47 protein-coding genes and 1 pseudogene (2 of these 48 only partly in view) are annotated in these 57,671 nt (G+C 71.9%); 35 read left to right on the top strand and 13 right to left on the bottom strand.

The annotated features are described in order from the left end of the window. A protein-coding gene (locus PV796_RS12100; RefSeq protein WP_376564060.1) for an adenosine deaminase crosses the window boundary here: on the bottom strand, positions 1–863 show its 5' portion. It extends 208 nt beyond the left edge of the window; only the first 863 of its 1,071 coding nucleotides appear in the window; the start codon lies at positions 861–863; its stop codon lies beyond the left edge, outside the window. 55 nt (positions 864–918) lie between these two features. Further along, the gene (locus tag PV796_RS12095; protein WP_274912962.1) at positions 919–1,551 is read right to left on the bottom strand and encodes an NADAR family protein; all 633 of its coding nucleotides are present in this window, start codon (positions 1,549–1,551) and stop codon (positions 919–921) included. Positions 1,552–1,754: 203 nt separating this feature from the next. Between PV796_RS12095 and PV796_RS12090 the strand changes: the two genes are divergently transcribed. From PV796_RS12090 to PV796_RS12055, 8 genes are all read left to right on the top strand, one after another. Continuing rightward, entirely contained in the window at positions 1,755–3,272 is a 1,518-nt protein-coding gene (locus PV796_RS12090; RefSeq protein WP_274912961.1) for a gamma-aminobutyraldehyde dehydrogenase, read from the top strand. Positions 3,273–3,381: 109 nt separating this feature from the next. After that, entirely contained in the window at positions 3,382–4,638 is a 1,257-nt protein-coding gene (locus tag PV796_RS12085; protein ID WP_274912959.1) for a polyamine ABC transporter substrate-binding protein, read from the top strand. Between the two features lie 78 nt (positions 4,639–4,716). Beyond that, positions 4,717–5,898, top strand: a complete 1,182-nt coding sequence (locus tag PV796_RS12080; RefSeq protein ID WP_274912957.1) for an ABC transporter ATP-binding protein — start codon at positions 4,717–4,719, stop codon at positions 5,896–5,898. Next, entirely contained in the window at positions 5,895–6,827 is a 933-nt protein-coding gene (locus PV796_RS12075; RefSeq protein WP_274912956.1) for an ABC transporter permease, read from the top strand. The genes PV796_RS12080 and PV796_RS12075 overlap by 4 nt, the downstream gene beginning before the upstream one ends. Further along, positions 6,827–7,705, top strand: a complete 879-nt coding sequence (locus PV796_RS12070) for an ABC transporter permease (RefSeq protein WP_274912955.1) — start codon at positions 6,827–6,829, stop codon at positions 7,703–7,705. Before PV796_RS12075 ends, PV796_RS12070 begins: the two co-directional genes overlap by 1 nt. 24 nt (positions 7,706–7,729) lie before the next feature. After that, the gene (locus PV796_RS12065) at positions 7,730–9,160 is read left to right on the top strand and encodes an NAD(P)/FAD-dependent oxidoreductase (RefSeq protein WP_274912954.1); all 1,431 of its coding nucleotides are present in this window, start codon (positions 7,730–7,732) and stop codon (positions 9,158–9,160) included. A 215-nt stretch (positions 9,161–9,375) separates the two neighbouring features. Further along, positions 9,376–9,828, top strand: a complete 453-nt coding sequence (locus PV796_RS12060; RefSeq protein ID WP_274912953.1) for a hypothetical protein — start codon at positions 9,376–9,378, stop codon at positions 9,826–9,828. Positions 9,829–9,964: 136 nt separating this feature from the next. Beyond that, positions 9,965–10,678 (top strand): DUF4232 domain-containing protein, encoded by a 714-nt coding sequence (locus PV796_RS12055; protein ID WP_274912952.1) that lies wholly within the window; start codon positions 9,965–9,967, stop codon positions 10,676–10,678. Positions 10,679–10,746: 68 nt separating this feature from the next. Here PV796_RS12055 and PV796_RS12050 read toward each other — a convergent pair whose 3' ends face one another. Both PV796_RS12050 and gabT read right to left on the bottom strand, forming a co-directional pair. Next, entirely contained in the window at positions 10,747–11,472 is a 726-nt protein-coding gene (locus tag PV796_RS12050; protein WP_274912951.1) for a phosphatase PAP2 family protein, read from the bottom strand. 566 nt (positions 11,473–12,038) lie between these two features. After that, positions 12,039–13,388, bottom strand: coding sequence for a 4-aminobutyrate--2-oxoglutarate transaminase (gabT, locus tag PV796_RS12045; RefSeq protein ID WP_274912950.1), 1,350 nt, complete (start codon positions 13,386–13,388; stop codon positions 12,039–12,041). A gap of 255 nt (positions 13,389–13,643) precedes the next feature. On the opposite strand from gabT, the gene PV796_RS12040 reads away from it, so the two are divergent. The 10 genes from PV796_RS12040 to PV796_RS11995 all read left to right on the top strand — a co-directional run bounded on the left by PV796_RS12040 (position 13,644) and on the right by PV796_RS11995 (position 29,864). Beyond that, a complete protein-coding gene (locus PV796_RS12040) occupies positions 13,644–15,788 on the top strand; it encodes an ATP-binding protein (protein ID WP_274912949.1) in 2,145 nt (714 codons plus the stop codon). Between the two features lie 205 nt (positions 15,789–15,993). Next, entirely contained in the window at positions 15,994–17,682 is a 1,689-nt protein-coding gene (locus PV796_RS12035; protein WP_274912948.1) for a PucR family transcriptional regulator, read from the top strand. Between the two features lie 241 nt (positions 17,683–17,923). Continuing rightward, entirely contained in the window at positions 17,924–19,381 is a 1,458-nt protein-coding gene (locus PV796_RS12030) for an aldehyde dehydrogenase family protein (RefSeq protein WP_274912947.1), read from the top strand. Positions 19,382–19,904: 523 nt separating this feature from the next. Continuing rightward, positions 19,905–21,824, top strand: coding sequence for an acyl-CoA dehydrogenase family protein (locus PV796_RS12025; RefSeq protein ID WP_274912946.1), 1,920 nt, complete (start codon positions 19,905–19,907; stop codon positions 21,822–21,824). 99 nt (positions 21,825–21,923) lie between these two features. After that, positions 21,924–23,216: a 1-deoxy-D-xylulose-5-phosphate reductoisomerase gene (dxr, locus tag PV796_RS12020; protein ID WP_274912945.1), complete on the top strand. Its 1,293-nt coding sequence runs from the start codon at positions 21,924–21,926 to the stop codon at positions 23,214–23,216. Continuing rightward, on the top strand, positions 23,213–24,514 hold the full coding sequence (locus PV796_RS12015) for a M50 family metallopeptidase (RefSeq protein ID WP_274912944.1): 1,302 nt from the start codon (positions 23,213–23,215) through the stop codon (positions 24,512–24,514). Before dxr ends, PV796_RS12015 begins: the two co-directional genes overlap by 4 nt. Positions 24,515–24,705: 191 nt before the next feature. Further along, positions 24,706–25,863, top strand: coding sequence for a flavodoxin-dependent (E)-4-hydroxy-3-methylbut-2-enyl-diphosphate synthase (ispG, locus tag PV796_RS12010; protein WP_274912943.1), 1,158 nt, complete (start codon positions 24,706–24,708; stop codon positions 25,861–25,863). A 658-nt stretch (positions 25,864–26,521) separates the two neighbouring features. Next, the gene (locus PV796_RS12005) at positions 26,522–27,367 is read left to right on the top strand and encodes a GNAT family N-acetyltransferase (protein WP_274912942.1); all 846 of its coding nucleotides are present in this window, start codon (positions 26,522–26,524) and stop codon (positions 27,365–27,367) included. Between the two features lie 24 nt (positions 27,368–27,391). Further along, positions 27,392–27,928, top strand: coding sequence for a GNAT family N-acetyltransferase (locus PV796_RS12000; RefSeq protein ID WP_274912941.1), 537 nt, complete (start codon positions 27,392–27,394; stop codon positions 27,926–27,928). Between the two features lie 232 nt (positions 27,929–28,160). Next, complete coding sequence (locus PV796_RS11995) at positions 28,161–29,864, top strand: proline--tRNA ligase (RefSeq protein WP_274912940.1); 1,704 nt, start codon at positions 28,161–28,163, stop codon at positions 29,862–29,864. Positions 29,865–29,954: 90 nt separating this feature from the next. On the opposite strand, the gene PV796_RS11990 is transcribed toward PV796_RS11995, so the two are convergent. The 3 genes from PV796_RS11990 to PV796_RS11980 form a co-directional block, all read right to left on the bottom strand. Next, on the bottom strand, positions 29,955–30,863 hold the full coding sequence (locus PV796_RS11990; protein WP_274912939.1) for an aminoglycoside phosphotransferase family protein: 909 nt from the start codon (positions 30,861–30,863) through the stop codon (positions 29,955–29,957). A gap of 84 nt (positions 30,864–30,947) precedes the next feature. Continuing rightward, the gene (locus PV796_RS11985) at positions 30,948–31,442 is read right to left on the bottom strand and encodes a ferritin-like domain-containing protein (protein ID WP_274912938.1); all 495 of its coding nucleotides are present in this window, start codon (positions 31,440–31,442) and stop codon (positions 30,948–30,950) included. 261 nt (positions 31,443–31,703) lie between these two features. Beyond that, complete coding sequence (locus PV796_RS11980; RefSeq protein WP_274912937.1) at positions 31,704–32,192, bottom strand: hypothetical protein; 489 nt, start codon at positions 32,190–32,192, stop codon at positions 31,704–31,706. Positions 32,193–32,352: 160 nt separating this feature from the next. Between PV796_RS11980 and rimP the strand changes: the two genes are divergently transcribed. The 9 genes and pseudogenes from rimP (at position 32,353) to PV796_RS11935 (ending at position 41,771) form a co-directional block, all read left to right on the top strand. Further along, positions 32,353–32,916 (top strand): ribosome maturation factor RimP, encoded by a 564-nt coding sequence (rimP, locus tag PV796_RS11975; protein WP_274912936.1) that lies wholly within the window; start codon positions 32,353–32,355, stop codon positions 32,914–32,916. A 2-nt stretch (positions 32,917–32,918) separates the two neighbouring features. Continuing rightward, on the top strand, positions 32,919–33,914 hold the full coding sequence (gene nusA, locus PV796_RS11970; RefSeq protein WP_274912935.1) for a transcription termination factor NusA: 996 nt from the start codon (positions 32,919–32,921) through the stop codon (positions 33,912–33,914). A gap of 133 nt (positions 33,915–34,047) precedes the next feature. Then, positions 34,048–34,326: a YlxR family protein gene (locus PV796_RS11965; RefSeq protein ID WP_274912934.1), complete on the top strand. Its 279-nt coding sequence runs from the start codon at positions 34,048–34,050 to the stop codon at positions 34,324–34,326. Positions 34,327–34,505: 179 nt separating this feature from the next. Then, a pseudogene (infB, locus tag PV796_RS11960) lies at positions 34,506–37,588 on the top strand (translation initiation factor IF-2). Between the two features lie 196 nt (positions 37,589–37,784). Beyond that, positions 37,785–38,078, top strand: coding sequence for a DUF503 domain-containing protein (locus PV796_RS11955; protein ID WP_274912933.1), 294 nt, complete (start codon positions 37,785–37,787; stop codon positions 38,076–38,078). A 66-nt stretch (positions 38,079–38,144) separates the two neighbouring features. Further along, the gene (gene rbfA / locus PV796_RS11950; RefSeq protein ID WP_274912932.1) at positions 38,145–38,600 is read left to right on the top strand and encodes a 30S ribosome-binding factor RbfA; all 456 of its coding nucleotides are present in this window, start codon (positions 38,145–38,147) and stop codon (positions 38,598–38,600) included. Further along, on the top strand, positions 38,597–39,523 hold the full coding sequence (truB, locus tag PV796_RS11945; protein WP_274912931.1) for a tRNA pseudouridine(55) synthase TruB: 927 nt from the start codon (positions 38,597–38,599) through the stop codon (positions 39,521–39,523). The genes rbfA and truB overlap by 4 nt, the downstream gene beginning before the upstream one ends. Before the next feature lie 255 nt (positions 39,524–39,778). Then, positions 39,779–40,756: a hypothetical protein gene (locus PV796_RS11940; RefSeq protein ID WP_342456906.1), complete on the top strand. Its 978-nt coding sequence runs from the start codon at positions 39,779–39,781 to the stop codon at positions 40,754–40,756. A 61-nt stretch (positions 40,757–40,817) separates the two neighbouring features. Further along, on the top strand, positions 40,818–41,771 hold the full coding sequence (locus tag PV796_RS11935; protein ID WP_274912930.1) for a bifunctional riboflavin kinase/FAD synthetase: 954 nt from the start codon (positions 40,818–40,820) through the stop codon (positions 41,769–41,771). 88 nt (positions 41,772–41,859) lie between these two features. On the opposite strand, the gene PV796_RS11930 is transcribed toward PV796_RS11935, so the two are convergent. From PV796_RS11930 to eccE, 3 genes are all read right to left on the bottom strand, one after another. Further along, positions 41,860–44,424, bottom strand: a complete 2,565-nt coding sequence (locus tag PV796_RS11930) for an SCO5717 family growth-regulating ATPase (protein WP_274912929.1) — start codon at positions 44,422–44,424, stop codon at positions 41,860–41,862. Between the two features lie 351 nt (positions 44,425–44,775). Continuing rightward, on the bottom strand, positions 44,776–45,618 hold the full coding sequence (locus tag PV796_RS11925; protein WP_274912928.1) for a hypothetical protein: 843 nt from the start codon (positions 45,616–45,618) through the stop codon (positions 44,776–44,778). Beyond that, positions 45,618–46,844 (bottom strand): type VII secretion protein EccE, encoded by a 1,227-nt coding sequence (eccE, locus tag PV796_RS11920; RefSeq protein ID WP_274912927.1) that lies wholly within the window; start codon positions 46,842–46,844, stop codon positions 45,618–45,620. The genes PV796_RS11925 and eccE overlap by 1 nt, the downstream gene beginning before the upstream one ends. 331 nt (positions 46,845–47,175) lie before the next feature. On the opposite strand from eccE, the gene PV796_RS11915 reads away from it, so the two are divergent. The 7 genes from PV796_RS11915 (at position 47,176) to PV796_RS11885 (ending at position 54,908) form a co-directional block, all read left to right on the top strand. Next, positions 47,176–48,840, top strand: a complete 1,665-nt coding sequence (locus PV796_RS11915) for a type VII secretion protein EccB (RefSeq protein ID WP_274912926.1) — start codon at positions 47,176–47,178, stop codon at positions 48,838–48,840. Between the two features lie 443 nt (positions 48,841–49,283). Then, entirely contained in the window at positions 49,284–49,604 is a 321-nt protein-coding gene (locus PV796_RS11910; RefSeq protein WP_274912925.1) for a WXG100 family type VII secretion target, read from the top strand. A gap of 130 nt (positions 49,605–49,734) precedes the next feature. After that, positions 49,735–50,028, top strand: coding sequence for a WXG100 family type VII secretion target (locus PV796_RS11905; RefSeq protein WP_274912924.1), 294 nt, complete (start codon positions 49,735–49,737; stop codon positions 50,026–50,028). 213 nt (positions 50,029–50,241) lie between these two features. Continuing rightward, positions 50,242–51,528: a S8 family serine peptidase gene (locus PV796_RS11900; protein ID WP_274912923.1), complete on the top strand. Its 1,287-nt coding sequence runs from the start codon at positions 50,242–50,244 to the stop codon at positions 51,526–51,528. Continuing rightward, a complete protein-coding gene (locus PV796_RS11895) occupies positions 51,521–51,832 on the top strand; it encodes a hypothetical protein (protein ID WP_274912922.1) in 312 nt (103 codons plus the stop codon). The genes PV796_RS11900 and PV796_RS11895 overlap by 8 nt, the downstream gene beginning before the upstream one ends. Before the next feature lie 90 nt (positions 51,833–51,922). Then, complete coding sequence (locus PV796_RS11890; protein ID WP_274912921.1) at positions 51,923–53,479, top strand: hypothetical protein; 1,557 nt, start codon at positions 51,923–51,925, stop codon at positions 53,477–53,479. An 88-nt stretch (positions 53,480–53,567) separates the two neighbouring features. After that, positions 53,568–54,908 (top strand): S8 family peptidase, encoded by a 1,341-nt coding sequence (locus PV796_RS11885; RefSeq protein ID WP_274912920.1) that lies wholly within the window; start codon positions 53,568–53,570, stop codon positions 54,906–54,908. A gap of 124 nt (positions 54,909–55,032) precedes the next feature. Here PV796_RS11885 and PV796_RS11880 read toward each other — a convergent pair whose 3' ends face one another. Both PV796_RS11880 and PV796_RS11875 read right to left on the bottom strand, forming a co-directional pair. After that, positions 55,033–55,245 (bottom strand): DUF397 domain-containing protein, encoded by a 213-nt coding sequence (locus PV796_RS11880; RefSeq protein ID WP_274912919.1) that lies wholly within the window; start codon positions 55,243–55,245, stop codon positions 55,033–55,035. Continuing rightward, positions 55,242–56,093 carry a helix-turn-helix domain-containing protein gene (locus PV796_RS11875; RefSeq protein WP_274912918.1) on the bottom strand — a complete coding sequence of 284 codons (852 nt, stop codon included), beginning with the start codon at positions 56,091–56,093 and terminating at the stop codon, positions 55,242–55,244. Before PV796_RS11875 ends, PV796_RS11880 begins: the two co-directional genes overlap by 4 nt. 121 nt (positions 56,094–56,214) lie before the next feature. Between PV796_RS11875 and PV796_RS11870 the strand changes: the two genes are divergently transcribed. Continuing rightward, positions 56,215–56,733 (top strand): ATP-binding protein, encoded by a 519-nt coding sequence (locus PV796_RS11870; protein ID WP_274912917.1) that lies wholly within the window; start codon positions 56,215–56,217, stop codon positions 56,731–56,733. Between the two features lie 118 nt (positions 56,734–56,851). Here the strand turns inward: PV796_RS11870 and PV796_RS11865 are convergent, their stop codons facing one another. Then, on the bottom strand, positions 56,852–57,671 hold the 3' portion of the coding sequence (locus tag PV796_RS11865; RefSeq protein WP_274912916.1) for a WXG100-like domain-containing protein. The gene runs 197 nt beyond the window's last position; the window shows 820 of its 1,017 coding nt (coding positions 198–1,017); its start codon lies beyond the right edge, outside the window; the stop codon is at positions 56,852–56,854.

The following is a 57,671-nucleotide window of genomic DNA, read 5'->3' as shown; positions in this document are numbered from 1 at the left end:
ACGCCGGCATCGACCATCTCCTTGAGCGGGTGCTCCTCCAGGGTGGCGACCGCGCGGGTGGCGATGTTGGACGTCGGGCAGACCTCCAACGGGATGCGGTGCTCGGCGAGATGGGCCAGCAGCTTCGGGTCCTGGGTGGCGCTGGTGCCGTGGCCGATCCGCTCGGCGCCCAGCGCGGTCAGGGCGTCCCAGATGGTGTCGGGGCCGGTGGTCTCGCCGGCGTGCGGGACGGAGCGCAGTCCGACGGCGCGGGCGCGGTCGAAGTACGGCTTGAACTGGGGCCGGGGGACGCCGATTTCGGGGCCGCCGAGGCCGAACGAGACCAGGCCCTCGGGCTGGAGGTCGCAGGCGATCCGGGCGGTCTCCTCGGCGGCCTCCAGACCGGCCTCGCCGGGGATGTCGAAGCACCAGCGCAGCACCACGCCCAGCTCCGCCTCGGCGGCCTTCCGGGCGTCCTCGATGGCCTCGACGTAGGCGGCGTCGGGGATGCCGCGGCGGGTGGAGCTGAACGGGGTCAGCGTCAGCTCGGCGTAGCGGATCTGCTGGCGGGCCATGTCGCGGGCGACCTCGTACGTCAGCAGGCGGACGTCCTCGGCGTCGCGGATGAGGTCCACGACGGAGAGGTAGACCTCGATGAAGTGGGCGAAGTCGCGGAAGGTGAAGTAGTCGGCGAGCGCCTCGGGGTCGCTGGGCACCACGGAGTCCGGGTGCCGGGCGGCGAGTTCGGAGACGATCCGGGGGGAGGCCGAGCCGACGTGGTGGACGTGCAGCTCCGCCTTGGGCAGGCCGGCGATGAAGGCGTCGAGGTCGGACAACGGTTCCTCCTGGTGAGGTGGGCTCGGCGGTGGGTGCGGTCCGGCCATCGTAGGACGGGGGTGGGGCGGGCCCGGGCCGGTGGGGGCGGGCGGACCCCGGGCGTCAGCGGTCGTCGGTCGGGGTGCCGTCCGCCTCGGCCAACTGCTGGCGGGCCGCCATCAGCGCGAAGCCCAGGAGGTTCGGCCCGCGCCAGCGGGTCGGGTCCGCGGCGCGGTCGTCGTCGGCGGCGAGGCCGATGCCCCATATCCGGTCCACGGGGCTGGCCTCCACCAGGACGCGGGAACCGGTGCCCAGCAGGAACTCCCGGAGCCCGGTGTCCTGGCCGAACTTGTGCCGGCTGCCCTCGACGACCAGGGCGAAGCGATGGAGCCGCCAGAGTGCCTCGTCGAAGCCGGTGACCGTCCGGCCGGCGTCCTTGGCCTGCTTGGGGTGGCCGGCGGCGAGCGCCCGCCGCTCCGCCGCCGCGTCGCCGAACAGCCGGGCCTTGCCGGCCATCATCCAGTGCTCCGCGGTGGCGTACCGGACGCCGTCGACGGTGAAGGGGGCGGGCCACCACTGGCTGAGGCAGCTCGCCCCGATGCCGCCGCCGCGGGGCGGGCGGTGGCCCCAGAAGTGGAGGTACTTGATCCGCTGGCCGGTGGCGGCGAGCGCGATCAACTCCTCGACCGTGCGCGGCCCGTCCGCGCTGCGGTCGGCGGTGCTTCCCGGGGCCGTCCCCGGACCGTCGTGCATCATGCCGGGATTCTGTCAGCGGGCACTGACAACGTGTCGGGGTTTTCCGCCACCGAATTCGCAGAATTCGTTGCGTAACCAAAAGGCAACAACGGAATCACTTGTTGGCTGCCTTCTGTTCTGTCAGGATCGGCCATCGATTCCGGAAATAGCTACGCCTGGCAGTGCGGCTGAGCGGCCTTGCGGGCCCGGCGGAGGAGAGCACCATGGACCAGCGATTCGAAGCGGCCGAGCGATTCGCCGAGGGGGCGCAATTCATCGCCGGGAGTCTGCGCAGCGGAACCTCCGGCCGTGCTCAGGACGTCGTGGACCCGGCCACCGGCGAGACCGTCCTGCGGTACGAACTCGCCTCCACCGCCGACGTGGACGCCGCGGTGGCGGCCGCCGCGCGGGCCTTCCCGGGCTGGGCCGGGGCCACGCCCGGTGAGCGTTCCGAGGTCCTGCACCGCTTCGCGGCGGCGCTCGCCGAGGACGCCGAGGAACTCGCCGCCGCGGAATCCCTGAACTGCGGAAAGCCCCTCAAGCTCAGCCGGGAGTTCGACGTTCCCGGCAGCGTCGACAACGCCGCGTTCTTCGCCGGCGCCGCCCGGCACTTGGAGGGGAAGGCGGCCGGGGAATACAGCGGCGACCACACCTCCGTGATCCGCCGGGAACCGATCGGCGTGGTCGGCTCCATCGCCCCCTGGAACTATCCGCTCCAGATGGCCGCCTGGAAGGTGCTGCCGGCCATCGCCGCGGGCAACGCGATCGTCCTCAAGCCCGCCGAGATCACCCCGCTGACCTCGCTGCTGTTCGCGCGGGCCGCGCAGCGCGCCGGGCTGCCCGACGGCGTGCTCAACATCGTCTCCGGTGCCGGCCGGGACGCCGGTGAGCGGCTGGTCGGCCACCCCGACGTCGCGATGACCTCCTTCACCGGCTCCACCGCCGTCGGCAAGCGGGTCGCCGAGATCGCCACCGGGACCGTCAAGCGGATCCACCTCGAACTCGGCGGCAAGGCCCCGTTCGTGGTCTTCGACGACGCCGACCTGGAGGCGGCCGTGCACGGCGCGGTCGCCGGCGCCCTGATCAACAGCGGGCAGGACTGCACCGCCGCCACCCGCGCCTATGTCCAACGGCCGCTCTACGACGCGTTCGTGAGCGGGGTGGCCGACCTGATGGCGACCGTGCGGCTGGGCGACCCGTTCGACCCGTCCACCGACCTCGGGCCGCTGATCTCGCACGCCCAGCGGGACCGGGTGGCCGCCTTCGTCGAGCGGGCCCGCGGCTACGCCACCGTCGTCACCGGCGGCGAGGCACCCCAGGGGGAGTTGGCCAAGGGCGCGTACTACCGGCCCACGCTGATCGCCGGCGCCGCCCAGGACAGCGAGGTCGTGCAGTCCGAGATCTTCGGCCCGGTGCTGGTCGTGCTGCCCTTCGACGGCGACGACGAGGGCATCGCGCTGGCCAACGACACCCCCTACGGGCTGGCCGCCTCCGCCTGGAGCCGGGACGTCTACCGCACCGGCCGGGCCACCCGCGAGATCAACGCCGGCTGCGTCTGGGTCAACGACCACATCCCGATCATCAGCGAGATGCCGCACGGCGGCGCCAAGGCGTCCGGCTTCGGCAAGGACATGTCGGCGTACTCCTTCGAGGAGTACACCCAGGTCAAGCACGTGATGTACGACAACACCGGGGTGGCCAGGAAGGACTGGCACCGGACGATCTTCGGGGACCGCGCCTGACCCCGCCCACCGGGGCGCCCCGCACCACCGGGCGCCCCACCGCCCGCGGCCGGGGCCGCACCACCGACACCACCGGCCGCACGCCGGGCACACCCTGAAAGGCCAGCGCATGGAGCACCACGAGCAGCCCGCGCCCCCGGCACCCGTGTCCGCGGCCGAACTCGCCGCCCTGCGCCGCAGCCTGACCACCGGCCGGCTCGCCATGACCCGCCGCTCGCTGCTGCGCGCCGGCGGTGCCCTGGCGGCCGCGGTCGGCGGCGGCACCGCCCTGTCGGCCTGCGGGATCGCCCCCGCGGGCCGCACCGACGCCGCGCTGACCGTGGACCACTCCGCGGCGGAGCGGCGCCTGCACTTCTCCAACTGGACGCAGTACATGGACGTCAGCGACGACGGCCGGCGCCACCCCACACTGGACGCCTTCCAGCGGCGCACCGGCATCGCCGTGACGTACACCGAGGACATCAACGACAACGACGAGTTCTTCGGCAAGATCCAGGCGCAGTTGGCCAACGGGCAGGACACCGGCCGCGATCTGATCGTGCTCACCGACTGGATGTGCGCCCGGATGATCTCCCTGGGCTGGATCCAGCCGCTCGACCGGGACCACCTGCCGCACGCCAGTGCCAACCTGGCCGCGCAGTTCCGCAACCCCACCTGGGACCCGGGCCGCCGGCACTCCTACGTCTGGCAGGGCATCCCCGCGATCATCGCCTACAACATCGAGGCCACCGGCGGCCGGACCGTCACCTCGATCGGCCAACTCCTGGACGACCCACGGCTCAAGGGGCGGGTCGGCTTCCTCTCCGAGATGCGCGACACCGTCGGACTCACCCTGCTCGACATGGGCAAGCGCCCCGAGGACGTCACCGCCGACGACTTCGACGCCGCCCTCGCCCGGCTCCAGAAAGGCATCGACACCGGGCAGATCCGCCGCTTCACCGGCAACGACTACACCACCGACCTGGACAAGGGCGACCTCGCCGCGTGCGTCGCCTGGGCCGGCGACGTCGTCCAGCTACGACGCGACAACCCCCGCATCCGGTACACCGTCCCCCGGGCCGGCTACATGACGTCGACCGACAACCTGATGGTGCCCAGCAGGGCCCGCCACAAGGGCAACGCCGAACGGCTCATCGACTACTTCTACGAGCCGAAGGTGGCGGCCCGGCTCGCCGCGTACATCAACTACGCCTGCCCCGTCGACGGGGTGCGCGCGGAACTCGCCAGGATCGACCCGCAGTCGGCGGCCAACCCGCTGATCCTGCCGGACGCCGAGATGACCGCCAGGTCCCACTCCTTCCGCGCCCTGAACCCCCAGGAGAACCGGGTGTTCAACCAGAAGTTCTCCGATCTCACCGGTGCCTGAGCCGGTCCCTTCGGCGCCCGGCCCGCGCACCGGGCCGCCCGCCCCGTTCTCCCCCTTTCCGACCCACGGGACGACCACATGACCAGTACCGCGACCCCCCAAAGCAGCGGCGGCGACGTCCGCCTGCACCGGATCAGCAAGACCTACGGCTCCTTCACCGCCGTCCACCCGCTCGATCTCACCATCCCCGCCGGGTCGTTCTTCGCGCTGCTGGGCGCCTCCGGCTGCGGCAAGACCACCACCCTGCGCATGATCGCCGGCCTGGAGGAGCCCACCACCGGGACGGTCGAGCTCTCCGGCGCGGACGTCACCGCCCTGCCGCCCTACAAGCGTCAGGTCAACACCGTCTTCCAGAACTACGCGCTCTTCCCGCACCTGGACATCTACGAGAACGTCGCCTTCGGACTGCGCCGGCGCGGCATCAAGTCGGTGAAGAAGCAGGTCGAGGAGATGCTCGACCTGGTCCAGCTCGGGCCGATGGCGCGCCGCAAGCCGCAGCAGCTCTCCGGCGGCCAGCAGCAGCGGGTCGCGGTCGCCCGCGCCCTGATCAACCACCCCCAAGTGCTCCTGCTGGACGAGCCGTTGGGCGCCCTCGACCTCAAGCTGCGCCGCCAGATGCAGCTTGAGCTCAAGCGCATCCAGACCGAGGTCGGCATCACCTTCGTCCACGTCACCCACGACCAGGAGGAGGCCATGACGATGGCCGACACCGTGGCCGTGATGAACGGCGGCCGGGTCGAACAGCTCGGCGCCCCCGCCGAGTTGTACGAGAACCCCGGCACCACCTTCGTCGCCAACTTCCTGGGCACCTCCAACCTCATCGCGGCCGAGGTCGCCGAGGCGGGCGGCGCGGAGCTCCGCCTCACGGCCGGCGCCGCCACCCTCCGGCTGCCCGCCGGCCGATGTAGCACCACGGCCCGCACCGGCGAGAAGGTGCTGGCCGGCATCCGCCCCGAGAAGGTCGCGCTGGCGCACGCCGACGACGCCGACGCGGTCCCCGACGGGCACAACCGGCTCACCGGCCGGGTCAGGGACGCCAGCTTCATCGGCGTCTCCACCCAGTACGTCGTCGACGTCCCCGGGATCGGCGAACTCGCCGTCTACGAGCAGAACATCGGGCGGGACGGCCGCCTGGTCCCCGGCGCCGACGTCGTCCTGCACTGGAACCCGGACCACACCTTCGGGCTCGACGCGGACCAGTCCCTGCTTGCCGGGACGGTCGGCGACGCCGGCGCGGACCGCGACGAGGAGGTCGCATGACCGCCACCGCCGCCCCACCGGAGGAGCGGGCCGAGGACGGGGCGCCGCCGCTGCGGAGGACCCCGACCCGCAAGCGGCTGATCCCCTACTGGCTGCTGCTGCCCGGCATCCTCTGGCTGGTCGTCTTCTTCGCCGCCCCGTTGGTATACCAGGCGTCCACCTCGCTCCAGACCGGCTCCCTCGAAGAGGGCTTCAAGCTCACCTGGCACTTCGTCACCTACTGGGACGCGCTGGCCGAATACTGGCCGCAGTTCGTGCGCTCGGTCGGCTACGCGGCGGTCGCCACCGCGCTCTGCCTGCTGCTGGGCTACCCGCTGGCGTATCTGATCGCCTTCAAGGCCGGCCGCTGGCGGAACGTGGTGATGATCCTGGTCATCGCCCCGTTCTTCACCAGCTTCCTGATCCGGACGCTGGCCTGGAAGACGATCCTGGCCGACGGCGGCCCGGTGGTCGGCACCCTCAACGCGCTGCACATCCTGGACATCACCAACGCCCTGGGCCTCACCGAGGGGCACCGGGTGCTGGCCACCCCCCTGGCCGTGGTCTGCGGACTGACCTACAACTTCCTGCCGTTCATGGTGCTGCCCCTGTACACCTCGCTGGAGCGCATTGACCCGCGCTTGCACGAGGCCGCCGGCGACCTCTACGCCCGCCCGGCCACCACCTTCCGCCGGGTCACCTTCCCGCTGTCCATGCCCGGCGTGGTCGCCGGCACCCTGCTGACCTTCATCCCGGCCGCCGGCGACTACATCAACGCCGAACTGCTGGGCTCCACCGACCAGAAGATGATCGGCAACGTCATCCAGTCGCAGTTCCTTCGGGTCCTGGACTACCCGACCGCCGCCGCGCTCTCCTTCATCCTCATGGCGGCCATCCTCGCCATGGTCACGCTCTACATCCGCAAGTCCGGGACGGAGGACCTGGTCTGATGGCGGCCACCGACACCACCGCACAGGGCGCGGCCACCACCCCGCCCGCCCCGCGCGCGCCCCGGCGCGGCTCCGTCCCGGGCCTGCGCTGGCTGCGCCGCCACCTCGTCACCCTGGCGGGACTGGCCACGCTGGCCTACCTGGTCCTGCCCAACGTCGTGGTGCTGGTCTTCTCCTTCAACAAGCCCAACGGCCGCTTCAACTACCAGTGGACGCGGTTCTCCACCGACGCCTGGACCGACCCGTGCGGCGTCGCCGACATGTGCGGTTCGCTCGCGCTGAGCCTGGAGATAGCCGTCTGGGCCACGGTCGGCGCGACCGTCCTCGGCACCATGATCGCGTTCGCGCTGGCCCGCTACCGCTTCCGCGCCCGGGCCGGCGTCAACACCCTGATCTTCCTGCCGATGGCGATGCCCGAGGTCGTGATGGCCGCCTCCCTGGCCACCCTCTTCCTCAACATGGGCATCCAGTTCGGCTTCTGGACGATCCTCATCGCGCACATCATGTTCTGCCTGAGCTTCGTCGTCACCGCCGTCAAGGCGCGCGTGATGAGCATGGACCCGCGGCTGGAACAGGCCGCCCAGGACCTCTACGCCACCCCGGTGCAGACCTTCCTGCGGGTCACGCTGCCGATCGCCGCGCCCGGCATCGCCGCCGGCGCCCTGCTCTCCTTCGCGCTCTCCTTCGACGACTTCATCATCACCAACTTCAACGCCGGCTCCACCGTGACCTTTCCCATGTTCGTCTGGGGATCCGCACAGCGGGGCACACCCGTTCAAATCAATGTCATCGGTACGGCGATGTTCCTGGTCGCCGTCGTGTGCGTGCTCGTCGGCCAGTTGGTCGGAGCCCGTCGCAAGCACAGCAAACGCAGCTAGACGCAGCTAGAGGAGCTGAGAACCATGGCACGAGCTGCCATGTCGAAGTCATCGGGGATCTCCCCCGTCCATGCCCTGGCCGACGCCGCCCCCACGCCGTTCTGGCTGGCGGACCCGGCCCGGCCGGCCGCCGAGCCCGCCCTCGTCGGCGACGAGAGGTGCGACCTGCTGGTCGTCGGCGGGGGGTACTCCGGACTGTGGACCGCGCTGATCGCCAAGGAGCGCGACCCGCAGCGCGATGTCGTCCTCATCGAGGGCCAGGAGGTCGGCTGGGCCGCCTCCGGCCGCAACGGCGGCTTCTGCGCCGCCTCCCTCACCCACGGTCTGGGCAACGGGCTGGCTCGTTGGCCCGACGAACTGGCCAAACTGGAGGAGCTCGGCGCCCGTAACCTCGACGCCATCGAGGACGCGGTCGCCCGCCACGGCATCGACTGCGACTTCGAGCGCACCGGCGAGATCGACGTCGCCACCGCCCCGCACCAGGTCGACGAGCTCCGCGAGATGGCCGAGCAGGCCGAGCAACTGGGCCTGACCGGACAGGAGTTCCTCGACCGCGACGCGGTGCGCGCCGAGGTCGACTCGCCCACCTTCCTCGCCGGACTGTGGGACCGCACCGGCGTCGCCATGGTGCACCCGGCCAAGCTGGCCTGGGGCCTGAAGCGGGCCTGCCTCGCCGCCGGCGTGCGCGTCTACGAGCACACCCCCGGCACCCAACTGTCCGCACGCGGCCCGGGGATCGCCCTGCGCACCCCCTACGGCCGGGTCTTCGCCCGCCAGACGGCGCTGGCCACCAACGCCTTCCCGTCGCCGGTCAAGCGGATCCGCCCGTACGTCGTGCCGGTCTACGACTACGCCCTGATGACCGAGCCGCTCACCGAGCAGCAGCTCGCCGCCATCGGCTGGAAGAACCGCCCCGGCCTCAGCGACAGCGCCAACCACTTCCACTACTTCCGCATCACCGCCGACCACCGCATCCTGTGGGGCGGCTACGACATCGTCTACCGCTACGGCGGCGGCGTACGGGCCGAGTACGACCAACACCCGGCCACCTTCCGCAAGTTGGCGCAGCACTTCTTCGCCTGCTTCCCGCAGTTGGAGGGGCTCCGCTTCACCCACACCTGGGGCGGCGCCATCGACACCTGCTCCCGCTTCTCCGCGTTCTTCGGCACCGCCCACGGCGGCCGGGCCGCCTATGCGCTCGGCTTCACCGGCCTCGGCGTCGGCGCCACCCGCTTCGGCGCGGAGGTGATGCTCGACCTGCTGGCGGGGGAGCGCACCGAGCGGACCGAGCTGGAGATGGTGCGGACCAGGCCGCTGCCGTTCCCGCCCGAGCCGGTGCGCTCGTTGGGCATCGGCGTCACCCAGTGGTCGATGACCCGCGCCGACGAGAACGGCGGCCGGCGCAACCTGTGGCTGAAGGCCATGGACGCGGTGGGGTTGGGCTTCGACAGCTGATCCACCGCGGTGCCCGTCGGGGCGGGCGGACCGCAACGGCCGTCCGCCCCGCGGCCGTTGCGGCCACGCCCGCCCGGTGTCCGTGCGGACCGGGTCCGCCCCGGGTCCGCCCCGGGTCCGCGGAAATTTCCCCGCGGACCCGCGTAAGGATCACCGGGCGCCCCCTTCTCCCCTGGGTGACACGGCCCGTCCGGGCCGGGAAAGGGGAGCGGAAGATGACCGCAACGGGGGCGAATGCCGCAGTGGACTGGCTGGTGTCGGCCGCACCGGACCCCGGCGCCTGCCGCCGCGGGTGGGAGCGCAATCCGCTCGGGGTGGCGCTGTTGGAGGCCGGCCGGTGCTGGGACGTCCTGATCGTCGAGGGCCGGCTGGGCCGCCCGGCGTTGGACGTGCTGGCCCGGGGTCGGGACCGCCCCGGCCCGGTGCTCTCCGACTTCCGGGACGCCCGCACGGGCTTCTTCGTCCCGGCGGGGACGGTCGCCCACTGGCTGGGCACCAAGATCCGCGGCGCCGGGCGCGGCACCTGGATGGTGGTGCCCTATCCCGGCCGGGCCACCGGCGGGGTGCGCTGGCTGGTCCCGCCGGACGGCACCGGCACGCTCACCGATCCCGTCGCGCTGGAACTCGCGCTGCACGCGGCGGTGGCGGCCCGCGACCTGGGGGAGTGAGCGTACGGGCTCGGACCAACTGATCCGGGCCCGTACGAGTGTTAGTGAGTTGTTAGTCGATCAACAGTGCCCGCGTGCAGATTGGTGACCGCGAACGCAACACCGCACCGCATAGCCGACCTTCGAGGGGGACCCCATGTCGCACCGCACCACGCTCCGCCACGGCCGCACCGCCGCCGTCGCCGGCCTGCTCACCGCCGCCGCGTTCGGCCTCACGGCCTGCAACGGAACCGGTGGTGCGGACGCCGCCCCGGCCGCCTCCGTCTCCGCCGCGGACTCCGGCGCGCAGGGGAGCACCGGCTCGCAGGGCTCCGGCGGTTCGACCGGCGGTGCGGACGGCGCCGCCCCCGCCACCTCGCACGGCTCCGGCGGCGCGGCGGCCGTCAACGGCGGCCAGCAGGGCGGGTCCGGCAAGGAGATCGCCCGCTGCACCACCGACGGGATGAAGGCCGGCTGGGGCTCGGACGGCGGCGGCGTGCCGGACATGAAGTCCGACCAGCAGCAGACCGCCGCGGTGTGGCTGAAGAACATCAGCGGCGCGCCCTGCCGCATCTCCGGCTTCCCCGGCGTCCAGCTCAAGGGCACCGACGGCACCACCTGGGACCTGCAGCGTTCGAACAAGACGCCGCAGCCCAAGGTGCTGAAGCCGAACGCGCACACCTCGTTCACCATCAGCCTGCTGCCCACCACCCGCGCCGACGACAAGAAGGTCGAGCCCGGTCAGGTGCTGATCACCCCGCCGAACGAGAAGAAGCACTTCCAGCTCCAGTGGCCCTTCGGCGGCGCCATCCTGGACCAGTCCGGGGCCACCCACCCGGGCACGTTCGTCAACCCGATCAACGTGCCGTGAGCGGCGGTTACGGGGGCTAGCCAGGGCGCTTGGGAACGAGCCGGACTTGGGGCCGCGGGGGAGACGGCCTACACGTCCCGCCCGCCCCACCGGTCGCACACCGCACACCACAGGGGCAACAGCACCCCCGCCAGGCACCAGCCGCCGAGCACGTCCAGCGGCCAGTGGTACCCCTGCCGCACCAGCCCCAGCCCGACGCCCACATTGAGCAGCCCGGCCCCCGCCGCGACCACCCGCGCGACGGGGGCCGCGGCCTTGCCCGGCCGCCCGCGCCGCACCGCGTACGCCCGGAGCAGCAGCAGCGCCACCAGCCCGTAGGCGACGGCCGCCGTCGCCCCGTGTCCCGAGGGGAAGAAGCCCTCGTGCACCGCGGCCATCCGCGGCGGCCCCGGCCGGTCCAGCCACGTCTTGAACGGGACGACCAGCGCCGGCACCGCGGCGAGCGCCCCCAGCGCGGCGACCGGCGGCACCCACACCCGGCCGCCGCTGCCCGCGCCGCCCGGCTCCGCGCCCGCCCCGCGCCGCGTCCGCCACCAGGCCCAGCCCGCCGCCGCCACCAACACCGGTAGCGCCACGACCGTGTTGCCGAGATCGGCGAAGAACTGGGCGAGCGGTCCGGGAACGGCGCTCGCCGCCACGTCGCGGCCCAACCGCTCGTCGAACCCGCGCACCGCCCCGTGGGCCGCCACCTGCCAGCCCGCCCACCCGAAGACCAGCGCGCTGCACAGCGCGACCAGCGCGTACCGCCGCCCGAAGACCCGGCCGAGCGCCCGCCCCCAGGACCGCCGCCTCACACCCGACACCTCCAACACCCCGTGTACCACGCCCATTTGTCACGCGCGGGCGTCACCCACGCGCCGGTGGGACCCACCCCACCCGACCAATCCAACCAAAAAAGAAGCGGCCGCTCCGGAACAGGGGGGAGCCCAGGAGCGGCCGCAGGGACCGGTGTTCCGCGCGCCCCGGGGGGTCTGGGGCGGGCGGACATCCGATCGGTGAGGATTCCCGGAGCCCCTCGTGCCAGGGGGCCCGGTGGTGTGCGCGAGGCACGGCCAGGTCGAAGCTGGGGAGCGCCGACCGGGCATCACCCGCAGTCCCTTGCGGGTGGATGTTTCTCTCATCTGGAGAGACCGTACGACACCGGAAGCGCGCCCCGTAAGCCGCATCACGTGCCCGCCATTGCCCTCGCACATCTTCTTCACGCGCCCCCGCGCGCCCTGAACGCGCCCCCGCGGTGGGCCGGATGCGCCCCGTTGTGGGCGTGGACGGGACCACCACGACCGGCCCCTCAGGCGCACATGGCGCGGCCCGGGCCACGGCCGCGCCGCGCCCCGGGCCGCACCCGGACGTCAGTCCCCGATCAGAGCGAGCCGAACGCCCCCTCCAGGATGTCCAGCCCCTCGTTGAGCAGGTCCTCGCCGATGACCAGCGGCGGCAGGAAGCGCAGCACGTTGCCGAACGTGCCGGTCGTCAGCACCAGCAGGCCCTCCTGGTGGCACGCCTTCGCGAGCGCCGAGGTCGCCTCCGGATTCGGCTCCTTCGAGCCGGACTTGACCAGCTCGATGGCGATCATCGCGCCGCGGCCGCGGACCTCGCCGATGATGTCGAACTTCTCCTGGATCGCGGTCAGGCGGCCCTTCATGACCTCCTCGATGCGCTTGGCCTTGGCGTTCAGGTCCAGCTCGCGCATGGTCTCGATGGAGCCGATCGCGGCGGCGCAGGCCACCGGGTTGCCGCCGTACGTGCCACCCAGGCCGCCGGAGTGCGCGGCGTCCATGATCTCGGCGCGGCCGGTCACCGCCGCCAGCGGCAGGCCGCCCGCGATGCCCTTCGCCGTCGTGATCAGGTCGGGCACCACGCCCTCGTCCTCGCACGCGAACCACTGGCCCGTGCGGCAGAAACCGGACTGGATCTCGTCCGCCACGAAGACGATGCCGTTCTCCTTCGCGAAGTTCGCGAGGGCGGGCAGGAAGCCCTTGGCCGGCTCGATGAAACCGCCCTCGCCGAGCACCGGCTCGATGATGATCGCCGCGACGTTCTCCGCGCCGATCTGCTTGGTGATCTGCGTGATGGCCTGGTCGGCGGCCTCCTGCGCGCAGTTCTCCGGGCCGGTCAACCAGCGGTAGGGGTAGGCCAGCGGCACCCGGTAGACCTCGGGGGCGAACGGGCCGAAGCCGTGCTTGTACGGCATGTTCTTCGCGGTCAGCGCCATCGTCAGGTTCGTGCGGCCGTGGTAGCCGTGGTCGAACACGACGACCGCCTGGCGCTTGGTGTACGCGCGGGCGATCTTGACGGCGTTCTCGACCGCCTCCGCACCGGAGTTGAACAGCGCCGACTTCTTCGCGTGGTCGCCCGGCGTCAGCTCGGCCAGCAGCTCACAGACCTCGATGTACGGCTCGTACGGCGTCACCATCGCACAGGTGTGGGTGAAGTCCGCGAGCTGCGCGGTGGCCCGACGGACCACGGCCTCCGCGCTGTTGCCGACCGAGGTCACCGCGATGCCGGAACCGAAGTCGATCAGGGAGTTGCCGTCCACGTCCTCCAGGACCCCACCGCCCGCGCGCTTGACGAAGACGGGCAGCACGGCGCCGACCCCGGCGGCCACGGTGTTCTGCTTACGGGCCCACAGCTCCTGGGACTTGGGGCCGGGGATCGCGGTGACGACGCGACGCTCCTGGGGGAGGGCGGGGCCTCCGGACAGTTCGGTCATGGCAGTCTCCTGGGGGTGGAACGCGGACGTTCAGGGGTGTTGTTCTCGCAGGTTAGGGGCGGTGGCGCGGGTCTGGCATGTTCCGTTCGGGAGAAGTGCGCGTGTTGCGTTGTCCGCACCGGACATAGCCGCGGCCCGCGGCCAGTAAATTGAGCGGCGGCACGCCGGAGAACGGCGCGCCCGCGCGGGCATCACACCGACAGGCCGGCACACCGCCGCGGCAGGCCACGTCTCAAGGGGGACAAGGGGCACCGGATGGACACCGAGGGCACGCAGGACGCACAGCACACCGCCGCACCCCCGCCGTCCGGGGAACGACGCCCCGACCCGGCGGTACCACGACCGGCCGCGCCGCGGACGCCGCCACGGCCCCCCCTTCCGCCCCCGACCGCCGGCCCGCAGCCGCCGCTGCTGAACTGGCTGCGGGCGGCCCGGCCGGCGGCCCCGCCTGGGGTGTGGACGTATGGGCATCGGCCGCGGGCCAAGGAAGCGCCCGCCCGTACGCCCCTGCGGCAGTTGATCAGCGGGGCCCTGATCGCGCTCCTGTGCGGCTGGCTGTTGTGGTCTCTGTTGTCGAACGGGTACCTCGGCAGTTACTGGCTCTGGCCGTTGCTGCTGCTCACCCCCGACTCATGGCGCTCGGCCGGCGGCGACAAGATGGCCTTCGTCTGGGCCACCTACCTCTACTACGGGCTGGTGTTGGCCCTCCTGGCCGGCTTCTTCGGCCGCCTCGGCCGCTGGCCCGAGTTGATCCGTCGGCTCGGCGGCCCCGCCCTCCGCCGCCTCCGCGCCCACACCCCCACCCCCAAGGCTGAACCCGCCACCGACCCCGCGCAGTGGCCCGAACTCCGCGCGCAGGGCGCCTCGGACGCCGCCGACCGGCTCGCCGCCGAGGCCCGCGCCGGCGCGATGAACGACGTGGACGTGGCCCGGATCGGGCGCGCCTGGCGCTCGGTGCGCTCCGGGCGGAACTCCCCGGCCTCCTTCACCGACACCGTCCTGCGGCACGGCGCCGCGGCCTGCGCCCACCCCTCAGGCCAGCGCGACCTGGCCCGCCGCACCGCGCAGCACGACCTGCTCGCCCACCAGGTCCGGATCGGCACCGCCGCCGACCACCCGCGCAATCCGTACCAACACCGCGGCAGCGGCTGCGCGTTGGAGCCCCGGGTGTTGGGCACCTCGCTGCTGGCCGTCGGCCCGGCGGGCAGCGGCAAGACCACCCGGCTGGTGCGCCCGGTGGTGGAGGCGATGTGCCTCCAGGCGCTGGCTGGGCAGTGCGCGGTCGTCGCCGTCGGCCCGGCCGGCTCCGCGCTCGGCCCCGACGACGCCTTCGACGTGGTGGTCCGCATCGGCCGCCCCGACCCGGCGTGCGACCTCGACCTCTACGGCGGCACCACCGACCCCGACGAGGCGGCCGGCATCCTCGCCGAGGCGCTCGTCGGTGACCTCGCCGAACAGCTCCCCGGCGGCGACAGCCGTCGCGCGGCGACCGCCCTGGCCCAACTGCTCGGCCCGTTCCGCGCCGCCCACGGCCGCTTCCCGACCGTGCCCGACCTCCGTGAGCTGCTGGACGGCGCGCCGCAGGCGGTCGCCGCGCTGCGCACCGCCCTGGAGGCGACCGGCGACGTCACCCTGCTGCGCGAACTCGACGCCCGCGCCCGCCAGTCGGAGCGTCCCGGCGACGTCGCGCTGCTCCTCGCGGACCGCATCGCGCTGCTCGACCGCCCCGCCTTCGCCGCCTTCTTCGACCCCACGGGAGCCACCCGCCAGGTCTCGCTGCGCTCCCTGGACCACCCCCTCCGGGTCCGCATCGAGCTCCCCGAACGCGGCCACGCCGAGGCGTCCCGGATCCTCGCCCGGCTGGTCCTGGCCCAGTTCACCGAGTGCGCGGTGGCCCGCACCGACCGCTCGCTGTTCGCCTGCCTGGTCCTCGACGAGGCCGCGCACACCGTCACCGCGGAGGCGCTGCGCGGCCTCCAGCGGCTGCGCTCGGCCAACGCCGGGGCCGTGCTGACCCTGCGCTCCTTGGACGACGTCCCCGAGGGGCTGCGCAGCGCGCTGCTCGGTTCGGTCGGCTGCCGGATGGCGTTCGCGGGCGTCACGCCCTGGGACGGCGCGCCGTTCGCCGAGGTGTGGGGCAAGGAGTGGGTGGAGACCCGCGATGTGACGGACCGTCAAATCATCGCGCACGGCGCCGGGATGAAGGCGTTCCACCTCGTCCGCCAGTTGGTCACCGGCAAGGCCGCCACCTCCAAGGCGATCACCGTCCGCACCGTCGAACGGGAACGCTGGTCCGCCTCCGACCTCGCGAACGCGCTCCCGGCCGGCCACGCGGTGCTGTCGGTGACCACGGTCGACGGCGAGCACGCCCCACCCGTCCTGGTCGACCTCCGGGCGTAACGGCGGGCGCGCGCCCCCCGATCGGGGAGTGTTCCGCAAACCCTCCGTTGAGGCAGAATCGAGACCAGCCGTTCATACAGGGCGGTGCACACGCCCGCCGTTCATACGGGCGGCGCGGACGATCGGCGGAGGTCGGCAGGAGGCCGGCCGGAGGACCCGGCCGCCGGTCGGGGTCGTGCCGTCCGCCGGAGCCCCCGAAGGTCCCATGCCGCACACCCTCGCCTCCCTGGTCAACCACACCGCGCTCAAGCTGGACGTGCTCGCGGGCGAGGACCGGCTGGACATCCCCGTGCGCTGGGCGCACGCCAGCGAGCTGATCGACCCGGTGCCCTACATGGAGGGCGGCGAACTGTTGCTGATCACCGCGCTGAAGCTGGACGCGGCCGATCCGGAGACCGCCGACCGCTATGTGCGGCGGGTCGCCGGGGCCGGCGTCGTCGGGCTGGGGTTCGCGGTCGGGGTGAACTACGAGGCGGCGCCGGAGGCGTTGGTCGAGGCGGCGCGCCGGCACCACCTGCCGCTGCTCGGGGTGCCCCGCCGGACGCCGTTCATCGCGATCAGCAAGGCGGTCTCGGCGGCCGTCGCGGCCGACCAGTACCGCGCGGTGACCGCCGGCTTCGAGGCGCAGCGCGAACTGACCCGGGCCGCGCTCGGCGCCGAGGGCCCGGCCGAGCTGCTGGGCCGGCTCGCCGCGCACCTCAACGGCTGGGCGGCGCTCTACGACGCGTCCGGCGCCGTGGTGGCGGCCGCCCCCGAGTGGGCCGCCCGGCGCGCGGCCCGGCTCGCCGACGACGTGGCCCGGCTCCGGGAGCGGCCCGCGCCGGCCAGCGCCGTGGTCAGCGACGCCGAGGGCGACGACCGGGTGGAGCTGCAGTCGCTGGGCACCGGGCGGCGCTCGCGCGGCGTGCTCGCGGTGGGGACCGGCGCCCCGCTCGGTACCGCCGAGCGGTACGCGGTGCACTCGGCCGTCGCGCTGCTGACCCTGACCACCGAGCGGTCCCGGGCGCTCCAGGACGCCGAACAGCGGCTCGGCGCCGCGGTGTTGAAGATGCTGCTGGCCGGCGAGCCGGACCATGCCCGGACGGTCTCCGGCCGGCTCTACGGGGGGCTGCTTGACGCCCCGTTCCGGGTGCTGGTGGCCGAGCCGGTGCCCGCCGACGACCAGCCGACCGCCACCAAGCCCGCCACCCCGTTCGCACCAGGGGGCGGCCCCCCGGGTGCCGCCGCCACGTCCGTCCTGGAGGCGCTCGCCGACGCCATGGAGGCCGCCGCCGCCCGCACCGGCGAGTCGCTGCTCGCCGTGCCGGACGGCGGCCGGCTGATCGTGCTGGTCGCCGACGGCGGCGCGGCCGCGGACGCCTGCACCGCGTTCGCCGCGGCGACCGAGGCCCGGCTCGGCGCGCAGCCGCGGCCGCGCGGCCGGTCCGCCCGCCCCGGCACCGGCCGGGAACCACAGGCCGAGTCACTGGCCGTCGGCCTCTCCGCGCCCACCGGCCCGATGGCCGCCGCCCACGCCTACCGGCAGGCCGAACAGGCCCTCTCCGTCGCCCGCCGCCGCGGCCGCACCCTGGTCGAGCACGAGGACGTGGCGGCCGGCTCGGTGCTCCCGCTGCTCGCCGACGACGCCGTACGGGCCTTCGCCGACGGGCTGTTGCGGGCGCTGCGCGAGCACGACGCGACCGGGCGCGGCGACCTGGTGGCGTCCCTGCGCGCCTGGCTGGCCCGGCACGGCCAGTGGGATGCGGCCGCCGCCGACCTGGGCGTCCACCGCCACACCCTGCGCTACCGGATGCGCCGGGTGGAGGAGATCCTGGGCCGCTCGCTGGACGACCCGGACGTCCGCATGGAGCTGTGGCTGGCCCTGAAGGCGACCTCGGCACAACCGGGGGAGTAGCGGGGGGCCACGGACCCCTGCGCGTACCGGGACGCGCCCGCCCCGAGGCGGCCGGCACCGACCCGGCGCGCCGTCAACACCCCCCGGACTCCACCACGGAGAGGCGCCCCGACGGATTACGCCGCTTCGGACAAGCGTCAGCGGGCCCCCGCACCCCTACGGTGGGCAGCAGAGTCCGACGCCAAGCCGCTCCCCGAGCTGCGCGCGCACCACCCACCACCACGAAGGGCCGGGATCCACTGTGCCGAACACTGCTACAGCCCCCACCGCCTTCTGGCTCGCCGGCCGCGAGGCCACCGGCGAGGCCACCTTCGACGTCACCTCCCCCTGGGACGGCCGTCTCGTCGGCACCGTGAGCGTCCCCACCGAGGCCCAGGTCGAGGAGGCCATCGCCGCCTCCGTCGCGGTCCAGGACGAGCTCGCCGCGACCCCCGCCCACGTGCGGGCCGCCGCCCTCGACCACGTGGTGCGCGGGCTGGTGGAGCGCACCGAGGAGATCGCCCGGCTGATCTCCGCGGAGAACGGCAAGCCCATGAAGTGGGCCCGCGGCGAGGTCGGCCGGGCCGTCTCGGTGTTCCGCTTCGCGGCCGAGGAGGCCCGCCGCTTCAACGGCGGCGAGGCCCAGCGCCTGGACACCGACGCCGGCGGCGCCGGCCGGCTCGCGCTGACCCGCCGCTTCCCCCGCGGCACCGTCCTGGGCATCGCGCCGTTCAACTTCCCGCTGAACCTCTGCGCCCACAAGATCGCCCCGGCCATCGCCGCCGGCGTCCCGATCCTCCTCAAGCCGGCCCCGGCCACCCCGCTCTCCGGCCTGATCCTCGGCGAGTTGCTGGCCGGCACCGACCTGCCCGCCGGCTCCTGGTCGATCCTCCCGGTCCCCAACGACCGCATGACGGCCCTCGTCCAGGACGAGCGGCTGCCGGTCATCTCCTTCACCGGCTCCGACAAGGTCGGCTACGCCATCCTCGACTCGGTGCCCCGCAAGCACTGCACCCTGGAGCTCGGCGGCAACGGCGCGGCCGTCGTCCTGCCCGACTGGTCCGGCGAGCAGGACCTGGACTGGGCGGCCCAGCGCATCGCCACCTTCGCCAACTACCAGGGCGGCCAGTCCTGCATCTCGGTCCAGCGGGTCATCGCCGACGCCTCGGTCTACGACCGGCTGGTCCCCAAGATCGTCGCGGCCGTCGAGGCCCAGGTCACCGGCGACCCGTCCGACGACGCCACCGAGGTCGGCCCGCTGGTCAGCGAGGACGCCGCCAAGCGCGTGGAGTCCTGGGTCGACGACGCCGTCGAGCGCGGCGCCAAGCTGCTGACCGGCGGCAAGCGCGACGGCGCCGCCTACGCGCCGACCGTGCTGGAGGACGTGCCGGCCGGCGCGACCCTCGCCACTGAGGAGGTCTTCGGCCCGGTCCTCACCCTCCAGAAGGTCGACGGCGTCGACGCGGCGTTCGCAGCCGTCAACGACTCCAAGTTCGGCCTCCAGGCAGGCGTGTTCACCCACGACGCCCAGACCGCCTTCCGCGCCCACCGGGCCCTGGAGGTCGGCGGCGTGATCGTCGGCGACGTGCCGTCCTACCGCGCCGACCAGATGCCCTACGGCGGCGTCAAGCAGTCCGGCGTCGGCCGCGAGGGCGTCCGCTACGCCATGGACGACTACACCTACGAGCGGGTCCTGGTCCTCACCGGACTGGACCTGTAGGCCCCGGGCGATCCCGAGAACGAGCGGGCCGGGCGCACCGGCCCGCCACCCTCGGACCGGCCTGGCCCGGTGGACAGCGACGGCCGTCCCAGGGGCCGTACCGCCCGCCAGGTCGAGGCCGGCGCACCCCCCCAGCGCCGGCCCCTCCCACGCGGCGCGCTCCGGCCCCCTGTTTCCGGAGCGCGCCGCGCCCCCGCCACCCGGCGCTTCCCCCACGCCGGGCCGGACCTCTTGGACGCTACGGCCCCGCTCCGCCCCGGTTCCTCCTGACCGAGGCGGATGCGGGGCCCTGCCGTTGGGGGTGGCACCGCCGCGCGCGTACCACCAGCGCGGTACGCGCCACCCTCCCGAGGCCGGTACGACACCCCCGCGACCGGTCGTTTCCGGCCACGGCGGCGCCCCGCTCCCGGGCTCCGCTCCGCTGGTGCAACCCGCGCGGATCGGGTACTTGTCACAAGTAGCACTGCCCGGCGGCCGACCGGCCCGCCGGCAGACTCCCGATCCGCGGCGAGGTGAGCACCTGATGACCGCTCCGTCCATCCGCAACGTTTCCGAGCGCGAAGCCCGCCGGGTCGCCGAGGCGGCCCGCGAGCAGGACTGGCGCAAGCCCAGCTTCGCCAAGGAACTGTTCCTGGGGCGCTTCCGGCTCGACCTCATCCATCCGCACCCCACCCCCGCGGTGGACGACGTCCGACGCGGCGAGAAGTTCCTCGCCACGCTGCGGGAGTTCTGCGAGACCCGGATCGACGGCGCCCGGGTCGAACGCGAGGGCCGCATCCCGGACGAGACCGTCCGCGGCCTGAAGGAACTGGGCGCCCTGGGCATGAAGATCGACCCGAAGTACGGCGGCCTCGGCCTCACCCAGGTCTACTACAACCGCGCGCTCGCCCTGGTCGGCTCGGCCAGCCCGGCGATCGGCGCGCTGCTCTCCGCCCATCAGTCGATCGGCGTACCGCAGCCGCTGAAGCTCTTCGGCACCCAGGAGCAGAAGGAGACGTTCCTGCCGCGGCTGGCCCGCACGGACATCTCGGCCTTCCTGCTCACCGAGCCCGACGTGGGCTCCGACCCGGCCCGCCTGGCCACCACCGCGGTGCCCGACGGCGAGGACTACGTCCTCGACGGCGTGAAGCTGTGGACCACCAACGGCGTGGTCGCCGACCTGCTGGTGGTGATGGCCAGAGTCCCCGCCTCCGAGGGCCACAAGGGCGGCATCACCGCCTTCGTCGTCGAGGCCGACTCGCCCGGTATCACCGTCGAGAACCGCAACGCCTTCATGGGCCTGCGCGGCCTGGAGAACGGCGTCACCCGCTTCCACCAGGTACGGGTCCCGGCCGCCAACCGCATCGGCCCCGAGGGCGCCGGCCTGAAGATCGCCCTGACCACGCTCAACACCGGCCGGCTCTCGCTGCCCGCGATGTGCGCCGGCACCGGCAAGTGGTGCCTGAAGATCGCCCGCGAGTGGTCCGGCGCCCGCGAGCAGTGGGGCCGCCCGATCGCCAAGCACGAGGCGGTCGGCGCCAAGATCTCCTTCATCGCCGCCACCACCTTCGCCCTGGAGGCGGTCGTCGACCTCGCCTCCCAGATGGCCGACGAGAACCGCAACGACATCCGCATCGAGGCCGCCCTCGCCAAGCTCTACGGCTCCGAGATGGGCTGGCGGATGGCCGACGAACTCGTCCAGATCCGCGGCGGCCGCGGCTTCGAGACCGCCGACTCGCTCGCCGCCCGTGGCGAACGCGCCGTCCCCGCCGAGCAGATGCTGCGCGACATGCGCATCAACCGGATCTTCGAGGGTTCCACCGAGATCATGCACCTGCTGATCGCCCGGGAGGCCGTCGACGCCCACCTCTCTGTGGCGGGCGACCTCATCGACCCCGACAAGTCCCTGAGCGACAAGGGCAAGGCGGCCGCCAAGGCCGGCGGCTTCTACGCCCGCTGGCTGCCCAAACTGGTCGCCGGGCCCGGTCAACTCCCGCGCACCTACCAGGAGTTCGGCGAACTGGCCGGCCATCTGCGGTACGTCGAGCGGACCTCCCGCAAGCTGGCCCGGTCCACCTTCTACGCGATGTCCCGCTGGCAGGGGAAGATGGAGACCAAGCAGGGCTTCCTCGGCCGGGTCGTCGACATCGGCGCCGAACTCTTCGCGATGAGCGCCGCCTGCGTACGGGCCGAGCACCTGCGGATCACCGGCGACCACGGCCGCGAGGCCCACCAACTGGCCGACGCCTTCTGCCGCCAGGCCCGGATCCGCGTCGAGGAACTGTTCCACCGCCTCTGGACCAACACCGACGAACTGGACCGCAAGGTCGTCTCCGGCGTCCTCGACGGCAGCTACACCTGGCTGGAAGAGGGCGTCATCGACCCCAGCGGCGACGGCGCCTGGATCGCCGACGCCACCCCCGGCCGCAGCACCAAGGACAACGCCCGTCGCCCGTTCCGGTAAAGCGCACCGACCTCGTACGGGCGGCCCGCGCGTCGCCCGTACGGGGTGCGGACGCCCTCGGTGGCCGGGGTGCCGCGCCGACCGGCCACAATGGACCACATGACGGACACCCTCGCCCACCCGCACCTGCGCTTCGAGCCGGCCGCCGGCGACTCCGGAGGCCCGCGGGAGATCGTGATCCTCGGCTCGACCGGTTCGATCGGCACCCAGGCCATCGACATCGTGTTGCGCAACCCCGGCCGGTTCAAGGTCACCGCGCTCGCCGCGGCCGGCGGCCGGGTCGACCTGCTCGCCGAGCAGGCCCACCGGCTGCGGGTCGGCACCGTCGCGGTCTCGCGCGAGGAGACGGTCCCGGCACTGCGCGAGGCCCTGGCCGCCCGCTACGGCGCCGGCGAGCCGCTGCCGGAGATCCTGGCCGGCCCCGACGCCGCCACCGAACTCGCCGCCTCCGACTGCCACACCGTCCTCAACGGCATCACCGGCTCCATCGGCCTCGCCCCCACCCTCGCCGCCCTCAAGGCCGGCCGGGTGCTGGCCCTCGCCAACAAGGAATCGCTGATCGTCGGCGGCCCCCTGGTCAAGGCCGTCGCCCGGCCCGGCCAGATCATCCCCGTCGACTCCGAGCACTCCGCGCTCTTCCAGGCCCTGGCCGGCGGCACCCGCGCCGAGGTCCGCAAGCTGGTGGTCACCGCCTCCGGCGGCCCGTTCCGCGGCCGCACCCGCCGCGAACTGGCCGGCGTCACCCCCGAACAGGCCCTGGCCCACCCCACCTGGTCCATGGGCCCGGTCGTCACCATCAACTCCGCGACCCTGGTCAACAAGGGTCTGGAGGTCATCGAGGCGCACCTGCTCTTCGACGTCCCCTTCGACCGCATCGAGGTCGTCGTCCACCCGCAGTCCTACGTCCACTCGATGGTGGAGTTCACCGACGGCTCCACCCTCGCCCAGGCCAGCCCGCCCGACATGCGGATGCCGATCGCGCTCGGCATCGGATGGCCCGAGCGGGTCGCCGACGCCGCCCCCGGCATCGACTGGACGACCGCACAGAACTGGGAGTTCTTCCCGCTCGACGCGGAGGCCTTCCCGTCCGTCCCGCTGGCCTGCCGGGTCGGCGAACTGGGCGGCACCGCCCCCGCCGTCTTCAACGCCGCCAACGAGGAGTGCGTTGAGGCGTTCCTCACCGGCGGGCTGCCGTTCACAGGGATTGTGGATACCGTCGCGGCAGTGGTCGACGAAGGGCTGGCATCCGGAGTGGTGACGAAGCAGACCCAGGACGGCGACGGAACCTCCCTGACCGTTGCGGACGTCCTGCAGGCCGAGAAATGGGCGCGCGCCCGCGCCCGCGAACTGGCCGCCGCGGCGGCACGCACCCCCTCGGAGGCTCGCGCATGACGACCTGGATGACCATCCTCGGCATAGTCGTCTTCGTCGCCGGCCTGCTGTTCTCCATCGCCTGGCACGAGCTCGGCCACCTCAGCACGGCCAAGATGTTCGGCATCCGCGTGCCGCAGTACATGGTGGGCTTCGGGCCGACGATCTTCTCCCGGAAGAAGGGCGACACCGAGTACGGCATCAAGGCGGTCCCGCTGGGCGGCTACATCCGCATGATCGGGATGTTCCCGCCCGGCGACGACGGGAAGCTGCAGGCCCGGTCCACCTCCCCGTTCCGCGGCATGATCGAGGACGCCCGCGAGGCGGCCTTCGAGGAACTCCAACCCGGCGACGAGCACCGGCTGTTCTACACCCGCAAGCCCTGGAAGCGCGTCATCGTGATGTTCGCCGGGCCGTTCATGAACCTGGTCCTGGCCGTGGTGATCTTCATGAGCGTGCTGATGGGCTTCGGCATCAACACCCAGACCACCCAGGTCGGTTCGGTCTCCGACTGCGTCATCGCGGCCTCCGCGCAGACCGACAAGTGCCCGTCCGGCGCCAAGGACTCCCCGGCCAAGGCGGCCGGCCTCCGCGCCGGCGACAAGATCCTCACGTTCAACGGCCACGCCATCCCCGACTGGGACACCCTCCAGGACCAGATCCGCCGGACCACCGGCCCGGCGACCCTGGTCGTCGAGCGGCACGGCACCAAGGTGACGCTGCGCGCGGACCTCATCGAGAACAAGGTCGCCAAGACCGACGGCCACGGCGGCTACGTCCCCGGCGAGTTCGTCACCGCCGGCTTCCTCGGCTTCACCCCGGCCAGCGGCATCGTCCCGCAGACCTTCTCGCAGTCCGTCGACCGCATGGGCAGCATGGTCGGCCAGGGCGTGGAATCCCTGGTCCGCCTCCCCGGCAAGGTTCCCGACCTGTGGAACGCCGCCTTCAACGGCGCCGAACGCAAGCAGGACTCCCCGATGGGCGTGGTCGGCGCGGCCCGGGTCGGCGGCGAGGTCTTCTCGCTGCACATCCCGCCGGAGCAGCGGGTGGCGACCATGCTCCTGCTGGTCGCCGGCTTCAACCTCTCGCTGTTCCTCTTCAACATGCTGCCGCTGCTGCCGCTGGACGGCGGCCACATCGCCGGCGCCCTGTGGGAGTCGCTCCGCCGCGCCTTCGCCAAGGTCGTCCGGCGCCCCGACCCCGGCCCCTTCGACGTCGCCAAGCTGATGCCGGTCGCCTACGTCGTCGCCGGGATCTTCGTCTGCTTCACCCTGCTGGTGCTGGTCGCCGACGTGGTGAACCCGGTGAAGCTCACATAGGCCGCAGAGAGGCCAACAGGGGCCGCAAAACCAGGGCCGGGCACGCCGCCACCGTATGGGCGTGCCCGGCCGCCCCCTTTCGAGGGGCATACGGGTTCGATGTGCCTCCGACGATATGGGTGCCGTAGGCTCGATGACCGGAAGCCCGCCGAATCCGGGCCTTGATCCATCACCTTGGGGTTGCTCGCCAGATGACTGCCATCGCACTGGGAATGCCGGACGTACCGACCAAGCTGGCCGACCGCCGCGTCAGCCGCAAGATCCAGGTCGGTTCGGTCGCCGTGGGCGGAGACGCACCGGTCTCGGTGCAGTCGATGACGACGACCCGGACCTCCGACATCGGCGCCACGCTCCAGCAGATCGCCGAACTGACCGCTTCCGGCTGCCAGATCGTCCGGGTCGCCTGCCCCACCCAGGACGACGCCGACGCGCTGTCCGTGATCGCCAAGAAGTCGCAGATCCCGGTCATCGCCGACATCCACTTCCAGCCGAAGTACGTCTTCGCCGCCATCGACGCCGGCTGCGCCGCGGTCCGGGTCAACCCGGGCAACATCAAGCAGTTCGACGACAAGGTCAAGGAGATCGCCAAGGCGGCCTCCGACGCCGGCACCCCGATCCGGATCGGCGTCAACGCCGGCTCCCTCGACCGGCGCCTGCTCCAGAAGTACGGCAAGGCCACCCCCGAGGCGCTCGTCGAGTCCGCCCTGTGGGAGGCGTCCCTCTTCGAGGAGCACGGCTTCCGCGACATCAAGATCTCGGTCAAGCACAACGACCCGGTCGTGATGGTCAACGCCTACCGCCAGCTCGCCGCCCAGAGCGACTACCCGCTCCACCTCGGCGTCACCGAGGCCGGCCCGGCCTTCCAGGGCACCATCAAGTCCGCGGTCGCCTTCGGCGCGCTGCTCAGCGAGGGCATCGGCGACACCATCCGGGTCTCGCTCTCCGCCCCGCCGGTGGAGGAGGTCAAGGTCGGCATCCAGATCCTGGAGTCGCTCAACCTCCGCCCGCGCCGCCTGGAGATCGTCTCCTGCCCGTCCTGCGGCCGCGCCCAGGTCGACGTCTACAAGCTGGCCGACGAGGTCACCGCGGGCCTGGAGGGCATGGAGGTCCCGCTCCGCGTCGCCGTCATGGGCTGCGTCGTCAACGGCCCCGGCGAGGCCCGCGAGGCCGACCTCGGCGTCGCCTCCGGCAACGGCAAGGGCCAGATCTTCGTCAAGGGCGAGGTCATCAAGACCGTCCCCGAGTCCAAGATCGTCGAGACCCTCATCGAAGAGGCCATGAAGATCGCCGCGCAGATGGAGGCCGACGGCATCACCTCCGGCGAGCCGGTCGTCACCGCCGCGGGCTGACCCTTAGGGCAGGGGGAACAGATCCCGTAGGGGACGCAGACGCCCCCTGCGGGGCCACAACGTGGCGCGGCCGGAGCGGTATTCCCGCTCCGGCCGGCGCACTGCCCCACGGGCCCGCGCACCGATCCGCGGCCCAGCGAACCGATGCACCGACCGCCGGCCCACACACCCGCGCACCGATCGGTACGAGTCGCGCACTGTTGCGCACGGGCCGTGCACTGACCCCGTGCGCGCCGGGTACGAACGCGCACGAGCCGGTCGTCGCCCCCTTCGAGCCGGTCGCCGATTCCCACCAGTCCCGTGCTGACGGGTACGAGCCCCAAGCTGGCCGCCGATCCGCACGAGCCGGTCGCCGTTCCCACGAGCTCCGCGCCGACCGGTACCAGCCCCGCGCCGACCGGTACCAGCCATACCTCCACCGGTACCAGGCACCCCCTCCGGTGCGAGCCGCACGCCCACCGGAGCGAGCCGCGTGCCGACCCGTAGGAGCCGCGCGCAGGTCCCCACGAGCTCCGCGCCACCCGTCCCCACCCCACCTCCGCGGGGTCTTCGCAGGTCCGTCCCGGGGAGCCCGAGTGCGTCCGGCCCGGTGGAGGTACAGTGCCAGGACCCGCTCCGCCTGGCCTCCCAGGCCCCCTACGGTGAGGCTTTCCGACACGTGCTGACGACCACCACCGTCAAGGTCCTCGAACCGGGAGAGCTCGATGAGGCCCTCACGGTCCTGGACCGTGAACCGGTCGCCAACGCCTTCGTCGCCGCCCGGGTCCAGGTCGCCGGCCTCGATCCCTGGCGGCTCGGTGGGGAGATGTGGGGCTGGTACGTCGGCGGCCGACTGGAGTCCCTCTGCTACGCCGGCGCCAACCTCGTCCCGGTCTGCGCCACCCCCGAGGCCATCCGCGGCTTCGCCGAACGCGCCCGCCGCCAGGGCCGCCGCTGCTCCTCCATCGTCGGCCCCGCCGGTCCCACCGCCGAACTCTGGTCGCTGTTGGAACCCCACTGGGGCCCGGCCCGTGAGATCCGCGCCCACCAGCCGCTGATGGTCACCCGCGGCCCGTCCGCCGCGGTCGCCCCCGACCCCCGCGTCCGACGGATCCGCAAGGACGAGCTCGACCTGATCATGCCGGCCTGCGTGGCGATGTTCACCGAGGAGGTCGGCATCTCGCCGCTCGCCGGCGACGGCGGACTGCTCTACCAGGCCCGGGTCGCCGAACTCGTCGGCGCCGGCCGCTCGTTCGCCCGCATCGAGGACGGCAAGGTCGTCTTCAAGGCCGAGATCGGCGCCGCCACCCCGCACGCCTGCCAGATCCAGGGCGTCTGGGTCGATCCCGCACACCGCGGCAAGGGCCTGTCCGAGACGGGCATGGCCGCCGTGCTCCGCTACGCCCTCAGCGACGTCGCCCCCGTGGTCAGCCTCTACGTCAACGACTACAACGCCGCCGCCCGCGCCGCCTACCGACGGGTCGGCTTCGAGGAGGTCGGCGCATTCATGAGCGTACTTTTCTGAGCCGTCGCCTTGTACGCTCCGAGCATGGATGACGTCGCGGTCGGCCCCCTGGATCTCGCTGCCCGCGTGGATGACGCGCTCGCCGTGCAAGCCCTCGCCTTCGGCCTCACCGACGACGAGATCGCCGTCCGCCGCCACATCGTGCTGCGCCACCTCGGCTGCCGCGGCGCCCGTGCCCTCGGCGCCACCACCCCCGCCGGCCGCCTCGTCGGATTCGTCTACGGGATGCCCAACGACCGCACCCACTGGTGGTCCACCGTCGTCGAGCCCTATCTGCGCTGCCAGGGCCTGGACCACTGGCTCGACGACTCCTTCGTCATCACCGAGCTGCACGTCCACCCCGCCTACCAGAGCCACGGCATCGGCCGCTCCCTGATCACCCGCATCACCGACGCCGCCGCCGAACCCCGCAGCATCCTCTCCGCGATCGACACCGAGAGCCCCGCCCGCGGTCTCTACCGCTCCCTCGGCTACCACGACATCGCCCGCCGCGTCCTCTTCCCCAGCGCCCCCACCCCCTACGCGGTCATGGGCGCCCCTCTCCCCCTGAAGCGCCCGTAACCCGCGCACCACCCCACGAACGCGAGCCCCCACCAACCCGACTCCCACCGCACCCCGACAGCCCCGCGCAGCGGCTCCGCGCCGCGGGTGCAGAAGAGCAACTCGCAACTCCCGCGGCGGGACAGTCGACAACGCGGGCAGCCAGCCCGGCGCCGCGGACACGCATTTCCATGCGACACACCCCGCCAGCTAACCTCCAGGGAGTCACCTTTCTTACGCAGGAGAAACTCCCATGGCCAACGCCGCACAGGTCCAGCGCATGTCCCGCTTGATGATCAAGACACTGCGCGACGACCCGGCCGACGCCGAGGTGCTCAGCCACAAGCTCCTGGTGCGCGCCGGCTATGTGCGCCGCACCGCCGCCGGTGTCTGGTCCTGGCTGCCGCTCGGCAAGAAGGTCCTCGCCAACGTCGAGCGGATCGTGCGCGAGGAGATGGACGCCATCGGCGGCCAGGAGGTCCTGCTGCCGGCCCTGCTGCCCAAGGAGCCCTACGAGGCCACCGGCCGCTGGGAGGAGTACGGCGCCGAACTGTTCCGCCTGAAGGACCGCCGGGGCGGTGACTACCTCCTCGGCCCCACCCACGAGGAGATCTTCACGCAGCTGGTGAAGGACCAGTGCACGTCCTACAAGGACCTGCCGGTGATCCTCTACCAGATCCAGACCAAGTACCGCGACGAGGCCCGCCCGCGCGCCGGCATCCTGCGCGGCCGCGAGTTCCAGATGAAGGACTCCTACTCCTTCGACGCCGCCGACGAGGGCCTGGACGAGGCGTACGCCCTGCACCGCGCCGCCTACCAGCGGATCTTCGAGCGCCTCGGCCTGGACTACCGCATCTGCTCCGCCATCGCCGGCGCCATGGGCGGCTCCAAGTCCGAGGAGTTCCTGGCCCCCGCCGCGGCCGGCGAGGACACCTTCGCCGACTGCCCGAAGTGCGACTACGCCGCCAACACCGAGGCGATCAACTACGTCCTGAAGCCGGTGGACGCGGCCGACGCGCCCGCGCTGGAGGAGGTCCCGACCCCGGACACCCCCACCATCGAGACGCTCGCCGCGCACCTCGGCGTGCCGGCCTCCGCCACCCTGAAGAACCTCCTGGTGAAGGTCGACGGCGAGATCGTGGCGGTGGGCGTCCCCGGCGACCGCGAGGTCGACATGGACAAGGTCGAGGCGCACTTCGCGCCGGCCGCCGTCGAGTTGGTGACCGCCGAGGACTTCGTGGGCCGCGCGGACCTGGTCCGCGGCTACGTCGGCCCGCAGGGCCTGGAGAAGGTGAAGTACCTCGCCGACCCGCGCGTGGCCCCCGGCACCTCCTGGATCACCGGCGCCAACAAGGAGGGCGTGCACGCCAAGCACGTCGTCGCCGGCCGTGACTTCGAGGTCGAGGAGTACGTCGACGTCGTCGTGGTGCAGGAGGGCGACCCCTGCCCGAAGTGCGGCACCGGCCTCAAGCTGGACCGTGCCATCGAGATCGGCCACATCTTCCAGCTCGGCCGCAAGTACGCCGATGCCTTCCAGCTCGACGTGCTCGGCCAGAACGGCAAGCCGGTCCGGGTGACCATGGGCTCGTACGGCATCGGCGTCTCCCGCGCCGTCGCCGCGCTCGCCGAGCAGCACGCCGACGAGCAGGGCCTGTGCTGGCCGCGCGAGGTGGCCCCCGCCGACGTCCACGTCGTCGCCGCCGGCAAGGCCAAGCAGACCGAACTCGCCCTGGAGATCGGCGAGCAGCTCGGCGCCGCCGGGCTGCGGGTGCTGGTCGACGACCGTCCCGGCGTCTCGCCCGGCGTGAAGTTCACCGACGCCGAGCTGATCGGCGTGCCGACCATCGTCGTCGCCGGCCGCCGCGCCGGCGAGGGCATCGTCGAGGTCAAGGACCGTCGCACCGGCGAGCGTGAGGAGCTGACGGTCGCCGAGGCCGTCGCCCGCCTCAGCGCATAACCGCACGCGGCGAACGGGCCGGCCGGGCATCCGCCCCGCCGGCCCGTTCCCGTTCCGGACGCGCCCCGCGGCTCCCGGATGCCGTCCCGGCTACAGGTACGCCGCGAACTCCAGCAGCGACTCGCCGCGCCGACGGTCGCCCGTCACCGACTCCCGGACGCCCGCGCGCACCGCCCGGTACAGGGTCCAGTCGCGCAGCCGCTCCCGGTCCACCTCCAGCGAGTCGGCCAGCTTCGCCACCCGCCGCCGCGCCACCGCGGCCGCCCCCGAACCGGCCAGCAGGTCCTCGAAGCGGTCCAGCACCAGCCGCGCCAGGTCGTACGCCCGCTCGCCGACCAGCGGCGACGGGCCCACCGTCAGCCACGGCGCCCGCTCCCCGGCCAGCACCTTCCCCTGCCGGAACGCGCCGTGCAGGAGGTACTTCTCCGCGGCCCCGCCCGGCAGCGACCGGCCCAACTCCAGCGCCTCGTCCACCAACGGGCCGGCGTCGGTCGCCGCCGCGGCCGCCGGCAGTCGCTCGGCGTCCTGCGCGGTCCGCTCCGCCACCGTCGCGAACGGATGCCCCGGCGGCGGTGCCACCCACAGTCGGCGCACCGTGCCGGCCGCCTCCAGCAGCGCCTTGGCCTCCGGCAGTGACCGCAGCGACACCGACCCCTGCAACCGCTCCAGCAGCAGCGCACCGCTCGCCTCGTCGGCCCGCAGCAGTCGTACCGCGCCCCAGCCGTCCCACACCCGCAACGCCGCCGCCTCCTGCGCGGCGGCCGAGCCCGGCACCGGGAACTTCAACGCCGCCGGGGTCCCGTCCTCCTGCCGCACCAACGCCACCAGGCTGCTGCGGCCGCCCGGTGCGTGCACCCGCTCCAAGGTCAGCCGCCATGCCTCCAGCCGCTCCTGAACCAGCGCCGGGAGCGCCGCCAGCCAGGCCCCTACGGGACCCTCCTGATCGCCGCCGAGCGCACTCCGCAGCCTCTGCGGGGGTTCGATGGGTGCCGTTGCCATGCCTGAGCTGTCCTTTGTGTGGGGAAGTGACCGCCGGGCGGCCGGTCGTTCGTCGGGCGTCGCGGTCGCGGCGCGTTGGTGCGCCTACAGCGCGTCGGCGGGGGCGCTCGCGGCGCCCGACGGGGCGGGTGCCGCGGCCCGTTCCACGAGCCCAGGGAAGGCTACGCCGCTGCCGCGCCACCTCACCGCGCGCACCGCCGCCTCGCGGAGCGCGGCCGCGGCGTCCTTGCGGTGCGGGCCGCCGGCGGCCCGCACCAGGTCCGCGTAGACGGCCGCCACCCGGTCCTCCAGCTCCGCCGCCAGGCGCGCGGCGGCGGCCGCGTCCGGCACCGGGAACGGCAACTCGTAGGCGGCGGCCGCCGCTTGGGGGGCTCCGCCGAGGTCCCGTACGGTGCGGCTCAGGGCGTCGCGGCGGGCGCGGTGCGCGTCGTACGCGCTCTGCGCCTCGGGGCGGCGGTCGGTTCCGATCCGGCCGCCGACCACGCCGTAGCCGTAGACGGCGGCGTGTTCGGCCGCCAACGCGGCCTGGGTCGCGCCCAGTTCCTCGCGTGGCGCGTCGTTGCTCGTGGTCGTCGCCATCGTGGTTCTCTCTCGGTGGTGGGTGGCTGGCGTCGCTTCGCCTACGGGCCCCGGCCTTCGGCCGGGAGGTGCCCCCGCGGTGCGGGCGCTTCTGGTCGGTCAGGTGAGAAAGGCCCGGGTGTGTGCTCCGGATCCCGCGGGCGTACTCCGGGGCATCCCCTCCGACCCGGCGCCGCGAGCGGCTGACCCGTCATTGCGGCGCCGGTCGGCAGACGAACGGGTTCCCTGGTGTGCGTTGCCGGGTGCGGCTGTTGTCGTCGGTCAACGCGAACCGGGTTGGCCTTCCTGCGCCAGGAGGTAGGCGTGGGCCGCGCCGGCGGCGGCTACCGAGGCCAGGAGGCGGGCCAGTTCGGGGGGTGCGGAGAGCAGGGCCGTGGTGCGGGTGTCGGCGAGGGTGCGTTCCGCGTCGGCCAGGGCGGTGCGGGCTTCGCGTTCGTCGGCGGGGACGCGGGGGGTGCCGCCCGGGGCGGGGGAGGCGGCCTTGGGCGTGAACGCCTCGGTGTGGCGGGCGACTTCGGCGCGCAGGGGACGCAGGCGGGGGGCCAGGGCGGGGTGTGCCGAGAGCGTCGCGTCGTAGCGGGCGAGGAGCGTTGCGCTGTCGCGTGCGGCCCGTGTGCGCAGGCGTTCGGCGGCCGCGGAGCGTTCGGCGGCGCGGGGGTCGGGACCGGCGTCGGCGGCGCATCCGGAGAGCAGTGCCGCACCTCCCAGGGCGGCGCCGGCCAGCAGGGTCGTTCTGCGTGTGAGCGCCACTTTCGGCACGTTGCACTTCCCGGGGTCTTCCGTAGTGATCACCGCAGGCGAGGGTATCCGTGCCCGCCCACCGAATCGTCAGTACCCCGCCGGAACCGATAGGCTTTGACCCGACACGCGACCTACCCACAACAGCACACGCGGCCGAGGAGTCACCCGGATGAGCACCACCCAGAGCGAGAGGCTGCGCGGACTGCTTGAACCGCTCGTCGCCGCGCGAGACCTGGATCTGGAAGAGATCGAGGTGACACCGGCCGGCAAGAGCCGGGTGCTGAGGATCGTGGTCGATTCCGATGAGGGCGTCCAGTTGGACGAGTGCGCCGAGCTGAGCCGCGAGGCGTCGCAGGTCCTGGACGACACCGACGCCATGGGCGGCGCCCCGTACACCCTTGAGGTGTCCTCGCCGGGCGCCGACCGGCCGCTGACCGAGCCGCGGCACTACCGCCGCGCCGTCGGCCGACTGATCAAGGTCCGTCTCCACGACGGCGGCGACCTGGTGGCACGGATCATCGCCATGGACGACACCGGCCTGGATCTTGAGATGCCGGGCGTCAAGGGGCGGAAGCCGACCGGGCGCCGGGTCGCGTTCGAGGAGATCGCCAAGGCGCGGATCGAGTTGGAGTTCAACCCCAAGTCCGCGCGACCTGCCAAGGACGAAGCGCCGCAGGACGAGAAGAACACGCAGCAGGACGAGAAGATCGACGAGAACAAGGAGGAGGCGTAGCCGTGGACATCGACATGAGTGCCCTGCGGGGTCTGGTGCGGGAGAAGGAGATCTCGTTCGACCTGCTGGTCGAGGCGATCGAGTCGGCCCTCCTCATTGCGTACCACCGCACCGAGGGCAGCCGCCGCCGGGCGCGGGTGGAGCTGAACCGCAACACCGGGCACGTGACGGTGTGGGCGAAGGAGGACCCGGAAGACCTGGAGGAGGGTGCCGAGCCGCGCGAGTTCGACGACACCCCGTCCGGCTTCGGGCGGATCGCGGCGACCACCGCCAAGCAGGTCATCCTGCAGCGGCTGCGGGACGCCGAGGAGGAGATCACGTTCGGCGAGTACGCCGGGCGTGAGGGCGATGTCGTCACCGGTGTCGTCCAGCAGGGCAAGGACCCCAAGAACGTCCTGGTCGACATCGGCCGGCTGGAGGCCATCCTGCCGGTGCAGGAGCAGGTCCCGGGCGAGGAGTACACGCACGGCACGCGGCTGCGGTCGTACGTGGTCCGCGTCGTCAAGGGCGTCCGCGGTCCCTCGGTCACCCTGTCGCGCACCCACCCCAACCTGGTGAAGAAGCTGTTCGCCATGGAGGTGCCGGAGATCGCGGACGGGTCCGTGGAGATCGCCGCCATCGCGCGGGAGGCCGGGCACCGGACGAAGATCGCGGTGCGGTCGACGCGCTCCGGGCTGAACGCCAAGGGCGCTTGCATCGGCCCGATGGGCGGCCGGGTGCGGGCCGTGATGGCCGAGCTCAACGGCGAGAAGATCGACATCGTGGACTGGTCCGACGACCCGGCCGAGCTGGTGGCGAACGCGCTGTCGCCGGCCCGGGTCAGCAAGGTCGAGGTGGTGGACCTCAACGCGCGCTCGGCGCGGGTGACGGTTCCCGACTACCAGTTGTCGCTGGCCATCGGCAAGGAAGGCCAGAACGCCCGGCTCGCGGCCCGGCTCACCGGCTGGCGGATCGACATCCGTCCGGACACCGAGCACACGGCGGCGGAGCAGGGCTGAGCCCACCGGGCAGCGCGCGGGGCGGAGGCGGACGAAAAAGAGTGGTGCCGCACCGCCCCGCGGGGAATTCTTGAGTAGGGATCGGGCTTTACCCCATCGGGGTGGAGCCGCTGTGGGGAGGTAGACTTAAGCGGTGTCTGGCCGGACGCATGCGCGCGCATGCCCTGAGCGCACGTGTCTGGGGTGCCGGGAGCGAGTGGCCAAGGGCGATTTGCTGCGCATCGTGGTGATCGAGGGCGAGTGCGTCCCCGATCCTCGCGGTACGCTGCCCGGCCGGGGTGCTTATGTGCACCGGACACTGGTCTGCCTCGACCTGGCGGTTCGCCGCCGGGCGTTCCCCCGGGCCTACCGGGGCCGTGGCCCGTTCGAGACGGCGGAGTTGCGCCGGTTCATCGAAGGGGGCGCGCGTTGAGCAGCCGCGATGGCAATAAGGCACAGCAGGAAATGCACAGCGCACGGAAAACCGTGCGGTCAGGTACCTCGCGAGTCGGAAGTAGGTCGAGATTGCGATGAGCACTCGATGAGTACGCGATGAGTACGCCCATGAAGTAGCGACGGTCCGGTGGACACCCCGGACCTAGAAGGAGCGAAGTGGCTAAGGTCCGGGTTTACGAACTCGCCAAGGAGTTCGGCGTTGAGAGCAAGGTCGTCATGGCCAAGCTCCAAGAACTTGGTGAATTCGTCCGTTCGGCGTCCTCGACGATCGAGGCGCCGGTTGTTCGCAAGCTGACCGACGCTTTCCAGGCGGGCAGCGGCGGCGGCCGTTCCGCCGGTAAGCCCGCGGCGCCGCGCAAGTCGGCCCCCGCGAAGCCGTCCGCGCCCTCTCCGGTGCAGGCGGCCCGTCCGGCTGCCCCGAAGCCGGGCGCCCCCAAGCCGGGCCCCGCGGCCCCGGCCGCCCCGGAGGCACCCGCCGCCCCCGCGGAACCGGCTGCCCCCGCGCGGCCCCCAAGCAGCCCGCCGCCGGCCCCACCCCGGGCCGCGGCCGACCCCCCCGGCCCGCCCGCGGCGCCCAAGCCCGGCCCGGCCGCGCCCGCGCAGCCGGAGTTCCAGGCCCCCCGCCGTCGCCGGCGCCCGCCGCGCAGTCGGGCCCCCGCCCGGGTGCCACCCCGGGTCCGCGTCCCGGTGGCCGTCAGGGCGGCCCCGGCCAGGGTCAGCAGCGTGGCGAGCGCGCCCCGCGTCCCGGTGGTCAGGGCCAGCGTCCCGGTGGGCCGCGTCCGTCCGGTCCGCGTCCGGGCAACAACCCCTTCACGTCCGGTGGTTCGACGGGCATGGCCCGTCCGCAGGCCCCGCGGCCCGGTGGCGCCCCGCGTCCCGGCCAGCCCGGCCCGCGTCCGCAGGGCGGCGGCCAGGGTGGTCCCCGTCCGCAGGGTCAGGGTGGCCCGCGTCCGACCCCCGGCGCCATGCCGCGCCCGCAGGGTGGCGCGGCCGGTGGCGCCGGCCCGCGTCCCGGCGGCGGTAACCGTCCGAACCCGGGCATGATGCCGCAGCGTCCGGCTGCCGGCCCGCGTCCGGGTCCCGGTGGCGGCGGCGGTCGTCCCGGTGGCGCCGGTCGTCCCGGTGGCGGTGGCGGTCGTCCCGGTGGCGGCGGCGGTTTCGCCGGTCGTCCCGGTGGTGGCGGTGGCGGTCGTCCGGGTGGCGGCGGCGGTTTCGCCGGTCGTCCCGGTGGCGGCGCCCCCGGTGGTGGCGGCGGCTTCGGCGGTCGTCCGGGCTTCGGCGGTCGTCCGGGTGGTCCCGGTGGCCGTGGTGGCACGCAGGGTGCGTTCGGTCGTCCCGGCGGTCCGGCGCGTCGCGGTCGTAAGTCGAAGCGGCAGCGTCGCCAGGAGTACGAGGCCATGCAGGCCCCGTCGGTGGGCGGCATCATGCTGCCGCGCGGCAACGGCCAGACCGTTCGCCTCTCGCGCGGTGCCTCGCTGACCGACTTCGCGGAGAAGATCAACGCCAACCCGGCGTCGCTGGTCCAGGTCATGTTGAACCTGGGCGAGATGGTCACCGCGACCCAGTCCGTCTCCGACGAGACGCTCCAGCTCCTCGCCGACGAGATGAACTACATCATCGAGATCGTCAGCCCGGAGGAGGAGGACCGCGAGCTCCTGGAGTCCTTCGACATCGAGTTCGGTGAGAACGAGGGCGGCGAGGAGATGCTGGCGGCCCGTCCGCCGGTGGTGACCGTCATGGGTCACGTCGACCACGGTAAGACCCGCCTGCTGGACGCGATCCGCAAGACCAACGTGGTCGCGGGCGAGGCCGGTGGCATCACCCAGCACATCGGTGCCTACCAGGTCGCGACCGAGGTCAACGACGAAGAGCGTCGCATCACCTTCATCGACACCCCGGGTCACGAGGCGTTCACCGCCATGCGTGCCCGCGGTGCCAAGTCGACCGACATCGCGATCCTCGTGGTGGCGGCCAACGACGGCGTGATGCCGCAGACGATCGAGGCGCTGAACCACGCCAAGGCGGCCGACGTGCCGATCGTGGTCGCGGTCAACAAGATCGACGTCGAGGGTGCCGACCCGACCAAGGTGCGCGGTCAGCTCACCGAGTACGGCCTGGTGGCCGAGGAGTACGGCGGCGACACCATGTTCGTCGACATCTCCGCGCGCCAGGGCACCAACATCGAGCAGCTTCTTGAGGCCGTCGTCCTCACCGCGGACGCCGCCCTCGACCTGCGGGCCAACCCCGACCAGGACGCCCAGGGCATCGCGATCGAGGCCCACCTCGACCGCGGTCGCGGTGCCGTGGCCACCGTCCTCGTCCAGCGCGGTACCCTCCGCGTCGGCGAGACGATGGTCGTCGGCGACGCCTACGGCCGGGTCCGCGCGATGCTCGACGACAAGGGCAACCACGTCGAGGAAGCGGGTCCGTCGACCCCCGTCCTGGTCCTGGGTCTGACCAACGTCCCGGGCGCCGGCGACAACTTCCTGGTCGTCGACGAGGACCGCACGGCCCGTCAGATCGCCGAGAAGCGCGCGGCGCGCGAGCGCAACGCGGCCTTCGCCAAGCGCACCCGTCGGGTGTCCCTGGAGGACCTGGACAAGGTGCTCAAGGCCGGCGAGGTCCAGCAGCTCAACCTCATCATCAAGGGCGACGCGTCCGGTTCGGTCGAGGCCCTGGAGTCGTCGCTGCTCCAGCTCGACGTCGGCGAAGAGGTCGACATCCGGGTGCTGCACCGCGGCGTCGGTGCGGTCACGGAGTCCGACATCAACCTGGCGTCCGGCTCCGACGCGATCGTCATCGGCTTCAACGTCCGGGCCGAGGGCCGCGCGACGCAGATGGCCGAGCGCGAGGGCGTCGACGTCCGGTACTACTCGGTCATCTACCAGGCGATCGAGGAGATCGAGGCGGCCCTCAAGGGCATGCTCAAGCCGGAGTACGAGGAGGTCGAGCTCGGTACGGCGGAGATCCGCGAGGTCTTCAAGTCGTCCAAGCTGGGCAACATCGCGGGTGTTCTCATCCGCTCCGGCGAGGTCCGGCGGAACACCAAGGCCCGCCTGGTCCGCGACGGCAAGGTCATCGCGGAGAACCTCAACATCGACGGCCTGCGTCGCTTCAAGGACGACGTCACCGAGATCCGCGAAGGGTTCGAGGGCGGTATCAACCTCGGCAACTTCAACGACATCAAGGTCGACGACGTCATCGCGACCTACGAGATGCGGGAGAAGCCGCGCGCCTGATGCGCGGGTGACTTTCCGCCCGCCGCCCGGCCACCGTTCCCGGTGGTCGTGCGGCGGGCGGACCGGGGCCGGTCGGCGGGAATTTCCGTCGATCGGCCCCGGCCGTTCCGTGTACGGTTTCGCATGACACGTACGGCTCCGGCGCGCGCCGGGGACGTGCCCTCCAAGGCCCCGCGGGTGGCTTTACCCGTCTTGCATGTACGTAGGGACACTGTCCTTCGACCTGCTTCTCGGCGACGTACGGTCGCTGAAGGAGAAGCGCTCCGTCGTCCGTCCGCTCGTCGCCGAGCTGCACCGCAAATTCGCGGTGAGCGTCGCCGAGGTGGGGGACCAGGACCTGTACCGCAGGGCCACCATCGGCCTGGCGGTCGTGTCCGGGGACGCCGGACACCTGACCGACGTCATGGACCGCTGCGAGCGCCTGGTCGCCGCACGGCCCGAAGTGGAGCTGCTGTCCGTACGCCGGCGGCTGCACGGCGACGATGACTGAACCCGCACGATCGGGCAGGTCATCGTCGGTGGAAGCACAATTGTGGAAGAAGAAGGAGACGGACCAGTGGCCGACAATGCGCGGGCGAAGAAGCTGGCGGACCTCATCCGGGAGGTGGTCGCGCAGAAGCTGCAGCGCGGAATCAAGGACCCGCGGCTCGGCACGCACGTGACCATCACCGACACCCGGGTCACCGGCGACCTGCGGGAGGCGACGGTCTTCTACACGGTCTACGGCGACGACGAGGACCGGGCCAGCGCCGCTGCCGGGTTGGAGAGCGCCAAGGGCGTGCTCCGTTCCGCGGTGGGTGCCGCGGCCGGCACCAAGTTCACGCCGACGCTGACCTTCGTCGCGGACGCGCTGCCGGAGAACGCCAAGACGATCGAGGACCTGCTCGACCGGGCGCGGGCCTCGGACGCCAAGGTGCGCGAGGCGTCCTCGGGCGCCGCGTACGCCGGTGAGGCGGACCCGTACCGCAAGCCGGGCGAGGACGAGGACGACGAGGGCGCAGCGGCAGAATGAAGCGGCAGAGCAACAAGCCGGGCGGTCTTGTCATCGTCGACAAGCCGTCCGGCTTCACTTCGCACGACGTCGTGGCGAAGATGCGCGGGATGGCCCGGACCCGCCGGGTCGGGCACGCCGGCACGTTGGACCCGATGGCGACCGGGGTGTTGGTCCTCGGCCTGGAGCGGGCCACCAAGCTGCTGGGGCACCTCGCGCTGACGGAGAAGGAGTACGTCGGCACGGTCCGGCTGGGCCAGACCACGGTCACCGACGACGCCGAGGGCGAGCTCACCAGCTCCAAGGCGGCGCACGGCCTGGCCCGCGAGGACATCGACGCGGAGGTCGCCAAGCTCAGCGGCGCGATCATGCAGGTGCCGTCCAAGGTCAGCGCCATCAAGATCGACGGCAAGCGCTCCTACAAGCGCGTGCTGGACGGCGAGGACGTGGAGATCCCGGCCCGGCCGGTCACCGTCTCCTCGTTCCTGGTGCACTCGGTGCACGAGACCGAGGCCGAGGACGGCACCCCGGTCACCGATCTGCTGGTCTCCGTCGTCTGCTCCTCGGGCACCTACATCCGGGCCCTCGCCCGCGACCTGGGCGCCGGGCTCGGCGTCGGCGGCCATCTGACGGCGCTGCGCCGGACCCGGGTCGGCCCGTACAAGCTGGACCGGGCGCGGACGCTGGAGGAGCTCCAGGCGGCCGTGGACGACCCGGAGGGCGACGGGGTGCCGATCATGCCGCTCGGGGAGGCCGCGGCCGCCGCGTTTACCCGCTGGGACGTCGCCGAGGCGCAGAGCCGGCAACTGCTCAACGGGGCGCGGATTCCGATGCCTTCCTTCGAGGGCGACGGCCCCGTGGCGGCCTTCGGGCCGGACGGGACGTTCCTGGCGCTGGTGGAGAACCAGGGCGGGCGGGCCAAGAGCCTGGCGGTCTTCGCCTAGGGACGCCCGGGTGAGGTGGTGGAACGCGGGCCGCGCGGACAGGCTTCGAGCCCTCGGCCCGCGCTCCACCATCCCCCTCCTCGACTCTCTGTCCAGCACGTACCGGTGATTCACCCCACCGAGCAGGCGCTCGGAGTGAATCACCGGCGTGGACGGGGGCGCGTTTGCCGATCACTCTGTCGCGGCGATCACTGTCTGTCTACCGTCGTCGCCGTTGAGCACGGACAGTGACCGGTGGGGAGGAGCGCGATGGTGGTGCTGGACGTTGACGGCCCTGCGTGCGGGGTGGCGGGCGAGACCGGTGGGGACGGGCAACTCGGCGCGGAGTGGCGGGAGTTGGTGTGGGCCGCGACGGCTCCCGGGGCGGGCCCGGGAGGCGGGGCCGCCGGTCGGTTGAGCGGCGTGCTGCTGGGGGTGCCGGACGCCACCCCGTACTTGGGCGTGCTGCGGCTGCTCGCCGATCGGATCACCGAACGGTCGGCCGCGGCGGGGGGCTTCGCGGCCACCGGGCTGGCGGTCTTCGGGCCGGTGTTCTGGCGGTGCCTGGCGCTGGCGGCGGGGGACCGGATGGCGCTGCTGCGCCGGCTGCTGCCGGCGGACGGGCCGCGCGCGGTCGGGTCGGCCAAGGCGTCGCGGCCCTTCGCCCGGCCGCCGCGGGTCCGGGTGCACGCCGCCGACGCCGGGGCCGTTGACGCGTGGGTGGACGCGCGGGAGTGGCCGGTCGGGGCCTCGTCTCCGGCGGGCGCAGAAGCGTTCCGCCCCGGGGGCCCGCAACTTCCCCCCGGCCGCTTCCTGGACCTCGCGGCCGAGCTGCTCAAGGCCGACCCGGAGCGGATCCAACCGCTGCTGTGCGGCTGGTTCGACGACATCCGGCCGCTGCGGACGGCCCCCGGGGCGCCGCGCGTGATCACCGTCGCGGACGCCGCACAGGCGCTGCTGCACACCCACCGCACCCGGGCCCTGGACGCCCTCGTCGAGACGCTGGCCGGCACCGCGCACCCCCGGGCCGCGGAGCTGCTGGACGCGCTCGCCGAGGACGAGCCGGCGGCGGTGCGGCGGGTCGAGGCGCGGCGGGGCAGCGGCCCCTCGTGGTGGGGCCGACCGCCGCTGCACGACCCGGCGGGGAGCGCTGCGCGCGGCGGACGGGGTCCGGACGGCGCCGCGGGGTGGCCGATGCAACAGCGGCCAGGCCACCCTTCGCGCGAAGCCGCGCTCCCGGCATGGCAGTCTTAGACCTGCGCCATGCCGAAATGGCGCAGTGGACGGACAACAGTTCGGGCGAGGAGCGGGCAGAGTGCAGCGCTGGCGTGGCTTGGAGGACATCCCCGAGGGTTGGGGACGCAGCGTCGTCACCATCGGCTCGTACGACGGAGTGCACCGCGGCCACCAATTGATCATCGGGCGGGCGGTGGCCCGCGCCCGAGAGCTGGGCGTTCCGGCCGTGGTCGTCACCTTCGACCCGCACCCGAGCGAGGTGGTCCGCCCCGGTACCCATCCGCCGCTGCTGGCGCCGCACCACCGGCGGGCCGAGCTGATGGCCGGGCTGGGCGTGGACGCGGTGCTGGTGCTGCCGTTCACCAAGGAGTTCTCCCAACTGGCGCCCGCCGACTTCGTGGTGAAGGTGCTGGTCGACAAGTTGCACGCGCAACTCGTCGTGGAGGGCCCGAACTTCCGCTTCGGGCACAAGGCCAGGGGCACCGTCGAGATCCTCGCCGAGCTGGGCCGGACCTACGACTACACGGTGGAGGTCATCGACCTCGTCGAGCGCGGCACCGCGGGCGGCGGGGTGCCGTTCTCGTCCACGCTGGTGCGCCGGCTGGTCGCGGAGGGCGACGTGGCGGGCGCGCGGGAGGTCCTGGGGCGGCCGCACCGGGTCGAGGGCGTCGTCGTCCGCGGGGCGCAGCGCGGCCGCGAACTGGGCTTCCCCACGGCCAACGTGGAGACCCTGCCGCACACCGCGATCCCGGCCGACGGCGTCTACGCGGGGCTGCTGCACGTCGAGGGCGAGGCGATGCCGGCGGCCGTCTCGGTCGGCACCAACCCGCAGTTCGACGGCAAGGTGCGCACGGTCGAGGCGTACGCCATCGACCGGGTCGGGCTCGATCTGTACGGGCTGCACGTCGCGGTGGACTTCCTCGCCTACATCCGCGGTCAGGAGAAGTTCGACACGCTGGACGCGCTGCTGGAGCGGATGGCGGTGGACGTGAAGCAGGCCCGCGGGCTGATCGCGGAGTCGGGGCTGGCGTAGCGCACCCCGCCCGCGGCGGGCGACCGACGCGACGAAGGGGCGGGGCCCGGCACCAACTGCCGGGCCCCGCCCCTTCGTTCGCACCCGCTTACTGCGGGGGCGGCTGCTGCGTCCAGCCGCCCTGCTCCGGCAACGGCGCGTCCGGGGCGGGCTGTTGCTGCCAACCGGCCGGCGGCTGGGCCTGCGGCGGCTGCTGCCAACCGCCCTGCTGCGGCGGGTAGCCGGCCGGCGGCTGCCCCTGCTGCGGGGGCTGCTGCTGGGCCTGCTGGGCGTACTGCTGCTGCGCGTACGGGTCCTGCTGCTGCGCGTACGGGTCGCCGGCCATCGGCTGCTGCTGGCCCATCTGCGCCTGTGCGTACATCCCCTGGGCCTGCTGCTGGCGCGCGAAGTCCTCGGCGACCAGGGCGGAGAGGTGGAAGTACGCCTCGCGGGTCTTGGGCCGCATCATGTCGAGGTCGACCTCGGCGCCGGCGGCGAGGTGCTCGTCGAAGGGCACCACCACGACGCCGCGGCAGCGGGTCTCGAAGTGCGACACGATGTCCTCGATCTTGATCATCTTGCCGGTCTCGCGGACCCCGGAGATGACCGTGATGCCGCGCTGCACCAAATCGGCGTAGCCGTGCGCGGAGAGCCAGTCCAGGGTGGTGCTGGCGCTGCTCGCACCGTCCACGGACGGGGTGGAGATGATGATCAACTGGTCGGCGAGGTCCAGGACTCCGCGCATCGCGCTGTAGAGGAGGCCGGTGCCCGAGTCGGTGAGGATGACCGGGTACTGCTTGCCGAGGATGTCGATCGCGCGCCGGTAGTCCTCGTCGTTGAAGGTCGTCGAGACGGCCGGGTCGACGTCGTTGGCGAGGATCTCCAGGCCCGAGGGGGCCTGCGAGGTGAACCGGCGGATGTCCATGTAGCTGTGCAGGTGCGGGATGGCCTGCACGAGGTCACGGATGGTGGCGCCGGTCTCGCGGCGGACCCGGCGGCCGAGGGTGCCGGCGTCCGGGTTGGCGTCGATCGCCAGGATCTTGTCCTGGCGCTCGGAGGCGAGGGTGGCGCCGAGCGCGGTGGTGGTCGTGGTCTTGCCGACGCCGCCCTTGAGGCTGATGACCGCGATCCGGTAGCAGGAGAGCACCGGCGTGCGGATCAGCTCCAGCTTGCGCTGCCGCTCCTCCATCTCCTTCTTCGCGCCCAACTTGAACTTGGACGGCTGGGCGTTGGCGCCCGGCTTGCGCTTCTTGGGCTGGTTGCGCAGCAGGCGGTCGGAGGTCAACTCGACGGCGGCGCTGTAGCCGAGCGGGGCACCGGGGGTGGCCCGCTGCGGCTGCTGCTGGCCCGGCTGGGAGTACTGGGCGTAGTTGGCCGCGGCGTTGGGGTCGCCGAACTGCTGGCCCGGGAGCTGCTGTTGCTGCCCCGGCTGGGCCTGCTGGGGGTAGCCCTGCTGCTGGGGTTGCTGGGGCTGCTGTTGCGGGTAGCCCTGCTGCGGGTAGCCGTAAGCGGGCTGCGGCGCTTGGGGGTTGGGCTGCTGCGGGGCCTGCTGGGGCTGCTGTTGGGCCTGTTGGGGGTAGCCGTAGGCGGGCTGCGGATAGCCGTATCCGCCCTGCTGTTGGGGCTGTTGCGGGTAGCCCTGCGGCTGGGGCTGCTGCGGATGCTGCTGGGGGTAGCCCTGCTGCGGCTGGGCCTGCGGGTGGGTCTGCTGCTGCGGAGCGGCCGGCGGCTGCTGACCGGCCTGCTGCTGCGCCATCCGCGGGTCGACGGGCTGGAACTCCGGCGGCAGCGGCGGCAGTCCACCCTGCGCGGGGGCGCCCTGGGCGGGCACGCCCGGCTGCTGGCCCTCGGCACCGGCCCAGGGCGCGCCCTGCTGCGGCATGCCCTGCGGCGCCCCCTGCTGCGGAGGCATCCCCTGGGGGGCGACGCCCTGCTGCGGCACGCCCTGGGTGGGGGCGCCCTGCGGGGGCGTGCCCTGCTGCGGCTGCTGGGGGTGCGGCGCCTGGGGGTTGGGCTGCTGCGGGGCCTGCGGGGCGGGCTGTTGGGCCTGCTGCGGCTGCCCCTGGACGGGCTGTGCGGGCGGTGTGGGGGCTGCGGCGGACGGGGCGGAGGTCTCCGGCCCGGGAGCCGGTGCGGGCTGCCCTGTGGGGCTTGTGGCGCCGTCCGCGGGGGTGGCGGGCGCGGCCTCCGGCTGCGGCGCCGCGGCGGACTGCGGCTCGGGCGCCGGCGCCGCGTCGTCGTCGCCCCAGAGGTCGGCGGAGGGGTCGGGGCCGTTGCCGGAACGGATGTTGCCGGCCTCGTTGGCGTCCGCGGTCGGGCCGGTCCCGGAGGCACTGGGGGGCGTCGACCCGTCAGTCGGGGCGCCGGCGTTGGTCCCGTCCTGCGGGCGCAGCGTCGGGAAACCGGGGGCCGCGGCCGGGCCGGGTGCGCCCTGCTGGGGGCCGCCCTGCGCGGGGCCGGACAACGGTTGGCCGGTCGGCGGCGGGCCCGCGGTCGCGGCGCCGGTGGCCGGCGCCCCGGAGGGGGCCGCACCGCCCGCGCCGCCGCTGGTGTCGTTGCTGCCGTACCAGGCCGGAGCCGCAAAATCGATCTTGAACTCGCCGGTCAGGTCGAACTCGGACTGGTCGTCGTCAGGATCGTTCCCGTCCGGGCGGAAAGCCTCCTGGTCCTTCACTGTGCCTCCTGGTCTACTGCAACGCACCTGAACGGCAGGACCGGATACAGGCGGATCGATCGGATATCACGGAAGTCGGAGCACGCCACCCGGGGTTGCGCCACCACTGCTCAACTCTCCATCCCCGTATCGACTGCCGTCGTGCACTGCCGAGGTGATGTGCTCGTGCGGCTCTCCCCACAGCCTAATCAACAGTCGGCCCATAACGGCAGTCGATGCCATGTCGTCTTCAAGCCCGGTCGGCACGAGCGACGGGCGCACCCCGCTGGATGCGCCCGTCGCTCGTGCCCGGCGGCCGGTCCCGCGGCCGGCGCACCGGGCGCGGAGCGGACAACCGGCCGGCGTACGCGGTCAGTCCATGCGGCGCGGGCCGCCCAGCAGGTTGGTCTCCGCCTCCGTCGGCTGGGTCATGACGAACTGGTGGCCACCGTCCCGCCGGCACCACAGCATGGCGTTGTCGCTGAGCGTCGGCAGCACCGCGCCGACGTTCTCCGGCAGCCGCATGATCCGCGTCACAACCTCCGCCTCCTCGGGCGACAGCCGCTGGAGGCCGACCAGGTCCACCCGGCTGAGCATCTGCGGCGAGCGCGGCCCGAGGAACGGCAGCACCGTCAGCACCGTCTGCCAGGGGCTCGGCGCGAGTTGGTTGCGCGGAGGGCGCGCGCCCATGTCGCGGACGACCAGCACGGGGCTGGAAACCGACGGCCCCTGCGGAGCGATCTGGCGCACGTCGAAGACCGAGACGCACTGCTGACCGCCGCCGGCGGCCTGCGCCATCTGCCCCCAGGCCGGCGGGCGGGCGGTCTCCACCGCGACCCGGGCACCGGTGGCGACCGTGCGCAGCGCCAGCACCTGCGCCATCCACATGCTGCCGACCAGGGCGACCTCCATCGGCGCCGGGCGCAGCAGGCTCAGCACGGCGGGCTGGTTCTGCGGGTCGATGCCGATGATGACGCCGTCGTCGCCGACCGGCAGGGTCAGGGCGGCCAGCGACTCGGCCGTCAGCACGTGCGGGTTGCGCCGCGGGCCGCGCAGCCCGTAACCGGGCCGCGGGGTGGGACTGGCGGGGCCGGACTGCTCCTCGTCCGGGCGCGGTTGGTGCGAGAGCCGGCCGCCGGAGACGGCCGGGCTCGTCGGGTTGCGCCAGCCGTCGCTGGTGACGTTGACGCGGGGCTGGTACGTGGGAGTGCCCATCAGCGGGTACCTCCGAGGGGAAGCGTGGCCAGCAGGCCGGGCAGTTGCTCGCGGTCGAGCCGGACCAGTCCGACCTTGACCGAGCCGGAGCGGCGCTCCAACTCGTCCTGCGCGGCGAAGAGTTCGTTGTCGCTGCGGGTCGACAGCCGGACGTAGCCGGAGATCGCCGGCATCCGGCCGCCGCCGTGCGTGGCGGTCAGCGCGAAGGTGCTGGCCATCGCGCGGGTGCTGGTCAGTAGCTGCGTGATGGCGGCCAACGGGGCGCCGCCGCGGCCCAGTTGGGGCCACCGGCCGATCCAGTAGGTGGAGTGCCAGCGGTCGTCGCAGCGCAGCGCGCGGGTGGTCTCCTGGGTGCGGCGGGCGGCCCGGCCGTCCCGGCCCATCGCGCCGTTCGCGGCCCGCGGGCTGACGCACACCGCGGTGCCGACCGCGGCCACCACCTCGCGCTCGTCGAGCACCTTGGCGCGCACGCCGCGCGCGGTGAGCCGGCTGACGAGCTGGTCGGCGGCGCGCAGCAGGGAGCGCTGGGCGCCGCCCATGCCGCCGCCGCGGGCCTCGATCGCCTCCGCGCACAGCTCCGGGTCCAACTTCAGGGCGATCCAGGTGAGTTGGACGGCGGGGGTCTGGGACTGGGCCTGGAGCGGCGCGTAGGAGCGCGCGGCGACGGCCTGTTCGGGCAGGTGCGGCGCCGGGGCGGGCTGGGTGTACTGGACGAACTGCACCGACTCCAGGTGGATGTCCTCGACGTCCAGCGCGGTGTGCAGCAGCTCCAGCGGCACCATGTGGCTGCCGCGCTGCGGGCGCAGCGGTTCGTCGCGGGCGTCGACCTGGACGAGGGCGGTCAGGAAGGTGCCGTCGCCGACGAAGCCGACCGCGCGCTGCTCGTTGTCGGCGTATTCGTAGGTGCGCAGCGCCGGATCGCACTCCACCACCGGGGCGAAGGCGGGGTCCACGCCCTGGGTGGCGATGAGGTTTTCGCTGGTCTGCTTGCCGCGGCGGTTCATCGCGCGCACGGTGATGATCCACTCGGGGAGCGGGATCCGGCGGCGCCGGCCAAGCGCGAAGATGACCAGGATGACCGCCACCACCGCGGCCACGGTCAGGACGACCGGGTTGTGCGCCGCGAGGCCCACCAGCACCAGTGCGGCGGCGAGTTCGATGATGGCCAACTGTTGGACGCGGACGCCGCCGATGGTTCCGGCCTGCTGGCGCAGCCGGGGCGACACCGGTCCGGACGCGCCCCGCCCGTCGCCCTCTCTACCGCCCGGAGCTGTACCGTTTTGGCCCTCGTTTTCCGCGTATTGCGGTGCGGCGGAAGGCTGTTGCTGCTGTTGCCGCCCGTTGCGGCGTCGAGCCCTGGTGGCGCTGGACATCCCCCGGCCTGCTCCTCTACTGGTGGTGGTGCCTAATGCGTATCGGCCGCCGCTCGGACTGGTGCGTCGGAAGGTGACACCCGTACGGTACGGCTCGATCGATACACGGCATAGTAGAGGGCGCTACGGCGTGAGTGCCGGGGGCGGTCGATGTGGATCCAACAGGCGGGGAGAGAAAGCGACAATGGCATCACGTCGGGACGAGCTGAATGCGTATTCGTTCGCGCGAAAGCGTACGAATGCGGCATTCCTGAAGCCGCTGCCGAACGGCTCGATCGAGAGCGCGCCCAAGCCCCTGAAGGCAGTGTTGCCCAGTGTGGTGATGGGGGTCGTGATGGTCGTGGGGTTCGGCGCCTGGGGCATTATCCAGCCCGCCGCGCCGGAGGGTTGGGATCAGGTGGGCGGAAATGTCCTCGTCGGGGATCAATCCACCACGCGCTATGTCGTTCTGCCGAGTGAGGACGGCGGGAAAAAGCAGAAACTCCTGCACCCCGTTCTGAATCTCGCCTCTGCCCGGCTCCTTGTCGACCCGAGCAAGTTTCAGGTCGTCAAGGTCAAGGAAGCGGAACTGGACGGCGGAAAGGTGCCGCGCGGCGCGGCGATCGGCATTCCCTACGCCCCGGACCGGCTGCCCACCGCGGTCGACGTGGACAAGCCCAAGACATGGGCGGTGTGCGACCGCCCCGGCAGCGGCACCAACACCAAGTCGCAGCAAGCGGTGTTCGTCCTCGCCGGCAAGGACCGGGACAACATCGACAACCCCAAAAAGGGCAAGCTGGACCTCCATCAGGCGCTGTACGTCGAGGACCCGGACGGCGTGAAGTGGCTGGTGGACCAGAACGGTTTCGCGTTCCAGATGATCGCCGACGAGACGCAGGCCATGACGGAGGCCAAGGCGAACGTCAAGCACGTCGAGACCGAGGCCGACCGCGCGCTGCGCCGGGTCGTCTTCGGCTCCCAGGCCGAACCGCAGAAGGTCTCTGCGGAGTTCATGAACACGCTGATCAAGAGCCCGTACCCGATCGTCATGCCGAAGGTGGACGGCGCCGGTGAGCCGGTCTCCAACTCGGCGATCCCCGCGGAGGCGCGGAAGGTCGGCTCGATCGTCCAGGTCGGCGACGGCGTGAAGTACGTGGTCCTCAAGAACGGCGTCCAGCAGGTCACCAACTTCGTGGCCAACCTCCTGGAGCAGGGCCCCAACGGCGAGAAGGTGGCCGGCTCCCCGGGCAAGGCGCTCCAGCCGGTGAACGTCGCCACCGGCAGCGTGAGCCCCGAGACGGACTCCACCGGCCACGCGGTCACCTTCTACGGCAAGATCCTGGGCACGGGCCTGGACAACCCGTGGCCCAAGGAGACGGTCACCGCGGCCAACGACTTCGCGCACGGCTCCCAGACCGGCGGGGTGACCACCCCCACCCAGGACGGCGTCTCGTGCAGCGTCTACAAGGGGACCAACAGCAAGTACCCGGGCGTCGACAAGCTGGGCTTCCCCAACGGCATCCCGGACATGACCACTTGGGTCGGCAAGGACTACCCGGCCAAGATCGCCCCCGGCGCCTCCGCCTACGTCACCCCCGGCAGCGGTCTGCTCTACCAGCAGGCCGCCACCCCCGCGGCGACCTCCGGCAGCCTCTTCCTGGTCACCGACACCGGTCTGCGCTACTCGGTCCCGCGCAACAACGACTCCGCCAACAAGGCCGGTAGCGACAAGCAGGAGCAGGACCAGGCGCAGATCCACCTCGGCTACAAGGACGCGCACCCGCCGCTGCTCCCGGAGGCGTGGTCCAAGCTGCTCTCCGCCGGCCCGTCCCTGGACGTCAACAGCGCCAAGCAGCCGCAGGCGTCCTGACGTCCGCGACCCCCACCGAGCGGCCGTCCATGGCCGATTCGGCGCGCTCTGAGGCCGCGCCCGGCACCCGTTCGCGGGCCGGGCGCGGCCTCGTCCGTCTCGCGGCTCCCGTTGCACGCGTCGGCGTACTCAAATCCCTTGCGTCACAGGGGAGTCGGCGATTCGCGTTGCCTCCGGAACCGCTCCATCTCACCCCCACCTCTCCCCGGAACCTTCACCACCGCTTGCCGGAAACAACCCCATCTGTCCGTTTCCCCTGAACGGCGTTTTCTCGACGCCCAGTTGACATTGTTGTGATCCCGTCACAACGGCCGCACCCCTGTTGGGAACAGGCGTGTGGAGTAGGTAATGTGGCAGGGGGCGTCAGCAGGAGATGCCACCCGCGCGCTGCCCTCGTCGGCGCCGCGCGGCCGACGTATCGAGTCTCATGGGGGACGTTGACCATGGCTGGTCAGTTCACAACCACTCACGAGGAGATGGTCGCGTTCAGCGGCAAAATCGACTCGGTGAACCAGGCGATTAAGGGCGAGATCCAGCGTCTTCAGCAGGTCGTCGACACCATCACGTCGGGCTGGAAGGGCCAGGCGGCCTCCTCCTACCACCAGCTCCAGTCGCAGGTGAACGAGGACGCCGGCCGGATCAACCAGCTTCTGGCCGAGATCAAGGAAGCGATCGACCAGACCACGGGCAACTACAGCTCCTCCGAAGAAGAGCAGGCTCAGTCGATCTCGCACGTCACCGCCCAGGCTTCCCCCTTCGGGTGATGGGGCCGCGCCGCTGACCCCGGCGCACTCGCCCAACCGCCGTGGTCGGGACCGCCGGTGAGTACCGGTGCCGGTCCTCGCCACGGCTGAAGTGAATCGACTAGTCAGCAACAACTCCTGAGGAGACCCCATGTCCGGCCAGATCCTCGTCAATTTCCAGACGATCAGCCAGGCAAGCCAAGACGTGCGCAACACCGCGAACAACGTCCGCCAGCAGCTCGACGACCTTGAGGCCGGCGTCAAGCGGATCGCCGCCAGCTGGGAAGGTGCCGCGCAGGAGGGCTACCAGGCCCGCCAGCGCGAGTGGGACCAGCGCGCCACGCACCTCCAGCAGACGCTGGAGGCCATCGCCAAGGCTCTCGACACCGCCGCGCAGAACTACCAGAGCACCGAGAGCAAGAACGCCAGCATCTGGGGCGGCTGACCCTCGCCCCGCGCGAGGACGCACAGCACGGATGGCATACGGCTGAGCAGCCCCCGACGGCTCGCACAGTGGTCAAAGAGGGCGAGCGCGCTGCACCAGTGCGCTCGCCCTTCTGCCGTCCGTACCTCCAACTGCCCGTCCCCGCGCCCCTGTTCGTTCCCACCACCCCTCGCCCCGTCCCATCCCCACCCACCTAGGGAGAGCAGACAACCCGTGGGATCTCGCGCCATTGGTCTACGAGCCGGGCACCGCCGCCGCGCGACGGGCGCACTGGTCACCGCGGCCTGCGTCGCCGGCCTGTCGTGCGTCGCCGCCCCGCCGGCGGTCGCGGACGACGGGAACGTCCCGCTGCAGAGCGGCGAGTGCAAGTTCGGCACCAGCGACATCAAAGAGACCCCCTGGTCCCTCCAGCGCCTGATCAACAGTCAGATGTGGGCGGGCGGCAACAAGGGCGGGGGCATCCGGGTCGCCGTCATCGACACCGGCATCGACGCGGGCAACAAGCAGCTCCAGGACGCCATCGAGGGCCCCGGCAAGACCTACGTCAAGGACGGCAAGCCGACCCAGGACAAGGTCGGCCACGGCACCAAGGTCGCCGGCATCATCGCCGCCCGCCCCCGCGTGGGCTCCGGCTTCTACGGCCTGGCCCCCGAGGCCAAGGTCCTCCCGTTCCAGCAGACCAGCGACGAGCAGGCGGGCACCGCCGACACCCTCGCCACGGCCATCGACGACGCGGTCGCGGCCAAGGCCGACATCATCAACATCTCGCAGGGGACGGCGGCCAGCGAGGCGCTGCTACCCAAGCTCAAGGCCGCGGTCAAGAAGGCCCAGGACGCCGGCATCCTGATCGTCGCCTCGGCCGGCAACAGCGGTGCCAGCGGCGCGGAGAAGAACATCTACCCCGCCGCGTTCAGCCAGGAGTTCGACAACGTCATGGCCGTTGCGGCCTCCGACCGCAACAACGAGCGCGCGGCCTTCTCCCAGCCCGGCCCCTTCGTTGGCATCGCCGCGCCCGGCGTCGACATGGTCTCCACCGTCCCGCTCGGCGGCAACTGCGTCGACCAGGGCACCAGCTTCTCCGCTCCGTACGCCACGGGTGCCGCCGCGCTCCTGATGGCCAAGCACAAGAGCGACAAGGAGAAGTGGGGGCCGCAGCAGATCATCTGGCACCTGGAGCAGACCGCCGACCGGGTCCGCAGGGGTCGGGACAACAACATCGGCTGGGGCGTGGTCAATCCGATGGCCGCCCTCAACGACGACACCCGGCCCACCGCCGCGCCCACGCCCGACAAGTTCAAGGGCGTGGCCGACGGTTCCACCATCCTGCCGGCCGTCGCCACCCTCGGAGAAACCACCGAGCAGCGGCGCGCCCGCATCGCCATCTACATCGTCGGCGGCGGACTTCTTGCCGTCGCCGCGGTCGTGGGCTCCTCGGTCGCCCTACGCGACTGGCGCCGCAAGACCGGACTGACATCACACGGGGAGGCCGAGCATGGCTAAAGAGGAATACGGCGTTGATCTGGACGCCCTGGACCAGTTGGTCAAGGAGCTCAACCAGATCCTGAAGGACATGGGCGGTCCGAACAACAGAGCCAAGAACCAGACGTATCTGCCGCCCAAGGCCCTGGGGAACTCGTTCGGTGAGCAGAACGACCTGCACAAAGCGCACACCGAAATGCAGCAGTACATCCAGGAACAGATCGTCAAGAAGATCACGGACCTGATCGACGAGTTCGGTCAGAAGTCCAAGAAGACGAAGGAAGCCTACGACGACGCCGAGCAGCGCAACAAGATTCATCACTGATAACTGCGGTGACGGCGTTGACGGTTAGGTGAAGGAGAAGGGGGCCGAGGGGTGAGCGGAAACACGGGCGGAGCGCCCACGGATCGGTACGTGGACACCACGTTCTACACCAAGTTCAATCTCAACGATCTCGACGGACTGAAGAAGATGCTGGACGGCGCCAGCGTTCAGACGGTCCGGGACGTGGCGAACAACTGGCAGGGCCTGCACGACGACTTGGTCGGTGCGGACGGCCAGGGCGGAATCCAGAAGCGGTTCACCGACGCGGTGAACAAGGTGATGCAGTCCTGGCACGGCGAAGCGGCCAACCGCTTCCAGAAGAAGGCCCAGGACATCGTCGACAACTTCCAGAACGGCGCGCCGTTCGCCGTCCAGACGGCGAAGGTCATGGGCGCGACGGCCGACGACCTCCAGAAGGCCATCGACAAGGTCGTTCCGGTCGACGACGGTTGGAACTTCAGCGATGACCTCTGGGGCGAGATGCCCTGGTCCGACCAGATCGACGACGACGATCTGAACAACGCGCTGAAGTCGGGCGCCAGCACCAGCGGCATCCTCGACGCGAACAAGGACAACCTGTCGGGCCACCAGAAGAAGCGCCTTGAGGCCGCGGTGGCGATGGAGACCCTGGGGACTTCTTATCGGGCGCGGGCCACGGGGTTGCAGAAGCCGGGGTCGGGGCCGATTGGGCGTTACGACGACAAGAACACCGATCACCACGACCAGAAGGATCTGGGCGGTATGCCCATGCCCATGCCCACGGGCGGTGGGCTGGGTGGCGGTGGAGGCGGCGGTGGTGGCGGCCTCAAGATCCCCACGCGGGGCATGAAGTCCGCCCCCAAAATGCCCGAGACGCCCAAGATGCCGGATCAGCAGGGCATTAGCGGCGGGCTGGGCTCGATGAAGCCCCACACGCCTGATGTGAAGACTGGTCTGGACGGCCTCGGCGGCACCGGCGTCAAAATCCCCAACACAGGTGGACCGGGCCCGGGCATGGGCGGTGGCCCTGGCGGTGGAAACATCCACGTGCCCGGTGGCGGTGGCCCCGGTGGTGGCATGCCGGGTATTCCCGGCGGCGGTATGCCCGGTGGTGTTCCTCGCGGCCTGCAAGGCGTGAAGGGTGGACCCGGTGGCCCGGGTGGCATAAAGGGTGGACCTGGTGGCCCGGGTGGCGTGAAGAGCGGACCCGGTGGCACGGGCGGTGTGAAGGGCGGCCCCGGCAGCACCGGGACACCGGGAGCCACCGGAGCTCGCGCCGGTCGCCCGGGCATGCCGGGAGGCATGGGCGGCGCGCACGCCGGAGGTGCCGGAAAGGGTGCGGGCGGACGCGGCGGAGGCGCGGCTGGCGGCGCCGGCGGCGCTATGGCGCGGCAGAAGGGCGGGATCGTCGGCTCGACCGGCGGCAAGGCCAGCGGTGGTGGAGCCCAGGGAGGTTCGGGTCTGCACCGTAGCCGCGGTGGCGCCGCGGCCGGTACCAACTCCGGCAGCGGTGGACGCCGTCCGACGGGCATGATGGGCGGCGCCCATGGTGCCCACGGCGGCAAGGGGAAGGGCGAGGGCCAGAACGGGAACCGCCCCGACTACCTTGTGGAGGACGAGGAGACCTGGACGCCGGAGCGTAATGTGGCTCCCCGGGTCATCGAGTAGGAACGGCCGGGCAAGCAATCGGCAGACATGCTTGGGGCCCGCAGCTCTCGGGCTGCGGGCCCCAGTTCTGTGAGGAAGGTGTAATGGCATGAGCTTCACGCGGACGCTGCGTGCGGTGGGCGGCGCGGTAGTGGCGGGAGCGCTGCTCTTCGGCACCGCGCCGGTTGCTTCGGCAGACCAGATGAGAAACGACCAGTGGCCGCTACAAAAGTTTGACGCTGGGTCGATCTGGAACATTTCAACGGGTAAAGGCGTTACCGTCGCTGTTCTTGATAGCCCAGTGGACGGAAGCCACGCAGACCTCACGGGTAATGTCCTCCCGGGAAAGAACCTCATCACAGGTAGTGGTTCTGCGGACCATGGAACCGGTGACGAAGCAGACCACGGCACAGCGATGGCATCGATCATCGCTGGCCATGGACACGGAGCGGGTGGAGCTGACGGGGTAAAGGGGCTCGCCCCTGATGCAAAGATCTTGCCCGTTGCCGTGCCTGACGGTAGTACAGGGCCATTTGGCTTCGGCCCGGCGCTGAGGTATGCCGTTGACCAAGGCGCCAAGGTAGTCAACATGTCGTTTGGCAACGGTGAATCGAGTGTTTCTCCAGAAGAGCAACAGGCCGTTGACTATGCACGTAAGCACGATGTGCTTCTAGTCGCTGCTGCGGGTAACGAAGGTGTCAGTACTCCCGCAATCCCGGCGGCGGTACCAGGCGTTCTCGCGGTGGGAGCAGTCGACGAGCATGGAGATATCTGGAAGAAGTCGAACTTCGGGCCACACGTCAAGCTGACTGCTCCGGGCGTGAATATCAGGTCCGCAGGTTCCGTCGTTGATGTCAATGGCAAGTACCGGTCGGCCAACGGCACCTCCGACGCCACCGCCTACGTCTCCGGCGCTGCGGCCCTTCTCCGCTCCAAGTTCCCTGACCTGACTGCTGGTCAGATCGCTAACCGCCTCATCAAGACGGCCAGCCTCCCGGCCGACCAGCAAGGCATCGCGCTGCCGGACCAGCACTACGGCTACGGCTCGATCAACCCGCTCAGCGCCCTGACCAAGGACGTTCCCGCCGGTTCCAAGGACGGCCCGTTCCCCGCGCTGAGCGGTGGCTCGTCTGGTCCGTCTTCCGACCCCAGCAGCGCAGCCGGCGACACTGGCGGCGGCGTCAAGATCGCGAGCCACAAGGGTCTGAGCGCCCCCTTCCTCATTCTCGTTGGCGTGGTCGTGCTCGTCCTCCTGGTCATCGTCCTCGTGGTGGTGATGGTGGCCAAGAAGAACCGTCGCAACGGTCCGCCTCCCGGTGGCCCGGGCGGCTTCGGCGGTCCTGGTGGGCCCGGCGGCTACATGCCGAACCAGCAGATGCCGTACCAGCAGCAGCCCGGTGCGCCCGGCTCCTACCCGCAGGGCCCGCCCACGCAGCCTCCCGGCCAGTAGGTCTCCGAGGTAGCGCAAGCGAGAAATAGCGAAAACGGATTGGGGTCCGCAGCCCGAAGGCTGCGGACCCCAATCCATTTGAGAGAACGGCGCGGTCGAAGGGGGCGAAGCGCCGCAGCTTTCCTCAAGTCGTCTGAGCTATGGCGAAGTTGACGAACTCAGCCCAGGTGGCGGGACGCACGGCCAGCGCCGACCGCGTCACGTCCTTCGAGTCGCGAATGTGCACGGTGGCGGCACCAGACGCGATCTCGATGCATTCGCCGCCCGAACCGGTGCTGTAGCTGCTCTTGAACCAGGCCAACTCGGGCACGGTCTGTGCAGTCTCTTCGATGGTCATGCTTCTCCCAGCAACTTCTCGATAAAAGCTAGCGATTCGCGGGGCGGGAGCGCCTGCGCCCGGAGGATTCCGTACTGCTCCTCAAGCTCCCGAACCATCTTCCGGTCCGTGTGCAGGCGGCTGTCCTTGTACCCCTCCACGTAGGCGATCCTCCGCCCTTCGTGCGTTTCGATCAAGGTGAAGGGGCCTTCCAGTCCAGCGTGCTCCTCCCGCTCGATCGGCATCACCTGGATCTCGACATTGCGGCGCTGGCTGTACAGCAGGATCTGTTCCAACTGCCCCCTCATGACCGCTTTACCGCCCAGAGGGCGGCGGAGCACTGCCTCCTCGATGACGAAGCTGATCGTGGGCAGCGGTGGGCTACAGGCGAAGATCTTCTGGCGGTCGAGCCGTCCCCTGATGCGCTGTTCGACGGTCTCTTCGTCGAGCAGAGGGCGCCACATGTTGAATACCGCCCTCGCGTACTCCTCCGTCTGCAACAGCCCCGGCACTGCCTTCGTCGCGTACACATGGAGCCCAACCGCCTTGGCCTCCAACCGCGCCGCATCCCGGAAGAACGCCGGGTAGCGGGCCCGTGCCACCTCCTCCTTCATTTCGACGAGGACACCGCGGGCGTCCAGTACCTCGTCCGCCTCGTCGATGAACTCGGGGGGTGGGATGCGCCGCCCCTGTTCGTAAGAGGCGATGGTGGAGGGGGAGTAGCCCATCCGCGCGCCGAATTCGGCGCGCTCCATGCCCGCCCATTCCCGTAGGCGCTTGAGTTGGCGTCCGAACACCCGCAGGATGCCGGACTCGGGCTCGTGCTCCGCCTGTTCTTCGTCGTCCGGCTGCTGGCCGCCGTTGTCCATGTCCGTCGCCTTCCCGGGGCTGACTCCCGCCGCGTACCCGCGCCTCGCGGTGCGTACAACGCACCGTGGTCAGCGCATTACTCCTCGTCAAAGGTAGGTCCGTGGCGGGAGGGTTGGGTCCATGAACAGCACAGTCCGCTCTTCCGGGGTATCTTCCCGAATCCGCGAAACCCACGCCGGGGTGGGGGAGTTCGCGATGCGCTTCACCTCCACGCCGCGCGGCGCCCGGCTGGCCCGTCGTCTGGCGTCGCACCGTCTCGACGAGTGGGGGTATCCCTACGACGGTGAGGTCAACGAGGTGGTGAGCGCCGTCGTCGGGGAACTCGCCGCCAACGCCGTGCTCCACGGCCACGTGCCGGGGAGGGACTTCGCGCTGCGTCTGACGGGTTTCGGCGCGGCGGACCGGCTCGGGTTCCGCGTAGAGGTGTCCGATACGCGGGGTGAGCGGCTGCCCACGGTCACCTGGGGCCGTGGAGCCGGTGCGGCGGCGGATGGCTGTGACGGGCTCGCGGAGGGCGGTCATGGACTGCTGATCGTCGGGCGCCTCGCGGCCGCATGGGGCGTGGTTCCGCGGCCGGGTGGTCCGGGGAAGACCGTGTGGGCGGAGTGCGTCGTTGAGAGGGGCGGGGTGCGGAACTGAAGGGGGTGGTCGAAGTCGGCCTGTTCCGGCTGGAGTTGGCGGAGATGACGGCAGAGCCGCTGCGCCACCGACCCGGGCGGTCGGAGTGCAGCGGCTCTGCGGGAGAAGGGGCAGGGGCTCAGCCGAAGACGTCTTCGACGCTGCCCTTGACCTTTTCCTTGACGGCGTCGGTGGCTCCCTGGTGGCGGGTGGCGGCGCCACCGGTGTGGGCGTCGGCCTGCTTCTGGGCCTCGTTCAGGCCGCGGTCGGTGAGGTCCTTCCGGGCGTGATCGATGTACGTGTTGGGGTTGGTGAGGTCGTCCGCCCCCTCCTTGACGCCCTTGACGTATTCGTCGGCCTTGTCCTTGGCGATGCCGGCGGTCTCGTCCAGCTTGATGCCGTCGCGTTCACCGAAGTGGGTTTCGATGGTTTGCTGGGCGATGTTCTGGCCCATCTCCTTGCCGGCTTCTTTGGCCTTCTCCTTGGCCGCGTCGACGACCTTTTCCTTGACGGTTTCCTTGACCGTTTCCTTGACCTGCTGCTTGGCGTAGTCCGTGACGACCTTGCGGGTCTCCTTGGAGATCGCCTTCTTCGCCAATTTCTTGATGGCGTCCATGGTGGCGTGTTCCATGGCCTTGGTCGCCGCCTGCATGACCTCGTGCTTGATCTTGTCGAGGATCTGGCGAACGATCAGGCGGGTCGCCTGGGTGGCGCCGGCCGCGGCGATTTCGGACGCCCCGAAGGTGAAGGGGGCGGCGGCCTGTGCCGCGATGATTTCGGCGGCCAGCATGACGAGTTGGACGATGACCGCGATCTTGCCGGCGACCACGGCGATGGCCGCCGCGTCGAACGCGACGGCGATGACCTCGGCGGCCTCCGCGGCGTCGCGGAGGTAGTGGTCCCCGGAGCTGCCGCCGGCGCCGCCACCGCCGAATGCGCCCCATTCCTTGGTGAAGCCT

The organism is Streptomyces sp. WZ-12 (assembly GCF_028898845.1).
GTDB lineage: Bacteria > Actinomycetota > Actinomycetes > Streptomycetales > Streptomycetaceae > Streptomyces.
This window is presented reverse-complemented; position numbering and strand designations above follow the sequence as displayed.

Excerpts from the sequence above, each read along its gene's own strand:
- ispG (WP_274912943.1), top strand. The coding sequence starts at position 24,706 with ATGACTGCCATCGCACTGGGAATGCCGGACGTACCGACCAAGCTGGCC.
- PV796_RS12090 (WP_274912961.1), top strand. The coding sequence starts at position 1,755 with ATGGACCAGCGATTCGAAGCGGCCGAGCGATTCGCCGAGGGGGCGCAA.
- PV796_RS11925 (WP_274912928.1), bottom strand. The coding sequence starts at position 45,618 with ATGGGCACTCCCACGTACCAGCCCCGCGTCAACGTCACCAGCGACGGC.
- PV796_RS12035 (WP_274912948.1), top strand. The coding sequence starts at position 15,994 with ATGCCGCACACCCTCGCCTCCCTGGTCAACCACACCGCGCTCAAGCTG.
- PV796_RS12025 (WP_274912946.1), top strand. The coding sequence starts at position 19,905 with ATGACCGCTCCGTCCATCCGCAACGTTTCCGAGCGCGAAGCCCGCCGG.
- PV796_RS11875 (WP_274912918.1), bottom strand. The coding sequence starts at position 56,093 with ATGGACAACGGCGGCCAGCAGCCGGACGACGAAGAACAGGCGGAGCAC.
- PV796_RS12080 (WP_274912957.1), top strand. The coding sequence starts at position 4,717 with ATGACCAGTACCGCGACCCCCCAAAGCAGCGGCGGCGACGTCCGCCTG.
- PV796_RS11995 (WP_274912940.1), top strand. The coding sequence starts at position 28,161 with ATGGCCAACGCCGCACAGGTCCAGCGCATGTCCCGCTTGATGATCAAG.
- truB (WP_274912931.1), top strand. The coding sequence starts at position 38,597 with ATGAAGCGGCAGAGCAACAAGCCGGGCGGTCTTGTCATCGTCGACAAG.
- PV796_RS11910 (WP_274912925.1), top strand. The coding sequence starts at position 49,284 with ATGGCTGGTCAGTTCACAACCACTCACGAGGAGATGGTCGCGTTCAGC.
- dxr (WP_274912945.1), top strand. The coding sequence starts at position 21,924 with ATGACGGACACCCTCGCCCACCCGCACCTGCGCTTCGAGCCGGCCGCC.
- gabT (WP_274912950.1), bottom strand. The coding sequence starts at position 13,388 with ATGACCGAACTGTCCGGAGGCCCCGCCCTCCCCCAGGAGCGTCGCGTC.
- PV796_RS11955 (WP_274912933.1), top strand. The coding sequence starts at position 37,785 with ATGTACGTAGGGACACTGTCCTTCGACCTGCTTCTCGGCGACGTACGG.
- PV796_RS11985 (WP_274912938.1), bottom strand. The coding sequence starts at position 31,442 with ATGGCGACGACCACGAGCAACGACGCGCCACGCGAGGAACTGGGCGCG.
- PV796_RS12070 (WP_274912955.1), top strand. The coding sequence starts at position 6,827 with ATGGCGGCCACCGACACCACCGCACAGGGCGCGGCCACCACCCCGCCC.
- PV796_RS12040 (WP_274912949.1), top strand. The coding sequence starts at position 13,644 with ATGGACACCGAGGGCACGCAGGACGCACAGCACACCGCCGCACCCCCG.
- PV796_RS11885 (WP_274912920.1), top strand. The coding sequence starts at position 53,568 with ATGAGCTTCACGCGGACGCTGCGTGCGGTGGGCGGCGCGGTAGTGGCG.
- PV796_RS12015 (WP_274912944.1), top strand. The coding sequence starts at position 23,213 with ATGACGACCTGGATGACCATCCTCGGCATAGTCGTCTTCGTCGCCGGC.
- PV796_RS12065 (WP_274912954.1), top strand. The coding sequence starts at position 7,730 with ATGGCACGAGCTGCCATGTCGAAGTCATCGGGGATCTCCCCCGTCCAT.
- PV796_RS11880 (WP_274912919.1), bottom strand. The coding sequence starts at position 55,245 with ATGACCATCGAAGAGACTGCACAGACCGTGCCCGAGTTGGCCTGGTTC.
- PV796_RS11915 (WP_274912926.1), top strand. The coding sequence starts at position 47,176 with ATGGCATCACGTCGGGACGAGCTGAATGCGTATTCGTTCGCGCGAAAG.
- PV796_RS12075 (WP_274912956.1), top strand. The coding sequence starts at position 5,895 with ATGACCGCCACCGCCGCCCCACCGGAGGAGCGGGCCGAGGACGGGGCG.
- rimP (WP_274912936.1), top strand. The coding sequence starts at position 32,353 with ATGAGCACCACCCAGAGCGAGAGGCTGCGCGGACTGCTTGAACCGCTC.
- PV796_RS11870 (WP_274912917.1), top strand. The coding sequence starts at position 56,215 with ATGAACAGCACAGTCCGCTCTTCCGGGGTATCTTCCCGAATCCGCGAA.
- PV796_RS12085 (WP_274912959.1), top strand. The coding sequence starts at position 3,382 with ATGGAGCACCACGAGCAGCCCGCGCCCCCGGCACCCGTGTCCGCGGCC.
- PV796_RS12055 (WP_274912952.1), top strand. The coding sequence starts at position 9,965 with ATGTCGCACCGCACCACGCTCCGCCACGGCCGCACCGCCGCCGTCGCC.
- PV796_RS12095 (WP_274912962.1), bottom strand. The coding sequence starts at position 1,551 with ATGATGCACGACGGTCCGGGGACGGCCCCGGGAAGCACCGCCGACCGC.
- PV796_RS11905 (WP_274912924.1), top strand. The coding sequence starts at position 49,735 with ATGTCCGGCCAGATCCTCGTCAATTTCCAGACGATCAGCCAGGCAAGC.
- PV796_RS11990 (WP_274912939.1), bottom strand. The coding sequence starts at position 30,863 with ATGGCAACGGCACCCATCGAACCCCCGCAGAGGCTGCGGAGTGCGCTC.
- PV796_RS12060 (WP_274912953.1), top strand. The coding sequence starts at position 9,376 with ATGACCGCAACGGGGGCGAATGCCGCAGTGGACTGGCTGGTGTCGGCC.
- PV796_RS11895 (WP_274912922.1), top strand. The coding sequence starts at position 51,521 with ATGGCTAAAGAGGAATACGGCGTTGATCTGGACGCCCTGGACCAGTTG.
- PV796_RS12000 (WP_274912941.1), top strand. The coding sequence starts at position 27,392 with ATGGATGACGTCGCGGTCGGCCCCCTGGATCTCGCTGCCCGCGTGGAT.